Raw genomic sequence first — 56,752 nt, 5'->3', positions numbered from 1 at the left:
CCCTGCACTACCCACCACCTTTCCGTTAATCATCACCTGCACTCCATGCCGGCCGGCAAAATGCTTGCGTGTCGTGAAATCCTTGATGACCTGTCTGCGCTGCACAAGCGCCACCCCAAACCCCGGCAATTCCACCGTCTTCAACTTGAATACCTTCCTCGAAACCCCGCCATTCGCCTTCACATACTCAATCGCATAGTCGATCACCAGCCGCTGTTCATGCGCCACCGTCGACTTCACCACAAACGACAACGTAATCGCGTCCCCCAAACTCACCATCGCCGGCTCAACCCGGGCATCCGACAACTCAACCTCAGCCTTCGCCCCCGCGCCAATCACCGTCAGCGCGCGCACGTTGCCCTGTTTGATCAAGCTGCGCAGCGCATGCTTGGCAATCCAGGCGGTGTGCTTGTTATCCAGCGACCAACCTTCAATCGTGTCCAACACCCACTCCGGATGCACTTTCGTCACATCATTCAAATGATTCGCCACGGACTTGCGCACGTACAAGCTCTCATCCGCCTTCAACCGATTCAGTATCCCGGCGGCCAGCAGCGGATCCGCTTGTACCGCTTCCAACCGAAAGGACCACGGCAGGCGAGGGCGGCTGCCTTCGCTGGCTAGTCGGCGGACGTGATGGTTTTCTTCGCGGGTCCAGTCATGCATTCGTTCCAGCGAGCGCTCGAGGTCGCTGCGCAGAAAGTAACGGATGGCGAATTCGGAGGAGCCGAAAGTGGTGAAGTATTTCAGGGCTTCCATGGAGGTATCGAAGGCGTGCCCGCCATAGCTCGCGACGTAGTGCGGCAGGCACATGCTGACGAAACCGCTGTTCAGACGCGGCGCGAGTTCGAACAGCACTTGGAGGGAATCCTCGTAGTCCAGCGGCAACACGGCATACAGGCTTTCGGCGACGCGGGCCATGCGTTGCATCACTGATAATTCAGCGAGTCCGTCCTGGGCGTGTTTGAGAAACGCCTTGGCCTTGAATGCCGGGTACACCGCGCTCATTTCGTCAGCGATGTGCTGCAAGCGCTCGGCGTTGAAGATTTCCTTTAACGCCGGGGCGGCGGTGTCGGTGGTGCTCATGGTCAGGTCATCGGTGTGCTGATGAACGCATCGGTGCCTTCTGCGTAGGCGGTGTATTCGGCGATGCGCGCATAGCGCGCGGAGTCGACCTGATCGGGCACGACGAGGTTGGTGAAGCTCCAGGCGACCGCCAGGCTTATGCCGGTCTGGGAGAGGGAGCCGTCGACCGGCAAGTCACTGTGCTCAAGTTCTTTTTCCAGGGCGGTAAACGCGGCGGCGAGTTGGCCTTCAACGCGTTCAACCCAAGGTTGATACTGAATGTCGGCCGGGCGCAAGTTGCGTTCGTAATACAGCTGCACGGCTTTTTCGCAAGCGGCGAGGCTGAGGCCGATCAGACGCAGGGCGTGGGCGCGTTGTGTGAGATCGCTGGGCAGCAGGCTCTTGCCGGAACTGGCTTCGAGGTAGTCGAGGATGAGGGTCGAATCCATCAGGACCACGCCGTCGTCGAGGATCAGCGTGGGCGCCTTGACCACCGGGTTGATCTGCTGGAATTGCTCGAAGTGGCGGAACACCGAGACCGACTCGTGTTCGAGGTCAATCCCCAGGCATTTGGCGGAGATTGCTACGCGGCGTACGTAAGGGGAGTCGAGCATGCCGATCAGTTTCATGACGCGTTCCTTCAAGTCGAACCGGTGGGAACGCATAACCTAGCCGAGCCTGAGACAATTGTCAGTCGTCGAATCCGGGTTGTTCGTGAATCTCATCGACATTCAGTTCCAGCCGATAGGCCACCGCCACAAACAACGCCTGACATAAACACAGTGTCGCGCTTAGCGAACGAAAGGCCAGCGCACTGCCTTCATTGACCAGCAACACGCTATTGGCAAGTTTCGCCAGTGGCGACAGAGGGCTGTCGGTGATGATCAGGGTATTGGCGTCTTGCTGTTGTGCGAACCGCAGGCAGTGCTGGGTTTCCTTGGCGTAGGGCACAAAACTGATGGCGATGACCAGATCGTTGGCGCGCACGCTGCGCATTTGCTCGCGATAGCTGCCGCCGATGCCGGAGACGAGATGAATGCGCTTCTGGGTGTGCTGCAGGTTGTAAACCAGATAATCGGCGACGGCGAACGAACGGCGGACCCCGACCACATAGATGTCGTCGGCATTGACGATGAGATCGACAGCTTTGTCGAACGCAGCCCCATCCAGTTCGCGGCCCAAACGTTCGATGCCCGATAGCGTTGCGTCGATGCACTCGCGGACAAGCTCACCGCTGTTGGCGGTCTGCGATTTGCTGGCGATCAGGCTGCGGATGCGTTGTTGATAGTTCTGCGCCGGCGTGGCCTTGTGCGTCCAGGCCTGGCGGAACAGCGCCTGCATTTCGCTGAAGCCGCTGAACCCGAAACGCTGCGAAAAACGCACGATGGCGGACGGATGCACCTCGCATTCACGAGCGATGTCGCTGATGCGGTCGACCATGATTCGCTCGCTCTGCTGGCTAATGTAACTGGCGATACGTTTAAGCTGACGCGGAAGGGCGTCATATTCGTCGCTAATCGTTTGCAGCAGACGCTCGGCAGTGATCGGGGGGCTGGCGAGCGAAAGTTCGTCGGCGGCCGGCAGATCGGGGCGGGGCATAGGACATCCTTCGGGCGGGTTGATCACGCGGTAAGCCTGATCATAGAAGGGCTGCGCGGGCTCTGCCGGGCTGAAACGATGCACCTTGCGAGAATAATTTCCGCTGTCGATGGCGGCATGGTTAGCCGTTTGTCTTCTATATACAGCCGCTGGAGTGAATTTCTTGCTATAAACGCACTCCGATGGCCGTGTGAAGCCTGTGTCAGAGCAATTTCCTGGTCCTGTCGGACAAATTCCCTGTATTTACAGTTGCTGAGGCCTTGATCGGGCCTTAGACTGCCGCCCCTCGTAAATTGAGTGCCGGGTGGCGTTTGCAATAAAACGATGCCTTTTCGACGGCCGACACGGTTCGCCGAAACGCTCCCTTATTCGCCTTAATGCACGTTTTTTTATAGAGATATCAATGACAAAGGACAAGTTGCTGGCTATGCCGGCAGATGACTACATGAATGCAGAGCAACACGCTTTCTTCACTGAGCTGTTGCAGAACATGAAAGTCGAAACCCACGAGCGCATTGAGCAAAACCGTATCGCCATCGAAAGCCTGGACACCCCGGCTGACCCGGCGGACGCGGCTTCGGTTGAAGAAGAGCGCACCTGGCTGGTCAACGCGATCGATCGCGACCAGCGCATGCTGCCGCAGTTGGAACAAGCTCTTGAGCGCATCAAGGACGACAGCTTTGGCTGGTGCGACGACAGCGGCGAGGCCATTGGCCTGAAGCGTCTGCTGATCAGCCCGACCACCAAGTACTGCATCGAAGCTCAAGAGCGTCACGAGCAGATCGACAAGCACCAGCGTCAGGCCTGATTCTGTGGGGTGACCCTTTCAACAGGGGCGCCTTGAAAAGATCGCAGCCTTCGGCAGCTTCTACACGGAGTTGCGCGAGGCTGCGATCTTTGTTTTTGCTCGTCTGCGATATTTTCCCGTCGTTCCCTTGACCTGCCACAGACCCCACGACTAACGGACCATGGATAATGGCGTTGTAGTGGCGTTTAATGCAGTCACAACAATGAGAACAAACGTGGGGTGATCAAGATGACGAGAGATGGATCTCTGGTTGCGGCGCTGCCTGCACCAGTGCTTTTGCCGAAAAATCGCTGGATCGCGCCGACCCTGCAAAGCATCGCTCTGATGCTGTTGCTGGCCGGCATGGCTCTGGCCGAATGGTCGCTTTACCTCGGCATGCCGCTGGCGGTGCTGATTGTCTGGCTGCCGCGCCTGCGTTCGCGCAACGTTCCAGCTGCTGTCCCGGTCGATAGTGCGAGCGCATTGTCCGCACTGACTCGCGATCTCTCCTACACCACCAGTCACAACGCACTGTCTGCCGCCGGCGTGGCGTTTTCGGTCAAAGCGCTCGCCAGCAAACTTGAATCGCAACTCGACGCGGCGGCGCAGATCGTCAGCAACGCCGAAGTGATGATCGCCACCGAGCAGGCGACTTCACAGCTCAGTCGCGACGCGCTGGACGCCGCCAGCGAAGCGCATCACAGCAGCGCGGCGGGGCGCAGCGAACTGCTCGACTCGATTTCGCGCATGCAGCAACTCAGTCAGCGCGCCAACGCCAGTCGCGAGCTGATCGAGGCCCTGAGTGTGCGCAGCGACGACATTCAGCGGGTGACGCTGGTGATTCAGTCGATCGCCAGCCAGACCAATCTGCTGGCCTTGAACGCAGCTATTGAAGCGGCCAGGGCGGGCGAACATGGTCGCGGTTTCGCCGTGGTCGCCGATGAAGTACGCGGATTGGCGGCACGGACGGCGGCGGCCACGGGCGAAGTCGGTGAGATGGTTGCAGACATTCAGCAGCGCACCGCGCAAGTGGTGGCGCAGATTCGCGAGTTGTCGAGTGATCTGCATACGGCGTCGAACAGGTCGAGCACACCGGTCAGCATCTGGAGAACATCGCGCGACTTGCCGCCGGAGTGGAAACCCAGGTCAGCGAAATCGCCCGTGGCGCGCAAACCAATCGCGAGCAGCTTGATGCGCTGTTCAGCGCGATTGAGCAAATGCGTAGCGATCTGGCGATCAGCGATCAGCAGACCCGCCGCCTCGCCGACGCCGCGGTGCAGATGGAAGGGCAGGCGGAAACCATCAGCGAACGCTTGGCCGAAGTCGGTCTGGACGACTATCACCAGCGCATTTATGACCTGGCGCGCGAAGGTGCGAGCCTGATCGCAGCCCGCTTCGAGGCGGATGTCGAGCAGGGGCGGATCAGCCTGGATGATTTGTTCGATCGCAGCTACCAGCCGATTCCGGGTACCGAACCAGCCAAATTTCAGACCAGGTTTGATCAGTACACAGATCAGGTCTTGCCGGCGATTCAAGAGCCTCTGTTAGCGCGTCATGAAGGTTTGGTTTTCGCGATCGCCTGCACGCAGCAGGGCTATGTGCCGACGCATAACCAGGCATTCAGCCAGCCGTTGACCGGTGATGTGCAGGTCGACACGGTAAATAACCGCACCAAACGCAAATTCGCTGACCGCACGGGCATCCGTTGCGGCAGCCATCAACAACCAGTTTTGCTGCAGACTTACACGCGCGATACGGGTGAGCTGATGCATGATCTTTCGGTGCCGATCATGATCAAGGGCCGACACTGGGGCGGGTTGCGTCTGGGCTATAAACCTGAGAACCCACACTGAGATTATTACCGTTGACGCAATGAATCTGTGCACGGCGGTTGCTGTTTCCTCTCGAAGGAAAGCTTTAACCTGACGACTTAGTTAGGTAGCTAATTATTTCGGAGGGCACATGCAGTGCAGGGTGGATGTGGCAGTGATGATCGGCAGCGGCGTTCCGGCCGGCTTACGCGCGATGGGGCGCAGTGTGTGCTGGGTGGTTTTGCTCAACGGGGAGCGACGCGGCACAGCCTTCGCCAGTCGCGATGAAGCGGAGGAGTGCAAGGCTGCCTGGCTCGAACAACTGAACATCGAGCCCGGCGACAGCCTGCACTGATCGCCCTTATTTACCGCGATGCAGGCGCACGTTCAGCTCATCGACAGTTATCGCTTCCTCACCGTCAGCACGCAGCCACTCTTTGAGTAATTGCGCCTGTTGGGGCGTCCAGAAATCGGCATCGATCAATTTGATATCAGATTTCAAAGGGTGGGCTTCGACAAAATTATTGATCGACGCTTCATCGGCCGGTAGGCCCAGCTGTTCGAAAAGGGTGGTCAGGTTATGCTCGGTTGGCAGTTCCATCATCTACTCCTGAATTGGTGCCGGTACGGCTTGTTCGTTCACTCCCTTATCAGAGGCAGGCGCTGGCGCGGAGTTCGATTTTTGATTCAAGCGAGCGGGCAAGGGCGCAGGCTTCGTTGTGATTGCCGCGGAAACCTCTGACACGTCCCGTGGATATCTCCTTGATGTGAAAGAACGCAATACCTGCCGGCACCACTTGAAAGTGCGGGGTTCGATGATTGTTAGAAGATGTCGGAAGGTTGTCGAGGTCGGCAACCTTCATCGTCAGAGATGGGGTGATTCGCGCGTCAGCCGACGTGGCAAAATGAGTCAAAGTGCACATATGAAGTCCTTTTCATCAGTCGGCCGGGATTTAACGGCCGTTGCGGGTAGTCGTAATGAGCATCGCTGCTCTAGAATCGCCAGTACCTGTTGACGACCGGGCTTATCTAAAGCAATTTTTCGCCAGCGATATGTCGGAAAAGTGCTTTTTTTCGTGAGAAATTTCCCTGAAGTTCGTAGTCAGAATTGCTCTAGTCGCACTTGAGGCGTTTTCCTTCAAGCTTTGGCGATTTCAGAGCAGGTTTCACTAATGACAATCCAGTAGTCTACGAACCTCGCGATTCAAGAGTGCTTTGCTCGCTTCGGGTGTTTGAATGTATTTGCAGTTTTCATCGGCCTGGCCGTTTCTTTGCCGTGGGCGTTTTTCGCTGCGCGGTTTTTCAAATGTGGGGATGTTTCTTTGGCAGTCAGTAACCTCGATATGCATGCTTTGTTCGTGCTGGGTGATTTGCGTGCAAAGCTGGTCAAGCAATTCCAATCACGTTTTGTTTACATCACCGAGCAAAACGCCGAAGGCATTTACATCGCCGAAATCGACACCGAAAGTGCATTGGTAGTCGATGACAAACCGGGACTCAAACTCAAGGTTGGCGACCATTTCATCGCGTCAGTTTTGCCCAGCCGTGAAGGCGGCAAGATGGACATTCGTTTTCGCGACATCAAACTGACGGTCTACGGCCTGGGCGATTACGCCTTTGTCAGCACGGCCGACGGTCACGCGATCCTGTTCAAGGAAGGCCATAGCGTCGTCACCGTGTTCGCCGCCAATGAGCAGCTGCAGGAAGGTTTGACCAAAACCCTCAAAGCCGTCACTGCCAAAGCCGCCAAATGGCGCAAGGGCGAGCTGGTGACCTTCAAGGCCAGCGAGTGAAGCGCGCGGATTTCCATGCGCAAAATCTCGACAGCGCACGCGAAGAAGCTCAGCGCTTGTTCGCCCGCAAGGCCGAACTGCAAGGTGCCTGGCTGAGTTGGGTAGCGTCGCAGCTCTATGCATTGCAACCGGCGGCATACGCCAGCATGGTCAGACGTGAGCTGCAAAGCCTGCAGGAAAAGTCTGAAACGTAACCTCGCACGCAGCGGACCCCGGAAAAAGCAGGAACCTCGGCTAAAGTCAGTTGACTGAGTCATTCAGAGGCTTGCGTTTCTGTCAGGCCAACTGCCATTGCTGTGAACAGCACGAGGTGCGATGCATGAACGGATTTCGACGGTTACTGGCCGCCAGCGTGGCCACCTTTGGTTTGCTGACGTCAGCGCAATCGCTGCAGGCGGCACAGGCGCCGGTGCACTTTGCCGACCTGAACTGGGAAAGCGGCAGCCTGATTACCGAGGTGCTGCGGGTTATCGTCGAGAAAGGCTATGGCCTGCCGACCGACACTTTGCCCGGGACCACCATCACGCTTGAGACCGCGCTGGCCAACAATGACATCCAGGTGATTGGCGAGGAGTGGGCCGGACGCAGTCCGGTCTGGGTCAAGGCCGAAGCCGAGGGCAAAGTGGTCGGCCTGGGCGATACGGTAAAAGGCGCCACTGAAGGCTGGTGGGTGCCGGAGTACGTGATCAAGGGCGATCCGGCCAAAGGCATCAAGCCGCTGGCGCCGGATCTGCGCAGTGTCACTGATCTGAAGAAATACAAGGACGTGTTCAAAGACCCGGAAAGCCCGGGCAAAGGGCGTTTCCTCAACAGCCCGATCGGCTGGACTTCGGAAGTGGTCAACAAGCAGAAGCTCACGGCGTATGGCTTGCAGGACGACTACACCAACTTCCGCAGCGGCTCCGGCGCTGCGCTGGATGCCGAGATCAGCTCTTCGATTCGTCGCGGCAAACCGGTGTTGTTCTATTACTGGTCGCCGACGCCGCTGCTTGGCAAATTCAAACTGGTGCAGCTGGAAGAGCCGCCGTTCGATGCCGAGGCGTGGAAGACGCTGACAGATGCCGATAATCCCAATCCGAAACCAACCCGCTCGCTGGCATCGAAGCTGTCGATTGGCGTGTCTACGCCGTTTCAAAAGCAGAACCCGCAAATTGCCGAATTCTTCAGCAAGGTCGATTTTCCCATCGAGCCGCTGAACAAGGCACTGGCGGATATGAGTGACAAGCACACCGCACCTCGTGAGGCGGCGGTCGCGTTCATGAAAGCGCATCCGGACGTGTGGCAGGCCTGGTTACCCAAGGATGTGGCTGACAAGGTGACGGCTGATCTGAAATAACGCGGTCAACGCAGCGCACCGCCGACCGGTCGTGCACGGCCAAAAAATCCGACTAGGATGGTTTGTTCAAATCCCTTTGAAGGATTTCAACCATGACCTTTGTGTTGGCTCAATGGCTGGTGACTGTGTTCGCAGCAATCGGCCTGATGCACGTGTATTGGGCGTTGGGTGGGCAATGGGCGGCTGCGGTGGTGGTGCCGCAGGTGCCGGTGTCGGGCTTCGTGGCCTCGGTACGCCCGGCCTTCAAGCCCTCAGGCTGGCTGACGCTGGCAGTCGCCGCTGCGCTGCTGATAATTGCCGCGCTGGTTTGTATGCGGGTCGGTTGGGGCGTGCCGGCGGTGCAGCACAAGGCACTGCAATGGGTGATCAGCGCAATTGCGTTGTTGATGTTCGCCCGAGCGATCGGTGATTCGAACCTGGTCGGATTTTTCAAGGAAGTGAAGGATTCGCGATTCGCGCGGCTCGATACCTGGGTGTATTCGCCGTTGTGTGCGCTGCTGGGAGCGGGGTTGTTGGCGGTGGCTTGGGTTTGAGCTGATCCGGAATTGGCGACGCCCCGACTGGCCTCTTCGCGAGCAGGCTCGCTCCCACATGGGAGAGCGGATTCCTGGTGTAGCGATGGCGCCATCACAGGCGCCACATGATCATCAGTTACCACTTTCAGTCTGACGACTGCTCACCTCTGCCGGCACATCATCCCCGGCCATCCGCTTGCGGAACAACGCCGCCCGCGCCAGCAGCAGGGTGGTCACTGGCACGGTGATCGCCAACAGAACCGGAATCAGCCAGGCATGCACCACTGGCCCGGACTTCAGCGCTGAAAAGCAAATGATCGACGCCAGTGCCACACACCAGGCACCGATTGTCGAGGCCAGCGCTGGCGGGTGCATACGCTGGAAATAATCCTTCATGCGCAGCAATCCGGTTGCGCCCAGCAGGGTAAACACGCCGCTGAGCACCAGCAGGACCGCCACCGGAATCTCGACCCACAAAGACAATTCGGCGTTCATTCGATCACCTCGCCACGCAGCAGGAATTTCGCCAGGGCAAACGAGCCGACGAAGCCGAACAGCGCAATCAGCAGCGCCGCTTCAAAGTAGGTATCACTGGCGTAGCGAATGCCCAGGGTCAGCATCATCAGCATGGCGACGATATACAGGTAATCCAGCGCCAGTACCCGATCCTGCGCTGACGGGCCTTTGAACAAGCGCACCAGGGTCAGCGTCATCGCCACGCAGTACAGAAACAACGTCAGCAGAATCGCATTCGACAGCAATGGGCTCATTCGAAAATCTCCATCAACGGTCGCTCGTAGGTGCTTTTGAAGTGCTCGATGAACTGCGCCTCGTCGTGCAGGTCCCAGACGTGCAGCAACAGAACGCTGCGGTCCAGCGCCAGCTCCGACCATACGGTGCCGGGCACCACGGTGCAGATCATCGCCAGTGCCGCCAGACCATGAGCATCGCGCAGATCGAGCGGCACCTTGATAAAGCATGAGTTGGGCGGGCGCCGTCCGGCGTTGAGTACGCCCCAGGCGACGATCAGGTTGGACATGATCACGTCACGACCGACCAGGAGAAACAGGCGCAGCACGGCCATCGGATTGCGAATGCGCGCACGTTTCGGCCGCAATTTGCGCATCATCAGCGGCGCGGCGAAACCCAGCGCGGCGCCGAGCAGCAGGTTGCCCGGGCTGACGGACAGGTTCAGGGTCAGCCACAAGACCCACAGCGCCAGTGATAACCACGGAGCCGGAAACAGTCGATTCATGGCTGCACCTCGAGCATGTCGGCTCTGGCTTGCGGGCTCGGCACCGCACGTGTACCGAGAACTGCGAGCACATATTGCTGCGGATTGTTCAGCGCATCGGCCGTAGCCTGGGTGTAGCGCAACAGCGGTTCAGCCTTGAACGTCAGAACAATGCTCAGCCCGAGCAGCAGAAAAATCGGCGCGCATTCGAGTTTGCGCAGCAGTGGTGACGGGCGCTCCTCCGGCGTCCAGAAGCGCTGGATACCCAGGCGAGAGAAGGCCATGAGGGAGGCCAGACCGGTCAGGATCAACAGGGCCAGCAATCCCCATGCACCGGGAGGCAGCGGCGCCGCAGTGCCAAGTCCCGACGGGTTGAGCAATGCCCCGATCAGGCTGAGCTTGCCGATAAATCCGGAGAGCGGTGGCATGCCGATGATCAACAGCGCGCAGGCGATAAAGCTCAAACCGAGAAAGGCCATGGTCCACGGGATGACCTGACCGACCACGGCTTTCTGTTCGTCGTCGAGGTTGATGCCCTTGGGCGGTTGCAGCGATTCTTGCGGGCGCGGAAGCAGTTCGCTTTCGTCCTCCAGCGGAATTTCGTTGGCCGAGCGCGAGCGCTCGATCAGTTCGGCCAAGAGGAACAGCGCGCTCAGCGCCAGGGTCGAGCTGACCAGATAGAACAGCGCAGCGCCGATCAGGTTCGGCTGGGCGAAGCCGATCGCCGAGAGCAGGATGCCTGCCGACACCAGAATGCTCAGGCTGGCCATGCGCTCCAGGCGTTGCGCGGCGATAATCGCCAGCCCTGCGCAAGCCATGGTCGCCATGCCGCCGTAGATGAGCCAGTCGCCGCCGAAGAATGCCGAGGCGCCGGCCTGACCGGAAAACAGCAGCGTCCACAGGCGCAGCAGGGTGTAGACGCCGACCTTGGTCATGATCGCAAACATCGCCGCCACTGGCGCGCTGGCCGAGGAATAGGCCGGCACCAGCCAGAAGTTCAGCGGCCACATCCCGGCCTTGGCCAGAAACGCTACCGCAAGAATCCCCGCGCCAGCATGCAGCAGGCCACGATCGGCTTCCGGCACCAGCGGAATCTTCATCGCCAGATCAGCCATGTTCAGCGTGCCGGTCACCCCGTAGATCAATGCAGCGCCGATCAAAAACAGTGACGATGCCAACAGGTTGATCGAAATGTAATGCAACCCCGACGACACCCGCGCCCGGCCCGAGCCGTGCAGCAACAAACCGTAGGATGCCGCGAGCAACACTTCGAAGAATACGAACAGGTTGAACAGATCCGCGGTCAGGAACGCGCCATACAGGCCCATCAGCTGGATCTGGAACAGAGCGTGAAAGCTTGAGCCGGCGCCGTCCCAGCGGGCCATGGCAAACAGCAGCGCACTGACGCCGATGACGCCGGTCAGCACCAGCATCAGTGCCGACAGGCGATCAACCACCAGGACGATGCCGAACGGTGCCTGCCAGTTGCCCGGCAGGTACACACCGATGGAGCCGGGCACCCCGGTGGTCTGCGTCCATTGCAGTAGCATCACTGAAATGAACAGGCCGAGGAGGCTGGAGAACAGGTTGATTTTCGCCTTCAGCGGCCGGTGTTTCTCGCCGAGCATCAGCATGATTGCGGCGGTCAGTAGAGGCAGCAGGATCGGTGCAGCGATCAGGTGAGTCATCGCCATCATTCTTTAGGCTCCCGGCCGTCGACATGGTCGGTGCCGGTCAAGCCGCGCGAGGCGAGCAATACGACGAGGAACAGCGCGGTCATGGCGAAGCTGATGACGATCGCCGTCAGCACCAGCGCCTGGGGCAGCGGGTCGGTGTAATGCAGCAAGTCCTGGGTCACGCCGTCCTTGATCACCGGCTCCTTGCCGATGAACAGGCTGCCCATGCTGAAAATGAACAGGTTGACCGCATACGACAATAGACACAGGCCCATGACCACCTGAAAGGTACGCGGGCGCAGGATCAGCCAGACCCCGGAGGCGGCGAGAATGCCGATGGCGATTGCGATGACTTCTTCCATCAGACGGCTCCTTTGCTGGCGACTGACTTGGGCAGCGAGGCCGTCTTGTGGCCGCGCACCGATTGGTGGGCGAGGGCGGTGAGAATCAGCAGCGTCGACCCGACCACCACGGCGTACACGCCGATGTCGAAGAACAGCGCACTGGCGATATGGATGTCGCCCAGCACCGGCACGCTGATGTGCCAGGTGTGAGTGGTGAGGAACGGATAGCCGACCAGCATCGCACCGAGACCGGTGGCGGTGGCGAACAGCAGACCGGTGCCCATCCAGCGCAATGGGCGCAGGCTCATTTGCGCCTCGACCCACTGCGTGCCGGCAACCATGTATTGCAGGATAAAAGCCACCGACATCACCAGCCCGGCGACAAAACCGCCGCCCGGCTGATTGTGCCCGCGCATGAACAGGTAAAACGACACCACCAGCGCGACAGGCAGCAGCAGGCGCACTAGCACCGCCGGCACCATCATGAAGCCGAGCGCGGTGTCGCTGGCCGAACGCGGGTTGACCAGATCGGTGACCACGTCGGGCGCGAGCAGGCGTTGCTGCGCCGGCAACTGCAGGCTTTCCTTCGGCGGGCGGAAGCGGCGCAGCAGGGCGAACACGGTGAGCGCCACGGCGACCAGCACGGTGATTTCACCGAGGGTGTCGAAGCCACGGAAGTCCACCAGCATCACGTTGACGACGTTGCTGCCGCCGCCCTCGGGCAGGGCGCGACTGAGGTAGAAAGAGGAAATATGGTTCGGCGTCTGCCGGGTGAGCATGGCGTAGGACAACAGCGCCATCCCCGCACCGACCGCAATCGACAGCAGCAAGTCGCGCAGACGACGGATACGCGCCTTGCGCAGGCTGCCTGGCAGTGGTGAGACTTCTTCGATGCGTCTCGGCAACCAGCGCAGACCAAGCAGGATCAACACCGTGGTCACCACTTCGACCGCCAGTTGTGTCAGCGCCAGATCCGGCGCCGAGAACCAGACAAAGGTCACGCAGGTCATCAGGCCACAGACGCTGACCATGGTCAGTGCAGCGAGACGGTGATATTTGGCCTGCCATGCGGCGCCAAGCGCACAGGTGATCGCCAGCAGCCACAGGGTCACGAAGACGATGGAACCGGGAATTTTCGGCCGGTCGCCCCAGGTCAGCGTGCTGTGCAGCATCGGGATCAGACCGGCGAGCACGGCGGCCGAAACCATCAGGAACAGTTGCATCTGCAAACGCTTGGTGCCGAGGCGCCGCTCGACGCGCCGGGCGATGCGCATCATCACGACCAGACTGCGCTCGAACAAACGCTTGCCGTTGAAGCGCCCCACCAGCGGCGGATACTTGAAATGGCCGAGCCTGAACTGCTTGCGCAGCAGCAGATAGAGGATGATGCCGCCGGACATGGCGATCAGGCTCATGATCATCGGTGCGTTCAAACCGTGCCAAATGGCCAGGCTGTATTCCGGCAACTCACCACCGACCACCGGCAATGCCGCAGCGGCGAGTAATGGCCCGACGATCTGCGCCGGAAAAATCCCCACCAGCAGGCAAGTGAAGACCAGCAACTCGACCGGGGCGCGCATCCAGCGTGGCGGCTCGTGCGGCGTATGCGGCAGGTCAGTGGCGGTGGGGCCGAAGAACACGTCGACGGTGAAACGCAGGGAATAGGCAACGCTGAACATGCCGGCGATGGTCGCGACGATTGGCAGACTGGTCTCGACCCACGCGGTGGCGTTGATGAACACGGTTTCGGCGAAGAACATTTCTTTCGACAGGAAACCGTTGAGCAGCGGCACGCCGGCCATTGAGGCACTGGCGACCATGGCCAGCGTCGCCGTATAGGGAATCAGTTTGATCAGACCGCTGAGCTTGCGGATATCACGGGTGCCGCTTTCGTGGTCGATGATGCCGGCGGCCATGAACAGCGAAGCTTTGAACGTCGCGTGGTTGAGAATGTGAAAAACTGCTGCCACTGCGGCCAGTGAACTATTGAGGCCCAGGAGCAAAGTGATCAGACCGAGATGGCTGATGGTCGAATAGGCCAGCAAACCTTTGAGATCGTTCTGGAACATCGCGCAGTACGCGCCAAGCAACAGTGTACAGGCGCCCGCTCCGCTGACGATGTAGAACCATTCCTCACTGCCGGACAGCGACGGCCACAGACGTGCCAAAAGGAAAACCCCGGCCTTGACCATGGTCGCCGAGTGCAGATAGGCCGAGACGGGCGTCGGTGCCGCCATCGCGTGGGGCAGCCAGAAGTGAAACGGGAATTGCGCGCTTTTGCTCAGCGCGCCGATCAGGATGAGTGGCAAAAGAACAGGGTAGAGGGCATGTGCACGAATCAGATCGCCGGCGGCCAGGACCTTGTCCAGGTCATAGCTGCCGACGACATGGCCGAGAATCATGACCCCCGCCAGCAGACATAACCCGCCGGCACCGGTGACCATCAGCGCCATATAAGCCCCGCGCCGCGCATCGGCGCGGTGGTGCCAGTAGCCGATCAGCAGAAACGAAAAGAGGCTGGTCAGCTCCCAGAAGAACACGATCTGAATCAGGTTGCCGGAGATCACCAGGCCAAGCATGGCGCCCATGAACGCGAGAAAAAACGCGAAAAAACGCGGCACCGGATCGTCCGGCGACATGTAATAACGGGCATATAAGGAGACAAGTGTGCCGATGCCGAGCACCAGCATCGAGAACAGCCAGGCGAAGCCGTCCATGCGCAAAATGAAGTTCAGCCCGAGGCTGGGCAACCACATGAATTCTTCGCGGATCACGCCACCGTGGGCGATTTGCGGGTACAGCATCGCGACCTGAACGGTGCCGATCAAAGCGACCAGACCCGCCAGCAGCGATTCGGCATTGCGCGCATTGTGCGGCAGCACCGCTGCCAGACAGCTGCCGATGAACGGCAGAAGCAGTAGAACTATCAGGGACATAGGCTTCTAATCTGCGGAAGTTTGTGAAGCATCATACGTGCCAGCTCCCTGATCACCAAACGCGAGGATGTCTCAGAATCCTACAAAGTAGTCCGGAATTTTGTGTTTGGCGTTGTTTCAGGGGCAACAATGGTGCGGCGCTTTCGCGAGCAGCCAGAAAAAGATTGCGGGTCACGCCTGCGTTTCCCGCTCCAGCTCAGCTTCTGCCTCGGTGGACCTTCCCTTGGTCTTCAACTCACTGACAATCACCGCCGCCACAATCAGCCCGGCGCCCACCAGTGCAATCGCCGGCAAGCGCTCTCCGGCAATCCGTCCGACAATCCCGGCCCACACCGGTTCACCGGCATAGATCAACGTCGCCCGAGTCGGCGAAACACTCTTCTGCGCCCAGTTCATCGCCACCTGAATCGCCGCACTTGCTGCGCCCAGACCCAAAGCGGTCACCAGCAACAACCAGGAAAATTCCGGAATCACTTCACCGGTCGGGACCACCAGCAAGAACGACAACACCGCCGTCACCGCCAGTTGCACCACCGTCACCCGCCGCACATCAACCTGCCCGGCGAAAGTGCTGATCAAAATGATTTCAGCAGCAATCGCAACGGCGCTGATCAAGGTCGCGATTTCTCCCGGACTGAAATTCAACGCCGCCCCCGAGGGGCCGGACAACAACATCAGTCCGGCAAACGCCATCATGATCCCGATACTTGGCATCAACCCCGGACGCCGTCCCAGAACCAGCCATTGCAGCAGCGGCACAAACGGCACATACAGCGCGGTAATGAACGCCGACTGGCTGCTCGGAATACTTTGCAGCCCGACCGTCTGAAGGCCGTAACCGAGCATGATCGCCACGCCGATGAACGACCCGGCCTTCACTTCGAACAAGGTCAGTTCGCGCAGATGACGCCAGGAGAACATCGCCACGATCGCCGCCGCGGCCGCAAAGCGCAGGCCGACAAAAAACATCGGGCCGCTGACCGTCATGGCATGTTGCACAATCAGAAACGTGCCGCCCCAGATCATGGTGATCAGCACCAGCACGCACTCGGCTTTGCTGAAGCGGGAAAAGCGGATTCGGGACGCAGAATTGTTTGGCGACATCATGACCTTGCGCACATTAAAAGGGAGGCCGCACAATGCCGCCAACGTTGCGCAGTATACTGCCCAACTCCACCGAGTGAGCAATATAGTGCACAAAGATTCGACTCAGCGAGCCTCCGTCCTGCAACACGTCAGCCAGAACGTTCGACGCCTGCGCCATGCGGCGGATATGAGCCAGACCGCGTTGGCGGAAAAGTCCGGGGTCAGCCGACGGATGCTGGTGGCGATCGAGGCAGGCGAAAAGAATGTCAGCCTGACCACGCTTGATCGCGTCGCCGAAGCGCTCGACGTTGCGTTCAGTGATCTGATCCAAGCGCACGATGCGCGCGACCCGAGCCGGATCAATGAGGTTGCCTGGGCGGGCACGATTCCCGGCAGCAGAGCCGTGCTACTGTCCAAAGCCACCGCGAGCCGCGAAGTCGAGCAATGGGAGTGGTGCCTGCAACCGGGCGAGGTTTATCCGTCGCAACCGGACGCCGATGGCTGGAGCGAGCAGATCTACGTATTTGAGGGTTGCCTGACGCTGATGCTCGGCGATCAGCCGCAGTACATCAACAAAGGAGAGTTTTTCATGTTCGCCAGCAATCAACCGCATGCCTACCGCAACGATGGCGATGTGGCTGCGCGGTTCGTGCGTAATGTGGTGATCTGAATGGAGCAGACTGCGGACATCCTGATCATCGGCGGCGGCCTCAGCGGCACGATGCTGGCAGTGCAATTGCTCCGGTTGCCGGGGCAACTAAAGATTCTCATCATCGAGCCTCGCGCTGAACTGGGACGTGGTGAGGCTTACAGTGCAGTCGAGTTGGGACATACGCTGAACGGCAACGCGGCGCGGATGAGCGTCGATCCGGATAATCCTGATGATCTGACGCAGTGGCTGACCGCGCATATTGCCGGCGGCGGCTGGCCGGAATCTGCCGAGCAGGACGTGCCGGTCAGTGAGCTGTTTCCGCCGCGCGGCCTGTTCGGGGTCTATGTGCAACAGCGTCTGGCTGAGGCCCGGGCGGTGGGCGCGCTGCAAGGTTCGACCGTAGAACACATCTGTGCTGAAGCCGTCGACTTGCAAAGCGGGACCGGCTCAATGCAGCTCACCTTGAGCGATGGCCGGATTTTGCGTGGATCGCAGGCGGTGCTGGCCACCGGCATGTTTCCCGCCGCCCGCACGCCGCAGACGCACTCCAGTGGCCTTAATGCCGCCGCGCTTGATCCCTGGGATGTGGCGGCCATGCGCGAACTCGACCCGCAGTCCACCGTGCTGATCATCGGCTCCGGTCTGACCATGGTCGATGCCGTGGTGTCGCTGGAGCAGGCCGGCCATCGCGGGCCGATCGAGGTGTTCTCCCGGCATGGCCTGCTGCCGCACGTGCGCCGTCAACCGCCGGCCTGGGTGGATTTTCTGGCAGCAGATCACAGCATCCGCACGCCACGCCAGTTGGTGCGCGAATTGCGCCGACATTGTCGCGACGCAATCGCCCAAGGCGTCGACTGGCAGGCGCCGCTGGATACGGTTCGCGCGCATATCGCGCGGTTGTGGAGTCAGGCGACTGACGTGCAGCGTCGACAATTCGTACGGCATGTACGGCCATGGTGGGAGAGTCACCACCATCGTTCGCCGCCACTGAGTGCCGAGTTGATCGAACGGCTGCACAAGGAAGGACGCTTGCGCATTCACGCCGCGTCATTCAAGGGGATTGAGCCCGGCGCGAGCGATGCTGTGGCCATTCGCATCCGTGCTCGGGGTGAGACTGAAACAGGCGTGGTCAGCGGTGCAGCGCTGATCAACTCCAGCGGTATTGAATACGACTGGCGGCGAGTCGCACGACCGTTGCCGCAGCAGTTGCTGGCGCGGGGGCTGGTGCGGCCGGGGCCGTTGGCGCTGGGGATCTCGGCAAAGGATGGCGCAGTGGTGGATGCCGAAGGGCGGGTGAGTAGTCAGCTGTTTGCCATGGGCCCGCCGTTGCGCGGGATGTGGTGGGAGAGTACGGCGGTGACGGACGTCGCTGCGCAGGCTAAAGCGTTGGCTCGGCGGTTGGTGGATAGCCTGAGAGACTGATGTGTTTTTCTTGGGCCTCTTCGCGAGCAGGCTCGCTCCCACAATGGGATTCAGGTTGTGACTACAATTTGCGGCACACCATAAGTCCTGTGGGAGCGAGCTTGCTCGCGAAAGCGTCATCTGATTCAACGTCTCTGTTGAATGAAAGACCGCTATCGCTGGCAAGCCAGCTCCCACATTGGGCTTTTGTGACGGCTTGAGATTATGCGACGACCCGGTAGCAAGGCACATACGCCGCGCCACCCGGAAGTTTCATCCGGTGCTGGGCGACGAAGGCTTTGAGCAGTGCATCAAGCGGCTGCATGATCGCCGCATCGCCACGGATCTGATACGGCCCGTGCTCTTCGATCAGACGAATGCCCTTGTCCTTGACGTTACCGGCGACGATCCCGGAAAACGCCCGACGCAGATTGGCCGCCAGTTCATGCGGTGGCTGGTCGCGGTGCAGTTTCAGGTTGGCCATGTTTTCGTGGGTCGGATCGAACGGACGCTGGAAGCCCTCATCGATCTTCAACAGCCAGTTGAAATGAAACGCATCGTTACGCTCGCGGCGGAACTGCTTCACCGCTTTCAAGCCTTGAGTCATCTGCCGCGCTACTTCGGCCGGATCATCGATGATGATCTCGTAATGCTGTTTGGCTTCTTCGCCGAGGGTCGCGATGACAAACGCATCCAGCTGTTCCAGATACGGCGCGGCATGCTTCGGCCCGGTGAGGATCACCGGGAACGGCAGACCTTCATTGTCCGGGTGCATCAGGATGCCGAGCAGGTACAGGAACTCTTCGGCCGTACCGGCGCCGCCCGGGAAAATGATGATGCCGTGGCCAACACGGACGAAGGCTTCCAGACGTTTTTCGATGTCCGGCAGGATCACCAGCTCATTGACGATCGGGTTCGGCGCTTCGGCGGCGATGATGCCTGGCTCGGTCAGGCCGAGGTAGCGACCGCCGTGAATGCGTTGTTTGGCATGGGCAATGGTCGCGCCCTTCATCGGACCTTTCATCACGCCAGGGCCGCAACCGGTACAGATGTCGAGGCTGCGCAGGCCCAGTTCGTGGCCGACTTTCTTGGTGTATTTGTATTCTTCGGTATTGATCGAGTGGCCGCCCCAGCACACCACGATTTTCGGCTCGACGCCCGGGCGCAGGGTGCGCGCGTTGCGCAGGAGATGGAACACGTAGTCGCTGATGCCTTGGGAATTGCTCAGGTCGATGCGCTGGCTGTCGAGTTCGTTCTCGGTGTAGACGATGTCGCGCAGGGCGCTGAAGAGCATTTCGCGGGTGCTGGCGATCATCTCGCCGTCGACGAACGCGTCGGCCGGAGCGTTCAGCAGCTCCAGGCGTACGCCGCGATCCTGTTGGTGAATACGGATTTCGAAGTCCTTGTAGGCTTCGAGGATGGTCTTGGCATTGTCGACATGCGCGCCGGTGTTGAGGATGGCCAGGGCGCACTGGCGGAAGAGGGTATAAGTGCTGCCGGATCCGGCTTCGCTCAGTTGCTGGACTTCACGTTGAGAAAGGGTTTCCAGACTGCCTTTCGGGCTGACCGAGGCATTGATTACGTGTCTTTGGGTCATGCAGTGATCCTTAAAACGATGTCATCCACAACGCAGCGGATGGCATCCGAATAGTGTGTATCCATGAATGAAGATGGCACGATCTGCGCTATACCGCCATGTCCCGTTGGACTTTGAAAAGATGAAAAGGAGCCCCAGCATAGCTAAAACCCGGTGCGATGCGATAATGCGCCGGCGAGTTTTTTCCGTTGCGCGTTTTGTCACTCAAGGAAGTCATTTTCGATGTTCGAGATTCAGCCGATGGACCCCGCTACCTTTCGTCAGCAGACCCGCCGCAGCACGATCATCATCGCCGTGCTGTTTCTGCTGCTGGCCATGCTGTTTTCGTCTGTCGCGGTGGCGGTATTTGGCGAGCCCGATGGGGATAATCTGCGATTCAACGTGGGCGGGGTATTTGTGGCGTTTCTGCTGACGGCGGCGCTGTTGCGCGGACGTTTCTGGCATCAGACCTGGATGGCCCCGGCGGTGTACAGCTGGCGCCTCAAGCGCAATCTGATGAGCATCACCAATATGATGCATCAGGTAACAGCGGCGGCGCAGAACAACGATCCGACGGCGATGAAGGTGATGCGTTTCTACCACTTGGGACTGCTGCAGATGCATGAGCTGGACGGCAACTCCAGCGATCATGGACAACTGCGTGGCGAAGTCGCACAGCACAAGGCGCGGATGCAGGCGCTGGGCCTTGATCCTGACCAGCCACGCTTCGATCCGCAGTGGCTGGAAACGTTGAAACCGGCCTCGCGTTAAAACGGAATGCGCCGGGCGCGGCGCAGTTTCCACGAACGCAGCAGTCGTGCGTACACCAACAGGTTGACCGCCAGCACCACGCTGCCAAGTGCCAGTTGAATCTGCGGCGTCAGACCGGCCGGGTAGATGATCGGCCAGATGTAATGCTCAATGAAGCCGCCGGCGTATTCGGTCTGCCCGGCCGCGTGGCGCATGAGGTTTTCCCAGTAGGTCAACGGACAGGTCAGGTGCAACACCTCGACCGCTACGCCCCAGGCAGCCGCCGGCAGGTGCAGCCACATCAACCGTGGCCAGCGCAGCACCAGCAGCCCGCCGAACAGTACGAACAAGATGAAACACAAGTGAAACAGCACCAGCCCGTCGGCGGCGATTCGGTACAGCATGGCGTCTTCCTGACGTAAGGGGAGATGGCGCTATGGTACGCCGCGCGGGACAAAATGCGTTGGTGAATCTGGGCGCGCAAAAGTGTTCTACCCTTTAACGATCATCAACTGTTCTGAGGTGAGGTGCACATGGCAACTGAGCAAACGCGCGCGGAAGATGATGAGCCAACGGAAGAAGAAATCGAGCAGCAGAAGAGGCAGGAAAAAACCTGGAAGCATGATGACAGCCGCGAGCTGTCGGACCGCGATCAGGAGCGTCCTCTGAAACCTTGAACAGCGCATACGAAGAGCCCCGCATCAGCGGGGCTCTTCGCGTTTCAGAAGTCTTCCAGCTGCGTGAAATCCGGGTAGGTCGCTCGATACCCCAACGTTCGATCGATCCACGCATTGAGCTCATTGACCATCACCGGCGGATGGCCGGGATAACCCTCGAGGGTGCTGCGCAGGGTGCGTTCGATATCGGGCACGCTGTGCAGGTTTCGGGTCTTGATGTAATGGCCGATAAAACAGTCGAGTTCCAGGCGTTCTGTCTTGGACAGATGGACACACTTCAGGCCGCTGACCTGTTTGATTGCAAAATCGTCGCTCACTTATTTCTCTGCAAGGCTTGAAAGTTGTTGATGGATTCCTGATTTCTTTGACTCTTTGGTCAACTGGTATACCAATCGGAAAGGCGGCGCGCATGCTATCCGCAGCGCGGGGAAATGTATGCATGACTGTCGAAATGTCTGACAGGCGGTTGATTCGCTCAAACGGCTGTTTTACGGAGGTTGTATCGCGGTTGAAACACTTTTTGTAACGCGCGGGATTCAGTGACGGGCTCGCTTGATTAACGCAGCAGTGAAGTAATTATTTAGTCGACTCGTTCTATCAATTGCGCACCTTGATTACGCGTATTACCGACCGCTTTGCCGACCTTGTACCATTCGAAGGCATCACTGAGCTCGCCTTCAAACAGCAGCATCTGCTCGGCGCGCTCCACTGGCGTAGCCGGATCAAGCCATTCCCGAGCCCGCGTCGAATCGAAGACCACCGGGCGGCGATCGTGAATATCGAGGAGGCCGCCCAGGCTGTCAGCGGTGATGATGACGAACCCGTCGTCCTCCCTCGGCGCAACCCCCGGTGCCGGAAACTGGCCGATACCAGCACAGAAAACCGGAGCCTGATCCGCCCGACGAATCAACCAGGGCTGGCGGGATTTTTCCCCGGTATCAACCCATTCAAACCAGTTGTCGACCGGCACAATCAGCCGCTGCCGCCAGATCGCCCGGAAGAACGCGCCGTGGGCGACTTTTTCCACCCGTGCGTTGATGGGCGCGGCACGATCCTTGGCCCAATGCGGCCGCCAGCCCCAGCGCAGATTGTCGGCATGAATAGCCTGTTCGTGCTGATGCAGAACCGCCAGCGCAGTGGTGGGCGCTGCGTTGTAGCGATTGAGCTGCGCATCGCCAACGTGATTGATCAACGCATCGGGGATGCTGAGCACCGCGACGAAATCGTGAATCCCACGGTACTGCGTGAGTCTTCCGCACATGGCTGAAATCTCCTTGAGGAAATTTGAGTCTAGTCGGACATGCCGACGTGCCTGGCCGATGACGCACTGGAACCAGCACCGGAACCAAACCCTGTGTACCTTATCCAACCTGCGCTCGCGGATAGCCGCGCAGGGATGGACAAAGGCGAGGGAGGTTTGCCATTCGACAACACCACGGCCGCGGCCTCGGGGCAAGACATGACATCCGGATGCAAACTTCTTTGTGTTGCGCTCATCGCGCTCGGTCTGGCCGGTTGCATCGCCGCGCCGATTGAAATGACCACGCAAACCGAAACGCGCCTGAAGGCACAGGCCCCCGTACGTTTTCTGCTGACGTTTGACGATGGCCCCAGCGCTTCAGGATGGTGGAATCCCACGGCGACGGTGCTCGACAGCCTCAAAAGCAATCCGCTGCAGGCAGACATCAAAGCCGTGTTTTTCGTGCAGACCCGAGCACCCAGGGCAGGCGACAGCGAGATCGGTCGCAGCCTGATGCGTCGTGAGCACGCCGAGGGACATATCCTCGCGTTTCACACAGCGACTCACTGGCACACCAACCACCGCTCGCTTGATCCACAAGAACTGGAGCAGTCGCTGACCGATGGCAGTGCTGACATTGCCGCTATCACCGGGGCGCCGCCCAAGCTGTTGCGCCCACCGTTCTGGAACTACGACAAGCGCACATTTGCGGCCTATCAAAAACACGGCTTGCACGTCTTGCTCACGGACCTGAGTGCCAACGACGGCAAGATCTGGGGCTTCAACGCCAGCCCTCGGCGTCGGGCGAACATGCTGCGGCAGTTATCGGAAGTGCGCGAGCGCATCGCGGTGGGTCAATTGCCGACCGTGGATGGCGTGATTCCGGTCGTGGTGACGTTCCATGATCTCAATCGCTACACCGCGCGCCACACTCGCGAATATCTGCAGATTCTGCTCGATACCGCCGCGGCGAGCGGGGTCAGACTCGCCGACAAGCCGTTCTACGACGATCAGGCCGCACTGGAAAAAGCCGCGTTGGTGCGTACGGTTCAACAAAGCGCTGAGCCGGTGAATCTGCCCGGTATGTGGAACTGGATCTGGGATCACGACGCGCATTGAATGGCGTGAGTGAGTTGTGATCGGCTTGGCATTCCCGAGCGGGCAATTAACAGACCGTACGTCTATGCTCGATGGATCGATTCTCCGCCTGCGAGGCGCCCGTCCATGCTTGCCATTGCCGATATTTGCCGGATCGTCGAGTCAGGCTTCCCCACGTTCAAGTGTGATTGCACACCGACCGGACAAGGTCTGTTGCGGATCAAGGTGTATGAGCCGGGCAGTGGGCGTGTCGAGTTGTTGCTTGACGGCGTTTCTCCCGAACATCTGGTGACGATTCGCGATATTTCCAATTTCATCGGTGAGTTGCGCACGGAAATCAGCGCCGGTCGCCGGGCGTTCGCCGGCTGATTGTCATAAACGGCGTTGAAAGGCCTGCACGATGCGCCGTGTCGCGTCGTTGGTTTCAAGATTGTGCAGGGCATCGAGCGGATACCAGATGCAATCGACGATTTCATTCTGCGGGCGCACGTCGTCGATGTTGACCACCGACGCCTCATAAACGTGATGTCGCGTACTGCCCGCCTGCAGATCCATCAGATACAGGACGTCCTCGGCATTCAGCCCGGTTTCTTCTTCCAGCTCGCGAACGGCAGCCGCCGCGCGGGTTTCCCCGGGCTCGATCTTGCCTCCGGGCAGCGACCAGTGATGGCGGGGTTTGCGCACCAGGAGGATATGCCGATCCTGTTCGCAAATGACGGTAGCGCGTACTTTCATGAATGCCCTGCTGATGCTTGTCATAAAAATGTAATTAAACTGCAATATTCGAGCCGCAAGCAGATTTAAAGGTTCCCCGTTGATTGGGAGCTACTTGCCCAGCAAAAAGTGCCAGTGGATTGACGAATGCAGGGTGAGTTCGGGTTTACAACGAAGCAGGTACCGGGTGTAAGGTGGGCCTGTACACCGAAAACACCGTTGGCAAAAGGGAGGTGCTTATGAGCATTCCAATGCTGAACAAGCTGCACATGAATGGTTACGATGTGCTCAGTGTGAACAACGGCCCGTGGCGGGTATGCACTCAGGGCGACCGGTTGGCGTCATTCACCAGCAGGGAGGAAGCGATGGCCTATGCGGCGGCGCTTCCTGGTTACAAGCAACGCCCCAAACGGGTGCAAAGCCAGAACGTCAGTTGATGCGTTATAACGAAAGAGCCCCGGTTTCGACCGGGGCTTCTTATTTGTGGCTTTGGAACGCTTGTCAGTGCACCTTGATTCGGCTGATGGTCCGGGCTTTCACCTCCTTGGCATAGATCTGCAATCTCTCTTCGTCGCTTTGCAGGATTTCGCAGGAGCGCAGCACGGTCTGGGCGTCTGCTTCGTTACCTGATTTGCGCAATTGTTCGGCAATGCGTTTGAGGTCGACCGCCGACCATCTCAGGTCTGACGCCACGCTTTGCAAATCCCGTTGAAGTTCGTGTTCGTATTCATTGAGCCGCATGATCACCTCCTGAACGTTCTCGGAAGAAAAGAGTAGTCGCATTTCCCCGGATGCGGCCAAGTCATCTGACGCCCGGCTGAACCGATGTGAAAAATTGTCCAAACGCCGGTAACGGCGGGTTGCCACGATGGATGTGCAAGCGGTTAAACGGTACATTCAGCTTTTTTCCGCACAGGTAAACAACATGCGCGTATGGATCGGCAGTCTGGCACTTGCTCTGTTGACGGGGTGCTCGTTACCGGCGTCGCTGGTGCCGGGCGAGCCAAACCTCAGCAAGGCCAGTGACAAGCCACCCAAGGAATATGCTGCGTGTTTGTTACCGTTGTGGCAGAAGGATGTTGCCAGGACCTCGCAGACGTCGATTTCCAACGGCTACCGGATTACCGCGCCGAGCATTATCACGGCGGATGAGATTCTCGATATCGTCAAATACAAGGACGGTAGCAAGGTGTCCCTCTACCAGGGGCCGCCGTGGGCCAAGTCCGGATCGCTGCGCCAATCGGTGCGTGATTGCCTGTAACCGGGCGCCCGGATCTCAAAAAAGGCAGACACCGAAGTTCGATGTCTGCCTTTTTTCATCGGATGGAGACTCCAGCCAAACGCTCGCAATGAGCTGTGACAGTTGCCCGCGAGGCGCTGCCGAATCCTTGACTAGGCTTTGAATGTCGGCCCGTGACGGGTTCGGCATGACTGAAAGGAGCCTCGGATCATGGATGATCTGGTCAAGGACATCATTCCGCTGTTGCAGTATCTAATCCCAGGTTTTCTATCGACCTGGATCTTCTATTCACTTACGGCATTCAAGCGACCGGATACGTTCGGCCAGATCGTGCAGGCGCTGATATTCACATTTGTGATTCAGGGCGCGGTGTTGGCGGTGGGCAACCTCTGTTTGTGGATTGGCTCGAAGGGTTTTTCATTAGGAAACTGGGATGATCGGGCGCAAACGCTCTGGGCATTTATGTTTTCGCTGATGCTGGGATTGTTTGCCTGTTACCTGGCAACGAGTGACAAATTGCACGGCTGGTTACGTAAGCGAAACGTCACGAAACAATCTTCTTTCCCCAGTGAATGGTTCTGCGCCTTTGCCCAACATGAGCGCTTTATAACCCTGCATTTAAGCGACGAAAGGCGCGTATTTGGCTGGCCGGTCGAGTGGCCACGGGAATCATCAAATGGTCAGTTTGTCATGAAATATCCGCGTTGGCTCACGGATGATGGCCAACCTGCATCTATTGGCGCGGAGTTTTTGTTGATAGATTCCGCGAAAGTCAAATGGGTCGAGTTCAGCCCAGTATCAGAGGGATCAACATGCCAACTGCCAGAGCACCACAACCCATGCCAAAGCATTTAGAGCGACTCTTTGTCGGGCCGGACGGAAAAATGCTCGACGTGCCCTTGATCAAGGGACCCAGTGCGCCGCCGCCTCTGAAACCACGGTCTAGACGATAAACTTCTTCAGCCCCAACCCTGCACCACCGCCCGGCGAATCGCCTCCAGCAACATCGCGAACGCCGGGTTGTCATTGTTCTCCCGCCAGATCAGATGCAGTTCGCTTTGCACCCCTTCGCCCAGATCGATCTCGCGAAACACCACATTCCTGAACACCACGCTGGTAGCGCAACGCGGTACCAGCGCCAGACCCATGCCAGCGTTGACCAGCGCCAGAATCGTCAGCGACGAGCCCAGCCACTGCACGTAATCCGGCGCCACCCGCGCTGAGCGTAGCGTGCCGGTCAACAGTTCGTTGAACGGCGGATAGGCTTCATGGGAGTACATCAGGAACGGTTGTTTATCCAGATCGGCGACAGACACTTCAGTCGCGTTTGCCAACTTGTGCCCGCTGGGCACTGCCAGCACAAATGGTTCGCGCACCAGGCATTCGGTGGAATAGCCCGGTTCCTGCAATGGCGCCCGTGCGATGCCCAGGTCGATACGGCGAGCTCGCAACGCCTCGTGCTGTTGATAGGTGTTCATCTCTGCCAGATCGATTTTCACCTGGGGCTGTTTAAGTCGCGCTTCGGCGATCACCTTGGGCAAAAACTCATACACCGCGCTGCCGACAAACGCGATGTTTACCGAACCAATATCGCCCTCGGCAAACCGGCGTGCGGTGATCGCTGCTTGCTGGGCGCGCTCCAGCAGATTCTGCGCTTCAACGAAAAATGCCCGGCCTGCCGCCGTCAGCGCAACGCTGCGTGTGCTGCGGGTGAACAGCTCGACGCCAAGGTGATGCTCCAGCAACTGGATCTGCCGACTCAGCGGCGGCTGCGTCATGTTCAGACGCTCGGCGGCGCGGCGGAAGTTGAGTTCGGTGGCGACCGTGGTAAAGCAGCGCAGTTGGGTGAGTTCGAACATTGATCTAATCCAGGTATCAATCGAATGCCTGTTTAGATTAGACGGGATCAATGCCGGGCGTCCATGATCGGCTCATCGCTTCAAGTCATCCCTAAAAAAACAAGATCGGGAGTCGCCCCTTGAAAACCCTCCAGAGTCCGCCGGACATCACGGTGCTCGCCCGCGCCGCCGCCAAGGTCAAACGCCACGTACTGCCGCTGTTCGTGGTGATGTTCATCGTCAACTACATCGACCGGGTCAATATCGGTTTCGTGCGCAGTCATCTGGAGACCGATCTGGGCATTGGCGCAGCGGCTTATGGACTTGGCGCCGGACTGTTTTTCATCGGTTATGCGCTGTTCGAAGTGCCGTCGAACATGCTGTTGCAGCGCTACGGCGCGCGTGTCTGGCTGACGCGGATCATGTTTACCTGGGGCGCTGCGGCCATGGCCATGGCGTTTGTTCAGGGCGAAACCAGTTTCTACGTGCTGCGCTTTATTCTCGGTGCGGCCGAGGCCGGGTTTTTCCCGGGGATCATTTATTACTTCACCCAATGGCTGCCAGCGTCCGAGCGCGGCAAAACCATGGCGGTGTTTCTCAGCGGCTCAGCGATTGCCTCGGTGATTTCCGGCCCGGTGTCCGGTGCGCTGTTGCATATCAGCGGATTGGGCATGCACGGTTGGCAGTGGATGTTTCTGATCGAAGGCGCGGCTTCGGTGGTGTTGTGCGCATTCGTCTGGTTCTGGCTGCAATCGCACCCGCGCCAAGCCAAGTGGCTGAGCGAGGAAGAGCGAGACGCACTGGTCGCGGCGATTGCCGAGGAGCAGCGCGCTCGTGAAGCGGTACAAGTCGCCAAGCCGTCGATGTTCAAGCTGTTGGCTGACCGACAGATCGCGCTGTTCTGCTTCATCTATTTTTCCATTGCCCTGACCATTTACGGCGCGACGTTCTGGTTGCCGAGCATGATCAAGAAGATGGGCAACCTCGGTGATTTCCAGGTCGGGCTGCTCAATTCGATTCCGTGGATTATTTCGATTGTCGCCATGTACGGCTTCGCGGCGCTGGCCGGCAAGTGGAAATTCCAGCAGGCCTGGGTCGCGCTGACCCTGGTGATCGCCGCCATCGGTATGTTCATGTCGACCACCGGCGGGCCGGTGTTTGCCTTTGTCGCGATCTGCTTCGCCGCCATCGGTTTCAAAGCGGCGTCGGCGCTGTTCTGGCCGATTCCGCAGAGCTATCTGGATGCGCGCATTGCTGCGGCGGTGATCGCGCTGATCAACTCCATCGGCAACCTTGGCGGCTTCGTCGCGCCGACCGCGTTCGGCATCCTTGAACAAACCACCGGCTCCATCGAGGGCGGCCTGTATGGCCTGGCGGCGACATCGCTGATCGCTGCCGTGGTGATCTTCTTCGCCCGCACGGCGCCTGGCGCCAAAGGTAAAACCCCGGCAAAGCCAAGTGACGAAGCCGCCGTTGTGGCGCCGGCTCGTCCGGCTGCGAGCCACTGAATCGATTGTTGATCTGTCAGGAGCGTTATCTTGAAAATCACCCGTGTCAGCGTCACCCCGATTGCCTTTCGCGATCCGCCACTGCTCAACGCCAGCGGCATCCACGAACCCTTTGCTCTGCGTTCGATCATCGAGATTGAAAGTGACAACGGCTACATCGGCCTCGGCGAAAGCTACGGGGATGCTCCGGCGCTGGCGATCCAGCAACAATTGCAGAGCCAGTTGATCGGCCTCGATCCGTTCAACCTCAATCAATTGCGCGCGATCGTGCAGGCCACCGTGGCGGCGAATAAACCCGTCAGCGTCGCTGGTGCCGAACTGGCCCCCGGTTCCCATGCCAGCAAAGCGGTGAGCAATGCCTACTCGGCATTCGAAGTAGCGTTTCTCGATTTGCAGGCGCACTACCTGAACGTGCCGCTGGTGGACCTGCTCGGCGGCGCGATCCGCGATGAAGTGCCGTTCAGCGCCTACCTGTTTTTCAAATACGCCGAACACATCGACTCCCCCTACAAGCCAGATAACTGGGGCGAAGCGCTGAGCGAGCAACAGATCGTCGCGCAGGCAGCGCGGATGATCGAAGCGTACGGATTCAAGAGCATCAAGCTCAAGGCCGGCACCTTGCCGCCGGAGCATGAAGTGGCTTGCATCAAGGCACTGAAGAAAGCCTTTCCGGGATTCCCGCTGCGCATCGATCCGAACGGCAACTGGTCGCTGGAGACGGCGATTCGCATGGCCGAACTGCTCGGCGATGATCTGCAGTATTACGAAGACCCGACCCCGGGCCTTGATGGCATGGCCGAACTGCACAAGCGCACCGGTCTGCCCTTGGCGACCAATATGGTCGTCACCGATTTCGACGAGTTCCGCCGCAGCGTTGCGCAGAACAGCGTGCAAATCGTCCTCGCCGACCACCATTACTGGGGTGGCCTGCGGGATACGCAGACGCTGGCAAAAATGTGCGACGTGTTCGGCCTTGGCGTGTCGATGCATTCCAACTCGCACCTGGGCATCAGCCTGATGGCCATGGCGCACGTCGCGGCGGCGGTGCCGAATCTGGATTACGCCTGCGACACCCATTACCCGTGGCAGGAGCCGGACGAGGAAGTGATCAAGGGCGGCAAGCTGCCGATTGTCGATGGCTGTGTGAAGATCAGCCGTGCGCCGGGGTTGGGGCTGGAACTGGACCATGAGCAACTGGCCAAGCTGCATGACCAGTACCTGACGTGCGGGATTCGCCAGCGCGATGATGTGCGGCAGATGCAGCGGTACAAGGCGGATTGGCGGGCGGTCAAGCCGAGGTTTTAAGTTCGTTGCGACTGGCTTCTTCGCGAGCAGGCTCGCTCCCACACTTGACATACGTTTCCCTGTGGGAGCGAGCCTGCTCGCGAATGGCCGCGACTCGATCCTTCAGAGGGTATCAATCAGCCAATCCCTGAACGCCTTCAACGAAGGCAAATTCTCATTACGCGGCGGATACACCAGGTAATAGCTGCGTCGGCTGGTAATCGGCTCGCCCAGTTGCAGCAATTCGCCCTTGAGCAATTCGTCTTCGACCAGAATTCGCGGCACCAGGCCAACACCGATATTGGCGCGTACCGCCTGGATCAAGTGCGAGGTCATTTCAAAGCTCGGTCCGATCCGCATGCTGCGATGCGCAAGTTGGTGATGGCTGAACCATTCCGCCCACGCCTGGGCATTGCTGCTGACGTTGAGCAATAACTGCCCGGCAATGTGCTGCTCAGCTTCATCGCGTTCAGCTGCCGACAACTGCGCGCTGGCAATGGCCACCAGCTCCTCGGTGTGCAGGGGCAGGGCGGTCAGGCCTGGCCATTCTCCGCCGCCGACGCAGATGGCGGCGTCGATTTCGCTGGTGTCGAAGTCGATGGTTTCGATCCGCGAGTGCAGGTGCACGGTCATGCCCGGGTGCGCCGTGTAGAAATCCTTAAGCCGTGGAAGCAGCCATTTCGAGCCGAAGGTCGGCAGCGTCGCCAGGCGCAGGCTGTGGATGCCCGAACCAAACGCCATTGCCTGCAAGGTTGCGCTGCGAATCTGCCCGAGGGCTTCGCTGAGTTCGCGCTGATACATGCGACCGACATCGGTCAGCACCACCTGCCGGCCTTCGCGGCTGAACAAGCGCATGCCGAGCATCTTCTCGAGAATCTGTACCTGACGGCTGACCGCGCTCTGCGTCAGTGACAGTTCATGGGCGGCGCGGGTGTAGCTCTCGTGACGAGCGGCGGCCTCGAAAGCCAGCAGCAGCGACATGGACGGCGTGAGGGTACGCGGATTCATTCGTAAAACTCATCGATAGCGGGTCGAAATTACGCTTGTTCCATGGCTGGCCAGCAATGAACATGGGCGCAATCAGATGGCGGAGCCTGACGCAATCATTCCTTGCGCACAACTGTTCACCGCCACACAGCCCGATTTGACCGAGATGACCTGACCGATGATTGCCCAGCTGTCGCCCGCCAAAGCCTTGACCGGCGATTACCAACAATTCCTCTCGGCCCTGAAAGACAGCGGCTTTCGCGGTGAAATCAGCGCTGATTACGCCAGCCGCGTGGTACTCGCGACCGACAACTCGATCTATCAACGCCTGCCGCAAGCGGCGGTGTTTCCGCTGGATGCGGACGATGTGGCGCGGGTGGCGCGGCTGATTGGCCAACCGGCGTACGAGAAAGTGGTGATCACCCCGCGTGGCGGTGGCACCGGCACCAACGGTCAATCGCTGACGGACGGTATCGTCGTCGACCTGTCGCGGCACATGAATCGCATTCTGGAAATCAACGTTGAACAGCGCTGGGTGCGGGTGCAGGCCGGGGTGGTCAAGGATCAGCTCAACGCCGCGTTGAAATCCGCCGGGCTGTTCTTCGCCCCGGAACTGTCGACCTCGAACCGCGCCACGGTCGGCGGCATGATCAACACCGACGCCAGTGGCCAGGGCAGTTGCACCTACGGCAAAACCCGCGACCATGTGCTGGAACTGGAGATGATCCTGCGCGGCGGCGAGCGTTTGCACGGTTTGCCGCTGACGGAGGACGAGCTTGAAACGCAGTGCGCCCGCGACGATCGGGTCGGCGAAGTCTATCGTTGTGCGCGGCAGATCATTGATGAACAGGGCGAGCTGATCAAGGCACGCTTTCCGGATCTCAACCGCTGCTTGACCGGTTATGACCTGGCGCACCTGCGTGAGGCCGACCAGCGCTTCAACCTCAACAGCGTGCTGTGTGGCGCGGAGGGCTCGCTGGGCTTCGTCGTCGAAGCGCGGCTCAACGTGCTGCCGATTCCCAAGCACACGATGCTGGTGAATATCCGCTACGCCGGGTTCATGGATGCCCTGCGCGATGCGCGGGCGTTGATGGCGCTCAAGCCGTTGTCGATTGAAACCGTCGATTCCAAGGTCTTGCTGCTGGCGATGCAGGACATCGTCTGGCACGGCGTTGCCGAATATTTTCCCGAAAACCCTGAGCGACCGACTCTGGGCATCAATCTGGTCGAGTTCTGTGGTGACGACCCGCAAGACTTGCAGCGCCGCGTCGAAGCGTTCCTCGAACATCTGCAAAGCGACCGCACGGTGGAGCGCCTCGGGCATACGCTGGCGGTCGGTCAGGCAGCGGTGAACAAGGTTTACGGCATGCGCAAACGGGCGGTGGGCCTGCTCGGCAACGTCGCCGGCGAAGCCCGCCCGCAGCCGTTCGTTGAAGACACCGCAGTGCCGCCGCAGCATTTGGCCGAATACATCGCCGAGCTGCGCGAGCTGCTCGACAGCCACGGTTTGCAGTACGGTATGTTCGGCCATGTCGACGCCGGCGTACTGCACGTGCGGCCGATTCTCGACATGAAAGACCCGCAGCAAGCGGCGCTGGTACGCCCGGTGTCCGATGGCGTCGCCGCGTTGACCCAGCGCTACGGCGGCCTGCTCTGGGGCGAGCATGGAAAGGGCCTGCGTTCGGAGTACGCGCCGGCATTCTTCGGCGAGTTGTACCCGGCACTGCAAGCCTTGAAAGCCGCGTTCGACCCGTTCAACCAGTTCAATCCGGGCAAAATCGCCACGCCGGCCAACAGCGGATCGGCACTGCTGAAGATCGACGAAGTGACTCTGCGCGGCGAGCTGGATCGGCAGATTGACGAGAAAGTCTGGCAAAGCTACGGCGCGGCCATGCACTGCAATGGCAACGGCGCCTGCTACAACTTCGATCCTGATGACGCCATGTGCCCGTCGTGGAAAGCCACCCGCGAACGCGCGCAGTCGCCCAAGGGCCGCGCTTCGCTGATTCGCGAATGGCTGCGGTTGCAGGGCGAGGCGGGCGTCGACGTGCTTTCGGATGCGATCCGCAAACCGGCGTTTTTCCCCACGCTGTGGCAGCGCTGGCGCAACAGCCGCGATCCGTCGGCGGACTTCTCCCATGAAGTGTATGACGCCATGGCCGGTTGTCTGGCCTGTAAATCCTGCGCGGGGCAGTGCCCGGTCAAGGTCAACGTGCCGGAATTCCGCTCGCGCTTTCTTGAGCTGTACCACAGCCGTTATCTGCGGCCGGCACGGGACTATCTGATTGCCTCGCTGGAATACACCATTCCCTATATGGCGCGGATTCCGGCGCTGTACAACGGTGTGATGGGCGCCGGCTGGGTGCGTGGCGCACTGGCGCGGATCGGTGGCATGGTCGATGTGCCGTTGCTCAGCCGTTTCGATTTCCACGCAGCGATGCGCCGTTGGCAGGTGCAGCCAGCAACGGTTGCAACGCTGTCGGCGCTGACCCCAGAGCAACGCGAACGCAGCGTGGTTATCGTGCAGGACGCCTTCACCCGCTACTTCGAAGCGCCGCTGCTGGCTGATCTGGTCGAGCTGATTTCGCGGTTGGGTTATCAGGTGTATCTGGCGCCGTTCAGCGCCAATGGCAAACCGCTGCATGTGCAGGGCTTTCTCTCGGCGTTCAATCGCGCGGCTTTGCGTAATGCTGAGCAGTTGCAGGCGCTGGCGCAGACCGGGGTGCTTTTGCTGGGGCTGGATCCGGCGATGACTCTGGTCTATCGCCAGGAATACCTGAAAGTACCGGGCCTGAATGAATGTCCTGAAGTGGCGCTGGTGCAGGAATGGTTGCTCAAGGTCATGCCAGAACGGACGCCTGATGCTCAGCCGAAAGCGTTCCGTCTGCTCGCCCATTGCACGGAGAAAACCAACGCGCCGGCCGCGACCCGCCAGTGGGAACAGGTCTTCGAACGTGCCGGACTGAAGCTGGCCACACAAGCCATCGGTTGCTGCGGCATGTCCGGTACTTACGGCCACGAAGCACGTAATCGCCAGACCTCGGCAGTCATTTATGAGCAATCGTGGGCGCGTCAGGTGCAGGCTTCGGCGGAGCAGGGCGAGGCGTTGGCGACCGGCTATTCCTGCCGCAGCCAGGTCAAGCGCCAGTCGGATCAGGCGCTGCGCCATCCGTTGCAGGTGCTGCTCCAGACGCTGCGTCGCTGACCGTGTCGCTGGTGTCCTTGTCCCAAATCAGGCGCGGGTCGAAACTCATCGCCGCGAGCATGGTGAAGACCACGACCAGGCCGAAGAACAGGATGCCCGGTCGTGGCTCGATATCGCCCAGCGCCTGGAATTTCACCAGCGCTGCGACCAGCGCGACCACCAGCACATCGAGCATCGACCAGTAACCGATCAGCTCGACGAAGCGATACAGCTTGGAACGCTCCTTGCGCGCCCAGTCGCTGTTGCGCTGCACGGTGACGAGCAGCAAGGTCAGGGCGACGAATTTGACCCCCGGCACCGCGATGCTGGCGATGAAAATGATCAGCGCAATATCCCACGCCCCGGCTTCCCAGAACTCCAGCACGCCGCTCATGATCGTGCTGTCGGCACCGTTGCCAAGCATCACCGTATTCATCACCGGCAGCAGATTGGCGGGAACATAAAACGCCAGCGCGGCGAGCATGTACGCCCAAGTGCGCGCCAGCGAATTGGTCTTGCGCCGGTGCAACGGCGCATCACAGCGCGGGCACTGGTGTGGCTCGTCGGTCATGTCACAGGCCAGGCCACAGCTGTGGCACAGGCACAGGTTGAGTTCGCTGGCGGTCGGTGGACGCTTCATAAAATGTCCCACAGTTCGCGAATGTCCCGGCCGGCAATGCGGATCATCATCAGGCTCAGCACCGCCAGGGCGAACAGGCCGATCCCGGGCAGTACATCGAGCAGTCCGGCGAGTTTGAACACCGCGACCATCGCCCCCAGCAGACACACTTCGAGCATGCTCCACGGGCGCAGGGTTTCCAGCCAGCGCATGCACAGGTTGAATCCCGGTGCCCGACGCAGGCCGAGGGCAAAACTCAACACCCAGACCAGCAACACCAACTGAAATGCCGGGGCGATGATGATCGCAATCGCCGTGACCATTGCAATGAACGTAATCGGCCCCTGACTCAGAGCAAGCACCGAATCCCAAAGGGTTGCGCTGTTTTTCATGCCTTTGAGGCTGATGCTCATCACCGGGTAGAAATTGGCGAACAGCCACAGCATCGCCGCCGTGAACGTCAGCGCCAGACGCTGCTCGATGGTCAGGCCGTTGAAGCGCTGCAGCACGCCACCGCAGCGCACGCACAGGGTTTTCTGGTGTTGGGCGAGCACGACTTTCTCGTACACACAATCACAGTGCTCGCAAATGATCAGGTGTTCGGTGTTGACCATGGACAACGCTCGAGGAGGGCCGCGACGGCAGGGCAGACCTGTTCACTATAGAAGGCCGGGGCCGATGGGCAACCTTGATCCTGACTTGTTTGGGTTTTGCTTTTTTGATGTTATAAGGTAACGCTAATTTGCGGGCGGCGTTGCGGCCGTCCGGTGTTATTCCTCTCGATTGCGAAAGATCCATGACCCCTGTGCTTCCCCGTTCTGCCCCATTGACGACTGGCCGGCTGCTGTCCATTGATGCGCTCAGAGGCCTGGTGATCCTGTTCATGCTGCTCGATCACGTGCGCGAAACCTTCCTGCTGCACCGCCAGGTCTCCGATCCGATGGACATCGCCAGCACCGAGCCGGCGCTGTTTTTCAGCCGCACGCTGGCGCATCTGTGTGCGCCAGTGTTCGTCTTGCTGACCGGTTTGTCGGCATGGCTCTACGGCGAAAAATACGCCGGCAAAGCCGATGTCAGCGCGTTTCTGTTCAAGCGCGGATTGTTCCTGGTAGCGCTGGAATTCACCTTGGTCAACTTCGCCTGGACCTTCCAGTTGCCGCCCAGCGTGATCTACCTGCAAGTGATCTGGGCGATCGGCCTGAGCATGATCGCGCTGGCGCTGCTGGTCTGGTTGCCACGTGCGCTGCTGCTGACGCTGAGCCTGGCGATCATCGCCGGGCACAACTTGCTTGATACGCTGCATTTCCCGGTCGAGTCGGCGCTGCATGCGCCTTGGGCGATTCTGCATGATCGAGGCTGGATCGAGATCAGCGACACCCTGCGCCTGCGCACCTCGTACCCGCTGCTGCCGTGGATTGGTGTAATCGGCCTGGGCTATGCGCTGGGGCCGTGGTTTGCTCGGGGCATGGACGCGGCGGTGCGTCAGCGTCGTTTGCTGATTGCCGGGGTCGCTGGATTGCTGGGATTTATGGTGCTGCGCTTGATTAACGGCTACGGCGAAAAACCGTGGGCGATCAACGATTCGCTGGTGCAGACGCAGATGAGCTTTTTCAATATCACCAAATATCCGCCGTCGCTGCTGTTCATCGCGCTGACTGTGAGCGTGGGGCTGTTGCTGTTGCTCGCCTTTGAGCGCGTGCAGAGTCGCCGCTGGATTGGCTGGCTGACGGTGTTCGGCTCGGCACCGATGTTTTTCTATCTGCTGCACTTGTATGTGTTGAAGGTGTTGTACCTGATCGGCGTGGCGCTGTTCGGCCTGAATCAGGGCAGCTATTTCGGCTTTTCGACGGTGACGGCGGTGTGGCTGGCGGCAGTGATTCTTGCCGTGGTGCTGTTCCCGGCAGTGCGCTGGTTCTCTGTATTGAAAGCGCGGCGGCGGGACATCAGCTGGTTGAAATATCTGTAAATTGCGTGGACGTGTGGGAGTGAGCTTGCTCACGAAAGCGGTGAATCAGCCGGTATAAATGCTGGCTGATGCACCGCCATCGCTGGCAAGCCAGCTCCCACAGGGTTCTATGGGGTTTGCTGTATCAGTTTCCACCGCAGTATTTGTGGGAGCTGGCTTGCCAGCGATGGCGCCGGTGGATTCGGCATCTTCATCGCTTGATGCACCGCTTTCGCGAGCAGGCTCGCTCCCACAGGTTTTACAGCATCCGGCTTATTTACGATCCAGCCACACGGTCTGCGCGTTGCAGAATTCCCGTACGCCAAAGTGCGACAGCTCACGACCGAAGCCGCTTTTTTTCACGCCGCCGAAGGTCACACGCGGATCGCTGGCGGAGTAGCCGTTGATGAACACGCCGCCGGTTTCCAGTTCACTGGTCAGTTGCTCAGCCAGCGCCACGTTCGCGGTGTAGATAGTCGCGGTCAGGCCGAAATCGCTGTCGTTGGCCAAGGCCACGGCGTGTGCGCAATCGCGGGCGGTGATGATCGAAGCGACCGGGCCAAACAGCTCTTGCTTGAACGAAGTCATGCGGTCGGTCACATCGGCTAGTACGGTCGGTTCGTAGAAGTTGCCGGCGCCCTCGGCTTTTCTGCCGCCGAGCAGCAGCTTCGCGCCTTCCTCCAACGTGTCACGCACTTGCTGATCCAGTTCATCACGCAGATCGAAGCGCGCCATCGGCCCGATATAGGTGTCCGCATTCAGCGGATCGCCCACCTTCAACTGGCGTGTCGCTTCAACGAACTTGCGGGTGAACTCTTCGACAACACCTTCCTCGATGATCAGACGTTTGGCAGCCGCGCAAACCTGGCCGGAGTTCTGATAACGACCGACCACCGCCGCGTGCACCGCCTCATCCAGATCAGCATCGTTGAGCACGATGAACGGATCGGAGCCGCCGAGTTCCAGCACGCATTTCTTCAATGCCGCACCGGCCTGAGCACCGATGGCCATGCCGGCGCGGACGCTGCCAGTCAGGGTCACGGCGGCGATGCGCGAATCGGCAATGGCGCTGGAAACGCCTTCCGGGGTGACGTTGATCACTTCAAACACGCCCTCGGGGAAACCGGCGCGGACGAACGCATCGCGCAGCAGGTAAGCGCTGCCCATCACGTTCGGCGCATGCTTGAGCACGTAAGTGTTGCCAGCGATCAACGTCGGCACCGCGCCGCGCAGCACTTGCCAGATCGGGAAATTCCACGGCATCACCGCCAGAATCGGCCCCAGCGGACGATACTCGATACGCGCTTTGCCGCCTTCAACCTGGGTCGCCTCAGCGTCGAGCATGGCCGGGCCGTGTTCCGCGTACCACTCGCAGAGCTTGGCGCATTTCTCGATTTCGCCACGGGCCTGGGCGATCGGCTTGCCCATTTCCTGGGTGATCATGGTTGCCATCGCTTCTGAGGTTTCACGCAGCGCGCCGGCGAGGGCGGTCAAAAGGCGCGAACGATCCTGCAGCGGCTTGCGCTTCCACTTGCCAAAAGCGAAGGCAGCGCGAGTCAGTGCCGCATCAAGGGCAGCGGCGGATTCGAACGCGTATTGCCCGATCTGCTCGCCGGTGGCGGGGTTGATCGAGATGGCGTGGGTCTGGCTGGAAATCTGGCTCATTGACGTTGTCCTGTAGGTTCGTCGGATGGGCCTAGAGTAGGGTGGCGTTAGTTTTCTGGAAACTGAATAATAGAGATCGTTTCTTTCACGATCGGAGAATGACTGTGGATCTGGTGCAACTGGAAATCTTCAAAGCCGTGGCCGAGCACGGCAGCATCAGCGCCGCCGCCACGCAGATTCATCGCGTGCCGTCGAACCTGACCACGCGGATCAAACAGCTGGAGCAGGACCTCGGCGTTGATCTGTTTATCCGCGAGAAAAGCCGTCTACGCCTGTCGCCAGCCGGGTGGAGTTTTCTCGAATACACGCGGCGTATTCTCGATCTGGTGCAGGAAGCCCGCGCTACGGTCGCGGGGGAGGAACCCCAGGGCGCGTTCCCGTTGGGCTCGCTGGAAAGTACCGCAGCGGTACGTATTCCCGAACTGTTGGCGGCGTACAACCAGCAGCACCCGAAGGTCGACCTTGACCTGTCCACCGGGCCATCGGGGACGATGATCGACGGCGTGCTGTCCGGGCGTCTGGCTGCCGCATTTGTCGACGGCCCGGTGCTGCATCCGGCCCTGGAAGGGGTGCCGGCGTTCGAGGAGGAAATGGTCGTCATCGCGCCGCTCAATCATTCACCGGTCGAACGTGCGGCGGACGTTAACGGCGAGAATATCTACGCCTTCCGCTCCAACTGTTCCTACCGGCATCATTTCGAAAAATGGTTCAGCACTGACGCTGCCGTACCCGGCAAGATCTTCGAAATGGAGTCCTACCACGGCATGCTCGCCTGCGTCAGCGCCGGTGCCGGCCTGGCGCTGATGCCGCGCAAAATGCTGCAGAGCATGCCCGGCAGCGCGACGGTCAGCGTCTGGCCGCTGACGGCGGACTTCCGCTATCTGACCACCTGGCTGGTGTGGCGACGGGGCACCGTGTCGCGCAGTCTGAGCATGTTCGTGCGCTTGCTTGAAGAGCGTGGCGTGGTGCGTGAGCAAGCCTGATCGAGCGTGTCTTTATGGCGTGCCGTTGCGCCCGTACAAACGATAACCGTCGCGCTGATTCAGGCGATCGTAATAGGCGCGCACCGCAGCCAGATTCCCGTGATCGAGCGGCGTTTCGAACCAGCGATTCACTGACAGCCCGATCGGAATGTCCGCCAGGGAAAACTGCTCGCCACTGACGTAAGCGCCAGTCTTCTCCAGTTGGCGATCGAGGATTTGCATGTTGCGCGTCCAGTCCCGGCAGCCGGCGGCCAGGGCATTGCGATCCTGATAGTCCGGCGACTTGCGCACCAGCGCCATCAGCGGATACGACCACGAGCGATTCAGCTCCGAGGCCTGCCAGTCGGTCCACTGATCGACCCGCGCCCGGGCAACAGGCTCAGCGGGATACAAATGCGCGCCGCCGTAACGCGTCGCCAGATAACGAATGATCGTGTTTGATTCCCACAAGGTGAAATCGCCGTCCTGGATCACCGGCACCATGGCGCAGGGATTCAGCGCGAGAAACTCCGGCGTGTTTGGCGACTTGAAACCCGAACCCCAGTCTTCGCGCTCGAACGGGATGTCCAGTTCGGCACAGGTCCACAGCACTTTGCGCACGTTGATCGATGAGGCTTTGCCGAGTAGTCGCAGCATGGGATTTCCTTCTCCGGGTAGTGGACGCAGAAAAATACCATAGCGCAAAACACAAGGCCCGCATTGCGCGGGCCTTGGTTCATCAGCATCTGACTACGGCTTTTGCCGGGCGGGATTACCGGTTGAGGAACGCCAGCAGATCCTCATTCAACGCCTGCGCATGGGTTACGGCGAACCCGTGCGGCGCGCCGGCGTAAACCTTCAACTCAGCGCCTTTGATTTGCGCAGCGGCCTGCTTGCCGGTGGTTTCGAACGGCACGATCTGGTCGCCGTCACCATGGATCACAAGGGTCGGCACGTCGATCTTGGCCATGTCCGGGCGGAAGTCGGTTTCCGAGAACGCGGTCACGCAATCGACGGTGCCCTTGAGCGAGGCCATCAGCGCGATGTTCAGGGTTTGCGTGAGCACGCCGTCAGAGACTTTCTGGCCCTGATTGGTGCCGTAGAACGGCGCGTTGAAATCAGCGATGAATTGCGCACGATCCTTCAGCAGGCCGGCCTTGATGCCGTCGAACACCGATTTGTCGACGCCGTCGGCGAAGTCGGCTTTCTTGCCGAACAGCGGCGTGACCGCGCCGAGCAATACCAGGCCGGCAACACGCTCGCTGCCGTGGCGGGCGATGTAGCGGCTGACGTCGCCGCCACCCATGGAGAAGCCGACCAGAGTTACGTCGCGCAAGTCCAGATGGTTGATCAAACCGGCGATGTCATCGGCGAAAGTGTCGTAGTCGTAGCCGGTCCACGGCTGCTCCGAGCGACCGAAACCACGGCGGTCGAAGGCGATGGTGCGGTAGCCGCGACTGCTCAGGTACTCCATCTGGTATTCCCACATGTCGGCATCCAGCGGCCAGCCGTGGCTGAACAGCACGGGCTTGCCGCTGCCCCAGTCCTTGTAATAGATCTCGGTGCCGTCTTGGGTTTTGAAGGTGCTCATGCAAACTCCTTGTGATCGTGTGTGGCAAGAATAGATGCCGAATGGGCAACGGCCACTATCCGCGCAAAACGCGCCCGCCACTTGTACGCAGGTGCTGGTTTCACCCGTATGAAAGCGCGGCAAATCCCGATGAGCGGAACAAACTTAAGTTTGACGTCAAAATGATGGCCCTCTAATATCGCGCCACTATTTTGATGTCACTTTTTATGTCGAGGGATCGAACATGTTTTCACCCGCCTTCACGGCGCGGTTGTGCCTGGCGCTGCTCTGCCTTTCTCCGCTTGAATCTGCCTGGGCCGCGCCCACTCCTGGTGAAACCGACCTGATCCGCGAACGTCAGAACCGTTTGCTCGAAGAGCAGCAGCGGCGCCTCGAAGAACTCAAGGATCTGCCCGGCAAAGACGCCAAACCGGCGCAACCGACAGCACCCGCCGATACGCGCTGCTTCACCATCAAGGACATCGAGCTCAAGGGCGCCGACAGCCTCTCGGAGCGCGACAAGGCGCGGCTGCTCAAGCCTTATATCGGCGAATGCCTCGGCGTGCCGCAGCTCAACGAGCTGCTCAAAGTCATCACCGATCACTACATCGACAAAGGTCTGGTCACCAGCCGCGCTTATCTGCCGCAACAGGATCTGTCCGCCGGGCACCTGAAAGTGCTCGTGGTCGAAGGCAAACTCGAAGGCATGAAAGGCGCAGAAAACAGCCGGCTCTCGGATCGCGAACTGGCCATGGCCTTTCCCGGCAAAAGCGGTGAACTGGTCAACCTGCGCAAGATCGAGCAGATGGTCGACCAGCTCAATCGCCTGCCGTCCAACCAGGCCAAAATGGAGCTGGCGCCGGGGCAGAATGTCGGCGGCAGCGAGGTGCGCGTGACCAACACGCCGCAGAAGCCATGGCGCGCCGGCCTGTCGCGCAGCAACGATGGCCAGCGCAGCACCGGCGAGCAGCAGTGGGGCACGTCGTTCGACTGGGACAGCCCGCTGGGTCTGGCCGACCAGCTGAGCCTGCGCGGCGGTCACGATGCGATGACCGATCACCAGCACACCTCCAACAACGCCATGCTCAATTACAGTCTGCCGTGGGGCTGGTGGACGTTCAGTTACACCTACAGCCAGAGCGAGTACCGCTCGCAGATTGCCGCCAACGGCTACAACTTCAAGCAGACCGGCGACAGCGAAAACCATCAGTTGCGCGCCGAACGCGTGATCCATCGCGACGCGGTCAGCAAGACCTCCCTCAGCGCGGGACTTTCGTACCTGCGCAGCAACAACTTCATCGAAGACAGCAAACTCAAACTGAGCAGCAATCGCATCAGCGAAGCCCAATTCGGCTTCAACCACGGCCGTCGTGTCGGCAGCGCGTTCGTCAACTTCGACGCTGGCATGCAGGAGGGCATCGGCGCTTTCGATGCGCAGGGCAGTCACGATCCCGGCCCCGGCGAACCGGACGCACGCTATCGCAAATACACCGCAACCCTGAGCTATTTGCAGCCGTTCAAATTGCTCGGTGAATCCTTCAGCTTCAGCAGCCTGATGACCGGCCAGCGCAGCGAAGATGTGCTGTTCAGCCCACAACGCACCAGCCTCGGCGGCTCGGCGTCGATCCGTGGCTACAAGGATCAATCGCTGTCTGGCGACAGCGGTGGTTACTGGCGCAACGACCTGCGCTGGAGCCGCCCGGTGACTGCCGAATGGCTGCAACCGGTGTTCGCCGAGTACGGCACCAGCCTCGGTTACGACCAAGGCGTAATTCGCGGCGATCGCTACAACGGCGATCAGCACGGACGCATGTCGAGCAACTCGCTGGAGCTGTTCGCACGTGGTCAGCATGTGGCCGCCAGCGTGACTTTCGCGCATTCCCTGGAACGACCCGACGCGCTGACTGAGCGTGAAGCGCCGATCTATTTCCGCCTGGACTTTTTCATCTAAACGCTAGTAATCGGGGTCATTGACATGGACGTTCGCCAGTTTGCCTTCCTCGCAGATCAGCCGAGTGCGGTCGTGAAAAACCGTGAGTTGTTTCTCGGCATGCCCAAACGCGGACTGGCGTTCCTGCTGGCCAACGTCATGCTCTGGCAGCCGCTGTGGGCACAGGCCGATGGCATCGTCGTGGCCAACCCGAATACCACGCTCGACCGTGCCGGCAACGGCGTGCCGATCGTCAACATCGCCACGCCCAACGCCAGTGGCCTGTCGCATAACCAATTCCACGATTACAACGTCGGCGCACAGGGCGTCATCCTCAACAACGGCGCAGCGCAAACATCGAACACGCAACTGGGCGGCCACGTCATCGGCAACCCGAACCTGAAAAACAGCGGTTCGGCGCAGGCGATTCTCAACGAAGTCATCAGCGGCAACCCGAGTCAGTTGCGCGGTTACACCGAAGTAGCCGGGCAGTCGGCGCGGGTCATCGTCGCCAACCCCTACGGCATCACCTGCAATGGCTGCGGTTTTATCAACGCACCTCGGGTGACGCTGACTACCGGTAAACCAGTGCTGGAAAACGGTCGGCTGGATCGCTTTCAGGTCGATCAAGGCAGCGTGGCTATCGAAGGCGCGGGCATCAACGCAACCAATATCGACCGCTTCGAAATCATCACCCGCAGCGCGAAAATCAATGCGCAGATTCAGGCACAGAACCTGACCATCGTCGCCGGTCGCAACGACGTTAACGCCGACAGCCTCAACGCCACGGCCCGCGCCGACGACGGCAGCGCCAAACCGCAACTGGCCATCGACTCCTCGGCACTCGGCGGCATGTACGCCGGGGCGATCAAACTGGTCGGCACCGAGGCCGGCGTCGGGGTGAAACTCGACGGCAAACTGATCGCCAGCGGCGGTGATATTCAGCTGGATGCCAATGGTCAATTGAGCCTGGTCGACACTTCGGCCACCGGCGCGGTCAACGTCAAAGCTGCCAGCCTCGACGCGCAAGCTCCGATTTACGCCGGCACATCGCTCAACGTACAGACCCAAGGCAACCTGACCAACCGCCAGACCTTGGCCGCCCGCGACAGCGTGATGCTCAGCGCCGGTGGGCAACTGACCAACGCCGGCGCCATTGAAGCTGGCGTCAACGCAGACGGCAGCCGTAACAACAGCGGTGATCTGAGCCTGAGCGCACAGGCCATCAACAACAGCGGCAAAGACCTCACCGCCAGCCGCAACCTGAGGGTCAACGCAACGCAGATCCTGAACAATCAAAGCGGCACGCTCAGCGCGCAAAACATCAACATCAGCGGCGGCATGCTCAACAACCGTAGCGGGCAGATGCTCGGTGATCTGGGCCTGAACATCGACCTGAGCGGGGCGCTGGACAACCGTGATGGGGTTCTTGGTTCGGGGCGTTTGGTCAATCTCAAAGCCGCGAGTCTGGATAACCGCGAGGCCGGTGCGGTGGTCAGCGATGGCAGCCTGACGGCGCGCATCAGTGGCACCCTCGACAACCGCAACAAAGGTGACATCTCGGCCAAAGGCGCCCTTGATCTGCAGGCCGGCACGCTGCTCAACAGCGACGGCAAAGTAATCGGTAAAAACACGCTGGCCCTGCGCGGTGATGTGGTCGATAACAGGGGCGGTGTGATCCAGGCTGACCAGCAACTGAACCTTAACGTCGCACAACTGGATAACCGCGAAAAGGGTGTGATCAGCGGCAAACAAGGCCTGACCTATGTGGGCACTCGTCTGGACAACAGCGGTGGTCTGCTCAGCGCAGCCGGCGCGGTCAACCTTACCGCCGCAGAGATTCAAAACGCTGCCGGGCGCATTGCCAGCCAAAGCGACTTGCTGGCAACCATCGGCCTGCTGCAGCAACAGGGCGGCGAACTGGTCGCGCAAGGCAATCTGAGCCTGAGCGGCAAGTCCCTCGATAACCGTAACGGCGGACTGGTCGGCACCACCCAAGCACTGACCCTATCGGTGGATGACGTCGACAATCGCAGCGGCGAAATCTCCAGCAGCCTGTTGATGAACGTCAAAGGACTGCGTCTGGACAACAGCAACGGCAAGATTCTTTCCGGCAGCGATCTCGGATTGAGCGTCGGCAAACTCATCAACCAGAGCAAAGGTTTGATCGCCGCGACCAAAGGCGCGGCGACGGTCACTGGCAACACGCTCGACAACGGCGGGGGCACGCTCGACAGCCTCAACGGTCTGGTGATTACCCTCGATGATGCGCTGAGCAATTCTCTTGGCGTGATCAACAGCGGCGGCACGCTGGCCATCAATGCCGCACGCATCGACAACAGCAACGGCAGTCTCGGCAGTGGCGGCGATCTGAAGCTGACCAGCACTGGCGCGCTGCTCAATCAGGCCGGTTCGATCAATACCGACCGCGCGCTGACCGTCAACAGCGGCAGTCTGGATAACAGTCGCAAAGGTGTGATTTACGCCCAAGGCAGTAGCCGGTTCGAGACCGGCGTTTTCAATAACAACGATGGCGGCAAACTCACCAGCGGTGCGGCACTGACGCTCAAGGCCGGCCAAGTCAATAACGCTGCTGGCCGCATCGCCAGTCAGCAGGCGCTGGATGTTTCGCTCAGCGGGCTCGATCAGCAGGGCGGTGAACTGTTCAGCAAGACCGACCTGACGCTTGATCTGAACCACGGCCAGTTGAACAACCAGAGCGGTTTGATCAATGCACCCGGCACGCTGTTGCTCAAAAACCTCAATGGTGTGAACAACCAGGGCGGGGAAATTTCCAGCCAGCAGGCTTTCACATTCGCCGCGCGTGAGCTGGACAACAGCAACGGCAAACTGCTCAGCCAGCAGGGCCTGACGTTGCGCATCGCTGCGGCATTGAACAACCTCAAAGGCGTGATCTCCGGCGCCTTGATGGACAGCCACAGCGCCAGCCTCGACAACCATGAAGGCCTGATCAGCAGTCGCGGCGAGTTGTTGCTGACTGTCGACAAGACCCTGGATAACCAGCTCGGTACGGTCATCGCTGACGGCCAACTGACCGTCAACGCTGATGAGCTGGTCAACCGTGAAGGCAACATCGCCGGCAAGGCCGATGCCGGCGTGCAGGCAAAAACCGTCAACAATCAGAAGGGGCAGTTGATCGCCACCGGCGTGCTCAAACTGCAGGCCGATCAACTCGATAATCAGCAGAACGGGTTGCTCGGCTCGAGCAAGGACATGACCCTGACCGTCGCTGACCTGGACAACCGTGGCGGCGAAATCAGCAGCAACGGTGATTTGCTGGTCACTGGCAAAAAACTCGACAACAGCGACGGCGGCAAGATCTTCACCGGCCAAGGCCTGACCCTGACTGTCGACGAAGTGCTCAACCGCAGCAAAGGGCTGGTCAATGCGGGCGCCCGGTTCACCCTGCAGGGGGGCTCGCTGGACAACGACGGCGGCGAATTGCTCAGCCACCAAGGCATGTCGCTCAACCTCACCGGCGCCGTTGACAACAGCTCGGGCAAGGTCAGCAGCGAAGGCACTCTGACGGTCGACACCGCGAAATTGACCAACGTTGGCGGTAGCCTGTCCAGCGCGGCGGATCTGAAGCTGGACAGCGACGGCAGCATCGATAACCAGGCTGGCCAGATCGTCACCGATGGCACGCTGCTGCTGACTGGTGCCAGCCTCGATAACCGTCAAAAGGGCACGCTCAGCGGTAAAGGCGCGGTCACCGTAACCACCGGCGCCTTCGATAACAGTAACGGTCGACTGAGCAGTGCCGACACCCTGAATCTCACGGCGGGTCAGGTCACCAATGGCGGCGACGGCAGTATTGGTAGCCAAAGCGCACTGACGGCTTCGGTCAGCGGCCTCGATCAGCAAGGCGGCAAGCTGTTCAGCAACACGCAACTGAGCCTGGATTTGAACCACGGTCAGTTGAACAACATCGGTGGTTTGATCAACGCCCCGGGCGCGCTGCTGCTCAAGCAGCTCAAGGGCGTCAACAACCAGGGCGGCACGATTTCCAGCGCAGAGGCGTTTACCCTGACTGCGCAAAGCCTGGACAACAGCGACGGCAAGCTCTTGAGCAATCAGGGCCTGACCCTGCGCATCGCGGCGGCACTGGACAACGTCAAAGGCATGATCGGCGCCGCCGCCATCGACGCGCACGCGGCAAGCCTGAACAACAGCGGCGGCAATCTGGTCAGCCGGGGCGACCTCGACCTCACTGTGGATGGGTTGCTGCGTAACGACGGCAAAGGCTTGATCAGCGCGGCGCAGTCGCTCGAGATCAGCAGTGCCGGGTTGAACAACCGCGACAGTGGTTTGATCAACAGCCAGGGCAACCTGACCCTGATCGCCACCGGGCTGGACTCCAGCGAAGACGGGGAGGTTTCTGCCAGCGGTGACATGGACTTGAAACTGACGTCCCTGACCCAGAACGGCGGACGCCTGCTGGGCGACAAAGCCGTGACCCTCGACCTTGCCAATGGCGATCTCGACAACCAGCGCGGCTTGCTCACTGCCCAAGGGCCACTGACGCTCAAACGCCTGCGTGACGTGAATAACCAGAGCGGCGAGATCTCCAGCAACCTCGGTTTCGACCTCATTGCCCAAGCGCTCAACAACACTTCCGGCAAGATCATCAGCGGCGAAAAACTGCTGTTGAGTGGCACCGCACTGATCAACCAGAAAGGTCTGATCTCCGGCTGGCAGGGACTCACCGTCAACGCCGACAGCCTCGACAACCGCAACAGCGGCACGCTCTCCAGCAAGTTCGCTGACGTCTCGGTCGACCTCAAGGACGCGCTGCTCAACAGTAACAGCGGTGCGCTGGTTGCTCAGGGAGCCCTGAGCGTCAAAGCGGGCAGTCTCGACAACAGCAACAAGGGCAATCTCAGCAGTGGCGCAGGGCAGACCCTGACACTGGGCGGTGCGCTGAACAACAATCAGGGGCTGATCTTCAGCGGCGCGGCACTGGATGTCGTGAGCACGGCGTTCACCAATGCCGGCGGCTCAGTCAATGCCAAACAGGCTTTCACCGCAACCGCCTCGCGTCTGGACAACAGTGGCGGACAGATCGCCAGCAACGACGCAATCACTCTCGGCCTGAGCGGTGAGCTGAACAACAACGCCGGCAAGCTGGCGAGCAGCGGCGCGATGTTGCTCAAGGGCGTCACCGACCTGCGCAACCAGAACGGCCAGATCGCCAGCCAGAAAACCCTCGAGGTGCGTAGCGGTTCGCTGAACAACAGCAACAAGGGTACGGTCGCGGCCAACGATCAGTTGCAGATCATCGCAACGGGCGCCGTCAATAACAGCGCTGACGGTCTGATCTACAGCCAGAACGCTGGCGTAGAACTGAGCGCCGCCAGCCTGGGCAACGGCAAAGGCTCGATCCAGAGCGAAGGCGCATTGAGCCTGGACGTCGGCGCTGACTTCGACAACCAGAGCGGCAAGGTCATCGCGCAAAACGGCAAGGTCTTTGTCAAAGCTGCCAACATCGACAACCGTGGCGGCATTCTTTCCAGCATCAAAGGTGCACTGGAAGCACGCACCGTCGGCGTGCTGCGCAACGGTTTTGACCTGAACAACAATCGTCAGGGCGGCATCATCCAGGCGCAGGGCCTGACGCTGACCGCACTGGCTGGCCTGAACAACAACGGCGGGCGCATTTCCGCGCAGTCGGGCGACACCAGCATTACCACCACCGCGCTGGATAACAGCAGTGGCGTGCTGTATGCGAAAGGATTGCTCGGCGTCACCGGCTCGAATCTGGAAAACGCCAGCGGCCAGATCGCGGCCAACCGCATTGATTTCGGCCTGACCGGCGCGTTGCGCAACGGCGCGGGCGTCATTGAAAGCGAAACCCAACTGAGCGTAAAAGCGGCCAGCGTCGACAATCAGAACGGTCGTCTGCGTTCGCTGGGCAACACCGGCAAGACCCTGTTCCAGATCGGCGGCCTGCTCGACAACCGCAACGGCGTACTGGAAACGGCCAACGTTGACATGACCCTGGCTGTCGGCAGCTTCCTCAACGGCGGCGGGCAACTCAACCACGTCGGGCGCGGCAAATTTGATATCTCCACCGCCAATGTCATCGGCGCTGGCGGCAGTGTCGTCACCGGCGGACTGCTGGAACTCAACGCTGACAGCTGGAGTAACTCCAACGTCATTCAGGCCGGTCGCCTGAACGTTAATGTCGGGCAGTTCAGCCAGACCGCGAGCGGCAAACTGCTTGCGTCGGACTCGCTGCAGATCCGTGGCGGTAACTGGACCAATGATGGTTTGATCGCCAGTGACGGCATCCTCGATCTGCAAATCGGCGGGACCTATTCCGGCACTGGCCGCTTGACCAGTCAGCGCGGCGCTTACGTCTCCGCCGCGCAGATGAACGTCGCGGCGGGCGGCAGCTTTGCGGTGGGCGCAACGTCGATCGTCAATATCGGCGGACAGCTCACCAATGCCGGACGCATGACCTCCAGCGAAGACCTGACCATCAATGCGGGCGGTGTTGCCAACTACGGCACCCTCGGTGCGGCACAGAACCTCATCATCAACACGCCTTCGCTGCTCAATGATCGCGGGCTGATTTTCAGTGGCAACAACATGACGCTTGGCGTCGCTACGTTGACCAACCAGCACGGTGATTTCTACGGCTTGGGCGATGTGGTGATGGGCGGCTATGGCGGCGCGGTTCGGGCGGCGGGGATATCCAACATCTCCGGTTCGATGGAGAGCGGGCGCGGGTTCACGATGAATGCGGATGTGTTTGAGAACCGTACGGAAGGGCCGGTGATGTCGGGAGACCGTAAGCTCATATCGGGTTTTATCGCCGGTAGCTGTGGCGACTGCGTCGGGGATAACTACAGCATACGCATGGCGGCGCGTGAGACTTATCGAAGCACTGACACAGATACCACTCCGTCTGCCGTACTCAACGTCGGAAAAGATTTCATTTTCCAAGGTGGCACCTTTCTCAACAGCAAAAGCACTGTCGCAGCAGCCGGCAACATCAATATCAACGCCGACAGCTTGAAAAACATTGGTGCTAAGACAGGCACAATCGAAGTCACTCGGTACTACTCGTTTGATTTGACCGATGGTGGGACCGATCGGTTTTTCTCCCGCGTTGTGATGCCCTACAACCAGCGAAACAACCCGGACTTTCCCAATGTTTATTACGTCGAACCGGGAAACGAAATTCGCAAGGCCACGGTGGAATCACTCGAATACTCCCAAGGCGGTGAACTTGGCATGACGTTTGAGTGGGTCGGACTCTATGACACCGTAACTGGCGAAGACGTTAGTCAGCGCAAATACGGCGCTGGTCTGTCCGGGCTGCCTTATGGCTTTGAAAAAACAGTTCATTCTCAATATGACCCTGATAATCTGCTCGCACTGCCGAGTGAGTTGACAAAACGCACGCCGGATAAAGTCACTGAATTCGCGGTTGACAGCACCGGAGCTGTCAGCACCAACACTGGTCGAAATGCTGTCATCCAAGCGGGTGGAAACGTTTCGATTACTGCGTCCCAAGAGCTGGAAAACAGCGTAATCCATCACGATTACGGTTCTACCGGTGGCACCAATAGGGTTGCCGACACTCATGTTGGCGGTAGCAGCACGGTCATCATCCGCATCAACAGCCAACTGCCTCCAGACGTCGCGCAACAGCAAGTCAATCCGCTGAGCCTGCCAGGCTTTTCCCTGCCGATGGGTGAGAACGGTCTGTTCCGCCTGAGCGGGCAGGGCTCCAGCAGTACCGCAGCCAGCAATACCGGGCCAGCACCAACGTGGACGGTCGGTAATGTTGTGGTAAATGCCCAGGACCATCTGGTCGCAGCGACCAGTGGCGGGCCGCGCAACCTGTTCATCGATGCCCCGGCAGCGGTGTCTGACAGCACGCGCGCCGTTGATACCTTCCACCGCACCCCAAACATGGTTCAGGCGGTTGCCAGTACGGTCGATGTCAAGCTGCCCGAGGGCAGCGCCGGGTCGGGCATGCCGAGTCGCGGCAACGACATGAAGGAGTCGATCGACACCCGTCCGGTCACTCGTGTCACCGGCCTGCCGGACACCACGGCACTGTCCAATCCACACAAATACCTGATCGAAACCAACCCGGTGCTGACCGAGCTCAAGTCGTTCATGAGCTCCGATTACCTGTTGGAAAAACTCGGCTTCGACCCAGACCAAAGCGCCAAGCGCCTCGGTGATGGCCTCTACGAACAACGCCTGATCCAGCAAGCCGTCACCGCACGCACTGGCCAGGCTTTCCTCGACGGCCAGACCTCCAACGAAGGCATGTTCAAGTACCTGATGAACAACGCCATCGCCAGCAAGGACGCGATCAACCTGTCCGTTGGCGTCGGCCTCACGTCACAGCAAGTCGCCGCGCTTACCCACGACATCGTCTGGCTTGAAGAGCACGAAGTGAATGGCGAGAAAGTGCTAGTGCCAGTGGTGTATCTGGCCCAGGCCAACGGCCGCCTCGGCCCGACCGGGGCGTTGATTGCCGGTAACGATGTGACGCTGATTGCTGGGGAGAATCTCGATAACGTTGGTACGTTGAAGGCGACCAATAACCTGTCGGCCACCGCAGGCAAGGATCTGGTCAACAGCGGCTCGATCGAGGCGGGCAATCGTCTGGATCTATTGGCAACGAATGACATTGTCAACAAGTCCGGCGGAATCATCAGCGGTCGTGACGTGACGCTGAACACGCTCAATGGGGATGTCATCAACGAGCGGACAATCACATCGTTTGACAACAGCACCCGGTATGGCACTGAGCATCATGACTTCGCTGATACCGCTGCGCGCATTGAGGCGACCAATGATCTGAGCATCATGTCTGCGCGCGATATCAACAACGTTGGTGGCGTGCTGCAAAGTGGTCGAGACATGGACCTTGACGCGGGTCGGGATATCAATATCGCCTCCGCACAGATCAACAACAGCGTCTTCCACGATCGCAAACATAACAGCAGCGACACGACCCAGTTAGGTGCCAGCGTTAGCGCTGGACGCGATTTCACCGCTGCGGCCGGTCGCGACATCGCGGTCATCGCCAGCCAGATCGATGCAACGCGCGATGTCTCGATGAGCGCTACGGAAAACCTGATCATCAGTTCTGCGGCGGACGAAGAGCATTCCTTGTCCAGGAGCAAAAAACTCACTGTTCAGGAAGACCATGTCAGCCAGGTCATGTCGGGAGTGACAGCGGGCGGCAGCGTAGCGCTTGGTGCTGGCGAGGATCTGACTGTTGTCTCGAGCCGGATCACAGCGGGTGACGAGGCTTATCTGGTCGCTGGCAACAACCTCGATATTCTTGCCGCTCAGGACAGCGATTACTCGCTGTACGACAAAAAGAAAAAGGGTTCCTTTGGTTCCAGCAAAACCAAGCGTGATGAAGTTACCAAGGTCAACAACATTGGCAGCGTCATCACCTCCGGCGGTGACATGGTGCTGGTCAGCAATGGCGATCAACATTATCAGGCTGCCAAGCTCAACAGTGGCCACGATCTGACCATCACCAGTGGCGGTTCTGTGACGTTCGAAGGCGTCAAGGATCTGCATCAGGAGAGCCACGAAAAAAGCAGCTCAAGTTCGGTATGGAGCTCTTCCAAAGGTCGCGGCAACACCGACGAGACATTGCGCCAGACTGAACTCACGGCCAATGGCAATGTTGTAATCAGCGCCATCAACGGGCTGAACATCGACCTTAGAGACATCAATCAAAAATCCGTCAGCCAAACGATCGACGCCATGGTCAAGGCTGATCCGGGCCTGGCCTGGCTGAAAGATGCCGAGCAGCGAGGCGATGTGGATTGGCGGATGGTCAAAGAGACCCACGAGTCGTTCAAGTACAGCAACTCGGGCATGGGGCCGGCTGCGATGCTGGCTGTGGTCATCATTGTTTCAGTGTTGACCGCGGGTACCGGCACCGCCGCTACTATCGGTGCGACCGCCGGCCAGGCGGCGTCCGGCGCAGCATTGGCAGCGGGTGCTTCCGCTTCAACTGCGGCGACCATTGCTGCCGCTGCGTCCGCGGCCGCAACGGCGGCATTTTCTGCGGCCGTAGGCCAGGCAGCTACCAGCGCAATCAACAACAAAGGCAATCTTGGTGACACCTTCAAAGACGTGATCTCTTCAGAAAGCTTCAAGAGCTACGTTTTCGCCGCTATCACTGCAGGTATCGCTTCGAAATTTGGCTACAACCCGACCGATCTGAATTTCGACCTGGACAGCGTCCAAAGCGTGGCGATGAAAGCCACATTCGACGCCTTGGCAAAAACTGCCGTCATGGGTGGAAGTCTGCAGGACAACCTCGTGTCCTCTGCACTTGGTTCTGCGATTGCAATTGGTGGAGCGGTCGCGGCCAACAAGATTGGTGACATCACGGTATTCGACAACGGCAAAGTTACCAAGGTGGCTTTGCATGCCGCATTGGGCGGTTTGATGGCCGAGGCGATGGGCGGGGATTTCCGTACAGGTGCAATAGCGGCGGGTGCGAATGAGGCGTTGGTTGATTTTCTTGCTGACAAAGTTCTACCAAAAGGTTTAGATCCATCGAGTCCGGAGTATCTGAAAGGAGTTAATGATCTTCTGGCGGCATCTCAATTAGTCGGTGTGTTGACCGCCGCAATCACCGGTGGCGACGCTTCTATTGCTTCTGATGTTACTTCGAATGCTACTGAATACAATTATTTGAACCATGCCGATATGCAGCGGTTGGCCGAAGAATTGCAATCATGTAAGTCCACTAATAGTTGTGAGGGAGTGGCGTCTAAGTACTTCGAAAGGCATCTGGCCAATGAGAAAGTTCTCAAGGAAGTATGCGCTGTTGATACGGCAAGTTGCCAAAAGGCAGCGCTGGATATTTACAATACTGTTTTAGGTTATCAGCGCGGTGACTACGATACCGATCTGCCTCCAGAGCTTAAGCAAGCATTTGGATCGTTCCACCAATTCAACATCGATGCAGTCGCAGTACCTACGGCAGCGATAGCAAGACCTTCGGCAGAAGCATTTGTTCAGTCACTTGGACTTGATGTTTCGGATCCGAAGGTCCAGGCAATCGTCGGCACAGTGGCAACATTCATAGCAGGCAAAGCCGCAGCCAGTCGAGTTCCCAAAACGAGTATGGCGATGCCTACCGGCTTACCAGACAAACTCACAGGTTACGCCAACCCCAACGATATACGTTTTACACAGGACAGCGTCTCTGGGGTCTTTCGCGATGGGACGGTGTTGGACTCGACAATCGATGCTTTGAAAAAAGGAGTAATTTCACCGTCCGAAATTCCCCCGATCAGGGTTTTCGAGAAGGACGGATTGATTTACAGCCTTGATAACCGCCGCCTTCTCGCGGCCTCGGCAGCAGGCGTTCCGATAAAAATTGTTCCAGCTACATCGGCGGAGATTCGTAAAGAAGTCAAAAAGAAAATGACGACACTGAATAAAGGTGTAATCATTTGTGTTCGTGATATCTGTAAGTAAAGGTGCGTATGGAACTTGATGATCAAATTGAAAGTATCGAAACCAAAGAGGATTTTGCGGAGTTTCTCAATGTGTTTCGTGAGTCTTTGGCAAGCCAGCCTGACGAGTGGGAGAATCCAACGCTCGAAAAATTTTTAGATGCAATGGAAGCTTGGGTGAACTCAATGGAAGGTTATGTAATTAACTCTGGTGATACAGACGTACTTCGTCCAAGCTGGCGAACCTTTGCGAAGATTTTATCGGCTGCGAGCGTTTATGAGTGATATGTAGAGAATGCACCGCTTTTTCCAATCTGCGATCAATTATTGTTCCGTCGTCAAGCCATGGGCGTGGGGGTAGTTGAAAATAATTTATGGCGATTTATTTATATTTGCAGTTCGAGTAGGTGGGGACTGTCTTTTGTCGTTAAAACTCCTCCAGAATTAAGAGTTATGTAAAGTTTTGAATGTTCTTAAAACGATTGCTGTCCCGTTTCTTCTGATCACGGGCGCCCTCCGGTCCGAAAACGTTCATACGCATCCCCACCAGTGCGGGCCAATCAAGTGTGGCAATGGACAACATACGAGGATCAACCATTGAGCAATCTCAAAGCACTGAATGACGGTCTACATGAATACGTTTATGTGGAAAGTCTTCATCTGGATTCCGAAGATGGACTTAGCGGTTACAACCTGTTGATGACGCTGGCGAAGTCTGCGGATCCTGGAGCAGCGACTATCGCGGTCATATTTTTTAACGTGGGCGGTCTGAACGTGCGGGGATTTGGTGGTGGCCTGACACAGTTCATGGATCTTTGCGTGTCGAGGGTTGAAGGCGGATTGGATCGTATCCGGTATGAGCTGGTTGATGAGGAAGAAGAAAAAATAGCCTTCAACTTCCACTCCTTCAAAGTGCTCAGCGAGGACCGTGGCAGCGGCGAATAGGCTGCGAAAGCCAGGTTGCACAAGTCGATGCTGTTTCCAAAGAAACGCCCCGTCTGAAGCGGGGCGTTTTTTTTGGTTTAACCTGCGAAACCTTTAGCGAAACGCCGGTACCACATGCTTGATAAACAACTCCAACGACTTCTTCTTCTCTTCATGCGGCAAGCTGTTATCACACCAGAAACTAAACTCATCCACCCCCAGTTCCTGATAGTACTTGATCCGCGGAATGATCTCTTCCGGCGTGCCGATCATCGCGGTCTTGTGCAGGCTCTCCAGTTCAAACTCCGGACGTCCGGCAAACTTCTCTTCAGGACTCGGCGCGAGGAAGCCGTTGACCGGAGTTTCCTTGTTGCCGAACCAGGCATCGAACGTGCGGTAGAAACGTGAGATGGCTTTGGCGCCAACTTGCCAGCCGTCCGGGTCATCAGCGGTGTGCACGTGGGTGTGGCGCAGCACCATCAATTGTGGGCGCGGTACGTCTGGGTTGTTGTCCAGTGCGGTCTGGAATTTGTTCTTCAGGTCGAGGACTTCTTCGTCGCCTTTCATCAATGGCGTGACCATGACGTTGCAGCCGTTGGCGACGGCGAAGTTGTGCGAGTCGGGGTCGCGGGCGGCGATCCACATGGGTGGGTTGGGCTTCTGGATCGGCTTCGGCACGCTGGTGGAGGTGGGGAATTTCCAAATGTCGCCGTCGTGGGCGTAGTCGCCTTGCCACAGGGCGCGGACCACCGGGACCATTTCGCGCAGGGCCTGGCCGCCGCTGGAGGCGGGCATGCCGCCGGCCATGCGGTCGAATTCGACTTGATAGGCGCCGCGCGCCAGACCGACTTCCATGCGGCCGTTGCTGATCACGTCGAGCAGGGCGCATTCGCCGGCGACGCGCAGCGGGTGCCAGAACGGCGCGATGATGGTGCCGGCGCCGAGGTGGATGGTGGTGGTTTTCGCCGCGAGGTAGGCCAGCAGCGGCATCGGGCTTGGGGAGATGGTGTATTCCATGGCGTGGTGTTCGCCGATCCACACGGTGCTGAAACCGCCAGCCTCGGCCATCAGGGTCAGTTCGGTCAGGTCTTCGAACAGTTGGCGGTGGCTGACGCTTTCGTCCCAGCGTTCCATGTGTACGAACAGGGAAAATTTCATGACGCTACCTCGAGTCTTTTGTAATTGGCCGGTCGTGTGCGGGCCTGTCGAACTGACGTGAACGCTGCGCGCTCGCGAGTCTTCTCACCATTCAAGCACGCCTTCGAGGACGGCTGTTCGGTTGATTGAATATTGGTATACCATAATACGGAATATCCGCAA

General features: G+C 59.3%; 52 protein-coding genes (1 of these 52 cut by a window edge). 26 read left to right on the top strand and 26 right to left on the bottom strand.

All coding sequences use genetic code 11. The features are described 5' to 3' along the window. From PSH90_RS15680 to PSH90_RS15670, 3 genes are all read right to left on the bottom strand, one after another. On the bottom strand, nucleotides 1–1,086 hold the 5' portion of the coding sequence (locus tag PSH90_RS15680; RefSeq protein WP_305380971.1) for a DNA alkylation repair protein. Its footprint begins 18 nt before the window's first position; 1,086 of the gene's 1,104 nt are visible here — the first part of the coding sequence; its start codon is at nucleotides 1,084–1,086; its stop codon lies beyond the left edge, outside the window. Between the two features lie 2 nt (nucleotides 1,087–1,088). Continuing rightward, nucleotides 1,089–1,694, bottom strand: coding sequence for a glutathione S-transferase (locus tag PSH90_RS15675; protein ID WP_305380969.1), 606 nt, complete (start codon nucleotides 1,692–1,694; stop codon nucleotides 1,089–1,091). A gap of 61 nt (nucleotides 1,695–1,755) precedes the next feature. Further along, entirely contained in the window at nucleotides 1,756–2,664 is a 909-nt protein-coding gene (locus PSH90_RS15670) for a MurR/RpiR family transcriptional regulator (RefSeq protein WP_305380968.1), read from the bottom strand. Nucleotides 2,665–3,067: 403 nt separating this feature from the next. Here PSH90_RS15670 and PSH90_RS15665 point away from each other — a divergent pair, with 403 nt between their 5' ends. The 4 genes from PSH90_RS15665 to PSH90_RS15655 all read left to right on the top strand — a co-directional run bounded on the left by PSH90_RS15665 (nucleotide 3,068) and on the right by PSH90_RS15655 (nucleotide 5,617). Further along, entirely contained in the window at nucleotides 3,068–3,472 is a 405-nt protein-coding gene (locus tag PSH90_RS15665; protein ID WP_016775095.1) for a TraR/DksA family transcriptional regulator, read from the top strand. 228 nt (nucleotides 3,473–3,700) lie between these two features. Next, complete coding sequence (locus PSH90_RS15660) at nucleotides 3,701–4,834, top strand: methyl-accepting chemotaxis protein (protein ID WP_370695103.1); 1,134 nt, start codon at nucleotides 3,701–3,703, stop codon at nucleotides 4,832–4,834. Next, nucleotides 4,732–5,304: a hypothetical protein gene (locus PSH90_RS27530; protein WP_370695102.1), complete on the top strand. Its 573-nt coding sequence runs from the start codon at nucleotides 4,732–4,734 to the stop codon at nucleotides 5,302–5,304. The genes PSH90_RS15660 and PSH90_RS27530 overlap by 103 nt, the downstream gene beginning before the upstream one ends. Nucleotides 5,305–5,413: 109 nt before the next feature. Continuing rightward, nucleotides 5,414–5,617: a hypothetical protein gene (locus tag PSH90_RS15655; RefSeq protein ID WP_016775093.1), complete on the top strand. Its 204-nt coding sequence runs from the start codon at nucleotides 5,414–5,416 to the stop codon at nucleotides 5,615–5,617. A gap of 6 nt (nucleotides 5,618–5,623) precedes the next feature. On the opposite strand, the gene PSH90_RS15650 is transcribed toward PSH90_RS15655, so the two are convergent. Together PSH90_RS15650 and PSH90_RS15645 are read right to left on the bottom strand one after the other, a co-directional pair. Further along, a complete protein-coding gene (locus PSH90_RS15650; protein ID WP_252867780.1) occupies nucleotides 5,624–5,863 on the bottom strand; it encodes a DUF2789 family protein in 240 nt (79 codons plus the stop codon). Between the two features lie 49 nt (nucleotides 5,864–5,912). After that, a complete protein-coding gene (locus PSH90_RS15645; protein ID WP_236168680.1) occupies nucleotides 5,913–6,125 on the bottom strand; it encodes a hypothetical protein in 213 nt (70 codons plus the stop codon). 459 nt (nucleotides 6,126–6,584) lie between these two features. Between PSH90_RS15645 and PSH90_RS15640 the strand changes: the two genes are divergently transcribed. The 4 genes from PSH90_RS15640 to PSH90_RS15625 all read left to right on the top strand — a co-directional run bounded on the left by PSH90_RS15640 (nucleotide 6,585) and on the right by PSH90_RS15625 (nucleotide 8,924). Continuing rightward, nucleotides 6,585–7,055 carry a hypothetical protein gene (locus PSH90_RS15640; protein ID WP_039763128.1) on the top strand — a complete coding sequence of 157 codons (471 nt, stop codon included), beginning with the start codon at nucleotides 6,585–6,587 and terminating at the stop codon, nucleotides 7,053–7,055. Further along, nucleotides 7,052–7,249 (top strand): hypothetical protein, encoded by a 198-nt coding sequence (locus PSH90_RS15635; RefSeq protein WP_076562405.1) that lies wholly within the window; start codon nucleotides 7,052–7,054, stop codon nucleotides 7,247–7,249. The genes PSH90_RS15640 and PSH90_RS15635 overlap by 4 nt, the downstream gene beginning before the upstream one ends. 125 nt (nucleotides 7,250–7,374) lie before the next feature. Further along, nucleotides 7,375–8,391, top strand: coding sequence for an ABC transporter substrate-binding protein (locus PSH90_RS15630; protein WP_236168660.1), 1,017 nt, complete (start codon nucleotides 7,375–7,377; stop codon nucleotides 8,389–8,391). Between the two features lie 92 nt (nucleotides 8,392–8,483). Then, nucleotides 8,484–8,924 carry a DUF3995 domain-containing protein gene (locus PSH90_RS15625; protein WP_150635046.1) on the top strand — a complete coding sequence of 147 codons (441 nt, stop codon included), beginning with the start codon at nucleotides 8,484–8,486 and terminating at the stop codon, nucleotides 8,922–8,924. 114 nt (nucleotides 8,925–9,038) lie between these two features. On the opposite strand, the gene PSH90_RS15620 is transcribed toward PSH90_RS15625, so the two are convergent. The 7 genes from PSH90_RS15620 to PSH90_RS15590 all read right to left on the bottom strand — a co-directional run bounded on the left by PSH90_RS15620 (nucleotide 9,039) and on the right by PSH90_RS15590 (nucleotide 16,203). Continuing rightward, entirely contained in the window at nucleotides 9,039–9,401 is a 363-nt protein-coding gene (locus PSH90_RS15620; protein ID WP_041480808.1) for a Na+/H+ antiporter subunit G, read from the bottom strand. After that, complete coding sequence (locus PSH90_RS15615; protein ID WP_041480807.1) at nucleotides 9,398–9,676, bottom strand: K+/H+ antiporter subunit F; 279 nt, start codon at nucleotides 9,674–9,676, stop codon at nucleotides 9,398–9,400. Before PSH90_RS15615 ends, PSH90_RS15620 begins: the two co-directional genes overlap by 4 nt. Further along, nucleotides 9,673–10,161: a Na+/H+ antiporter subunit E gene (locus tag PSH90_RS15610; RefSeq protein WP_041480806.1), complete on the bottom strand. Its 489-nt coding sequence runs from the start codon at nucleotides 10,159–10,161 to the stop codon at nucleotides 9,673–9,675. Before PSH90_RS15610 ends, PSH90_RS15615 begins: the two co-directional genes overlap by 4 nt. Beyond that, a complete protein-coding gene (locus PSH90_RS15605) occupies nucleotides 10,158–11,837 on the bottom strand; it encodes a monovalent cation/H+ antiporter subunit D (protein ID WP_095180236.1) in 1,680 nt (559 codons plus the stop codon). The genes PSH90_RS15610 and PSH90_RS15605 overlap by 4 nt, the downstream gene beginning before the upstream one ends. After that, nucleotides 11,834–12,178, bottom strand: coding sequence for a Na+/H+ antiporter subunit C (locus PSH90_RS15600; protein WP_016775082.1), 345 nt, complete (start codon nucleotides 12,176–12,178; stop codon nucleotides 11,834–11,836). Before PSH90_RS15600 ends, PSH90_RS15605 begins: the two co-directional genes overlap by 4 nt. Then, a complete protein-coding gene (locus tag PSH90_RS15595; protein WP_305380967.1) occupies nucleotides 12,178–15,096 on the bottom strand; it encodes a monovalent cation/H+ antiporter subunit A in 2,919 nt (972 codons plus the stop codon). Before PSH90_RS15595 ends, PSH90_RS15600 begins: the two co-directional genes overlap by 1 nt. Nucleotides 15,097–15,267: 171 nt before the next feature. After that, nucleotides 15,268–16,203 (bottom strand): DMT family transporter, encoded by a 936-nt coding sequence (locus PSH90_RS15590; RefSeq protein ID WP_305380966.1) that lies wholly within the window; start codon nucleotides 16,201–16,203, stop codon nucleotides 15,268–15,270. A gap of 85 nt (nucleotides 16,204–16,288) precedes the next feature. Between PSH90_RS15590 and PSH90_RS15585 the strand changes: the two genes are divergently transcribed. Together PSH90_RS15585 and PSH90_RS15580 are read left to right on the top strand one after the other, a co-directional pair. Beyond that, complete coding sequence (locus PSH90_RS15585) at nucleotides 16,289–16,852, top strand: helix-turn-helix domain-containing protein (protein WP_056789270.1); 564 nt, start codon at nucleotides 16,289–16,291, stop codon at nucleotides 16,850–16,852. Continuing rightward, entirely contained in the window at nucleotides 16,853–18,256 is a 1,404-nt protein-coding gene (locus PSH90_RS15580; RefSeq protein ID WP_305380964.1) for an FAD/NAD(P)-binding protein, read from the top strand. It begins immediately after the preceding gene. 202 nt (nucleotides 18,257–18,458) lie between these two features. On the opposite strand, the gene ppnN is transcribed toward PSH90_RS15580, so the two are convergent. Further along, nucleotides 18,459–19,832 carry a nucleotide 5'-monophosphate nucleosidase PpnN gene (gene ppnN / locus PSH90_RS15575; protein ID WP_056789275.1) on the bottom strand — a complete coding sequence of 458 codons (1,374 nt, stop codon included), beginning with the start codon at nucleotides 19,830–19,832 and terminating at the stop codon, nucleotides 18,459–18,461. 222 nt (nucleotides 19,833–20,054) lie between these two features. Here ppnN and PSH90_RS15570 point away from each other — a divergent pair, with 222 nt between their 5' ends. After that, entirely contained in the window at nucleotides 20,055–20,582 is a 528-nt protein-coding gene (locus tag PSH90_RS15570) for a DUF3087 domain-containing protein (protein WP_305380963.1), read from the top strand. Here PSH90_RS15570 and PSH90_RS15565 read toward each other — a convergent pair. Then, nucleotides 20,579–20,965 (bottom strand): DUF2784 domain-containing protein, encoded by a 387-nt coding sequence (locus tag PSH90_RS15565; RefSeq protein ID WP_041480792.1) that lies wholly within the window; start codon nucleotides 20,963–20,965, stop codon nucleotides 20,579–20,581. The two genes, PSH90_RS15570 and PSH90_RS15565, sit on opposite strands and share 4 nt — an antisense overlap. A gap of 129 nt (nucleotides 20,966–21,094) precedes the next feature. Here PSH90_RS15565 and PSH90_RS15560 point away from each other — a divergent pair, with 129 nt between their 5' ends. Next, on the top strand, nucleotides 21,095–21,238 hold the full coding sequence (locus PSH90_RS15560) for a hypothetical protein (protein ID WP_164488351.1): 144 nt from the start codon (nucleotides 21,095–21,097) through the stop codon (nucleotides 21,236–21,238). A gap of 44 nt (nucleotides 21,239–21,282) precedes the next feature. Here PSH90_RS15560 and PSH90_RS15555 read toward each other — a convergent pair whose 3' ends face one another. Both PSH90_RS15555 and PSH90_RS15550 read right to left on the bottom strand, forming a co-directional pair. Beyond that, a complete protein-coding gene (locus tag PSH90_RS15555) occupies nucleotides 21,283–21,555 on the bottom strand; it encodes a hypothetical protein (RefSeq protein WP_041480791.1) in 273 nt (90 codons plus the stop codon). A gap of 263 nt (nucleotides 21,556–21,818) precedes the next feature. Continuing rightward, nucleotides 21,819–22,499: an SOS response-associated peptidase gene (locus PSH90_RS15550; RefSeq protein ID WP_150741033.1), complete on the bottom strand. Its 681-nt coding sequence runs from the start codon at nucleotides 22,497–22,499 to the stop codon at nucleotides 21,819–21,821. Nucleotides 22,500–22,697: 198 nt separating this feature from the next. Between PSH90_RS15550 and PSH90_RS15545 the strand changes: the two genes are divergently transcribed. Next, the gene (locus tag PSH90_RS15545; RefSeq protein ID WP_305380961.1) at nucleotides 22,698–23,597 is read left to right on the top strand and encodes a polysaccharide deacetylase family protein; all 900 of its coding nucleotides are present in this window, start codon (nucleotides 22,698–22,700) and stop codon (nucleotides 23,595–23,597) included. Nucleotides 23,598–23,702: 105 nt separating this feature from the next. Next, nucleotides 23,703–23,945, top strand: a complete 243-nt coding sequence (locus tag PSH90_RS15540) for a DUF1652 domain-containing protein (protein ID WP_016775073.1) — start codon at nucleotides 23,703–23,705, stop codon at nucleotides 23,943–23,945. Between the two features lie 3 nt (nucleotides 23,946–23,948). Here the strand turns inward: PSH90_RS15540 and PSH90_RS15535 are convergent, their stop codons facing one another. Next, nucleotides 23,949–24,311, bottom strand: coding sequence for an NUDIX hydrolase (locus PSH90_RS15535; protein ID WP_150741031.1), 363 nt, complete (start codon nucleotides 24,309–24,311; stop codon nucleotides 23,949–23,951). A gap of 218 nt (nucleotides 24,312–24,529) precedes the next feature. Between PSH90_RS15535 and PSH90_RS15530 the strand changes: the two genes are divergently transcribed. Beyond that, a complete protein-coding gene (locus PSH90_RS15530; protein ID WP_056789288.1) occupies nucleotides 24,530–24,727 on the top strand; it encodes a hypothetical protein in 198 nt (65 codons plus the stop codon). A gap of 64 nt (nucleotides 24,728–24,791) precedes the next feature. On the opposite strand, the gene PSH90_RS15525 is transcribed toward PSH90_RS15530, so the two are convergent. Beyond that, nucleotides 24,792–25,031 carry a hypothetical protein gene (locus PSH90_RS15525; protein WP_041480783.1) on the bottom strand — a complete coding sequence of 80 codons (240 nt, stop codon included), beginning with the start codon at nucleotides 25,029–25,031 and terminating at the stop codon, nucleotides 24,792–24,794. A gap of 184 nt (nucleotides 25,032–25,215) precedes the next feature. Between PSH90_RS15525 and PSH90_RS15520 the strand changes: the two genes are divergently transcribed. Together PSH90_RS15520 and PSH90_RS15515 are read left to right on the top strand one after the other, a co-directional pair. After that, nucleotides 25,216–25,551, top strand: a complete 336-nt coding sequence (locus PSH90_RS15520) for a hypothetical protein (protein WP_056789890.1) — start codon at nucleotides 25,216–25,218, stop codon at nucleotides 25,549–25,551. Nucleotides 25,552–25,740: 189 nt separating this feature from the next. Beyond that, the gene (locus tag PSH90_RS15515; protein ID WP_252878428.1) at nucleotides 25,741–26,385 is read left to right on the top strand and encodes a DUF6338 family protein; all 645 of its coding nucleotides are present in this window, start codon (nucleotides 25,741–25,743) and stop codon (nucleotides 26,383–26,385) included. A 104-nt stretch (nucleotides 26,386–26,489) separates the two neighbouring features. Here PSH90_RS15515 and PSH90_RS15510 read toward each other — a convergent pair whose 3' ends face one another. Then, nucleotides 26,490–27,389, bottom strand: coding sequence for a LysR family transcriptional regulator (locus PSH90_RS15510; RefSeq protein ID WP_252884376.1), 900 nt, complete (start codon nucleotides 27,387–27,389; stop codon nucleotides 26,490–26,492). A gap of 119 nt (nucleotides 27,390–27,508) precedes the next feature. On the opposite strand from PSH90_RS15510, the gene PSH90_RS15505 reads away from it, so the two are divergent. Continuing rightward, entirely contained in the window at nucleotides 27,509–28,876 is a 1,368-nt protein-coding gene (locus tag PSH90_RS15505) for an MFS transporter (RefSeq protein ID WP_305380960.1), read from the top strand. 30 nt (nucleotides 28,877–28,906) lie between these two features. Beyond that, nucleotides 28,907–30,181: a glucarate dehydratase family protein gene (locus tag PSH90_RS15500; RefSeq protein WP_252882195.1), complete on the top strand. Its 1,275-nt coding sequence runs from the start codon at nucleotides 28,907–28,909 to the stop codon at nucleotides 30,179–30,181. A gap of 102 nt (nucleotides 30,182–30,283) precedes the next feature. On the opposite strand, the gene PSH90_RS15495 is transcribed toward PSH90_RS15500, so the two are convergent. Continuing rightward, nucleotides 30,284–31,168: a LysR substrate-binding domain-containing protein gene (locus PSH90_RS15495; protein ID WP_305380958.1), complete on the bottom strand. Its 885-nt coding sequence runs from the start codon at nucleotides 31,166–31,168 to the stop codon at nucleotides 30,284–30,286. A gap of 157 nt (nucleotides 31,169–31,325) precedes the next feature. Here PSH90_RS15495 and PSH90_RS15490 point away from each other — a divergent pair, with 157 nt between their 5' ends. Continuing rightward, entirely contained in the window at nucleotides 31,326–34,352 is a 3,027-nt protein-coding gene (locus PSH90_RS15490) for an FAD-binding and (Fe-S)-binding domain-containing protein (protein ID WP_305380956.1), read from the top strand. Here the strand turns inward: PSH90_RS15490 and PSH90_RS15485 are convergent. Then, complete coding sequence (locus PSH90_RS15485) at nucleotides 34,285–34,971, bottom strand: paraquat-inducible protein A (protein ID WP_305380954.1); 687 nt, start codon at nucleotides 34,969–34,971, stop codon at nucleotides 34,285–34,287. The genes PSH90_RS15490 and PSH90_RS15485 overlap by 68 nt on opposite strands. After that, nucleotides 34,968–35,564, bottom strand: coding sequence for a paraquat-inducible protein A (locus tag PSH90_RS15480; protein WP_305380952.1), 597 nt, complete (start codon nucleotides 35,562–35,564; stop codon nucleotides 34,968–34,970). The genes PSH90_RS15485 and PSH90_RS15480 overlap by 4 nt, the downstream gene beginning before the upstream one ends. 182 nt (nucleotides 35,565–35,746) lie before the next feature. On the opposite strand from PSH90_RS15480, the gene PSH90_RS15475 reads away from it, so the two are divergent. Then, nucleotides 35,747–36,916: a DUF1624 domain-containing protein gene (locus tag PSH90_RS15475; RefSeq protein ID WP_305380950.1), complete on the top strand. Its 1,170-nt coding sequence runs from the start codon at nucleotides 35,747–35,749 to the stop codon at nucleotides 36,914–36,916. A gap of 252 nt (nucleotides 36,917–37,168) precedes the next feature. Here the strand turns inward: PSH90_RS15475 and PSH90_RS15470 are convergent, their stop codons facing one another. After that, the gene (locus tag PSH90_RS15470; RefSeq protein WP_236168674.1) at nucleotides 37,169–38,560 is read right to left on the bottom strand and encodes an aldehyde dehydrogenase family protein; all 1,392 of its coding nucleotides are present in this window, start codon (nucleotides 38,558–38,560) and stop codon (nucleotides 37,169–37,171) included. Between the two features lie 104 nt (nucleotides 38,561–38,664). Here PSH90_RS15470 and PSH90_RS15465 point away from each other — a divergent pair, with 104 nt between their 5' ends. After that, nucleotides 38,665–39,543: a LysR family transcriptional regulator gene (locus PSH90_RS15465; protein WP_110645669.1), complete on the top strand. Its 879-nt coding sequence runs from the start codon at nucleotides 38,665–38,667 to the stop codon at nucleotides 39,541–39,543. 12 nt (nucleotides 39,544–39,555) lie between these two features. On the opposite strand, the gene PSH90_RS15460 is transcribed toward PSH90_RS15465, so the two are convergent. Together PSH90_RS15460 and PSH90_RS15455 are read right to left on the bottom strand one after the other, a co-directional pair. Then, nucleotides 39,556–40,179, bottom strand: coding sequence for a glutathione S-transferase family protein (locus tag PSH90_RS15460; RefSeq protein ID WP_305380948.1), 624 nt, complete (start codon nucleotides 40,177–40,179; stop codon nucleotides 39,556–39,558). Nucleotides 40,180–40,294: 115 nt separating this feature from the next. Then, nucleotides 40,295–41,113: an alpha/beta fold hydrolase gene (locus PSH90_RS15455; protein WP_095180222.1), complete on the bottom strand. Its 819-nt coding sequence runs from the start codon at nucleotides 41,111–41,113 to the stop codon at nucleotides 40,295–40,297. A 223-nt stretch (nucleotides 41,114–41,336) separates the two neighbouring features. Here PSH90_RS15455 and PSH90_RS15450 point away from each other — a divergent pair, with 223 nt between their 5' ends. From PSH90_RS15450 to PSH90_RS15435, 4 genes are all read left to right on the top strand, one after another. Further along, complete coding sequence (locus PSH90_RS15450; RefSeq protein WP_150635063.1) at nucleotides 41,337–43,043, top strand: ShlB/FhaC/HecB family hemolysin secretion/activation protein; 1,707 nt, start codon at nucleotides 41,337–41,339, stop codon at nucleotides 43,041–43,043. Between the two features lie 24 nt (nucleotides 43,044–43,067). Continuing rightward, entirely contained in the window at nucleotides 43,068–54,530 is an 11,463-nt protein-coding gene (locus PSH90_RS15445) for a filamentous hemagglutinin N-terminal domain-containing protein (RefSeq protein WP_305380946.1), read from the top strand. An 8-nt stretch (nucleotides 54,531–54,538) separates the two neighbouring features. Further along, nucleotides 54,539–54,793 (top strand): hypothetical protein, encoded by a 255-nt coding sequence (locus PSH90_RS15440; protein WP_133336494.1) that lies wholly within the window; start codon nucleotides 54,539–54,541, stop codon nucleotides 54,791–54,793. Nucleotides 54,794–55,105: 312 nt separating this feature from the next. After that, a complete protein-coding gene (locus tag PSH90_RS15435) occupies nucleotides 55,106–55,453 on the top strand; it encodes a hypothetical protein (protein WP_305380944.1) in 348 nt (115 codons plus the stop codon). Between the two features lie 93 nt (nucleotides 55,454–55,546). On the opposite strand, the gene PSH90_RS15430 is transcribed toward PSH90_RS15435, so the two are convergent. After that, nucleotides 55,547–56,590 carry an LLM class flavin-dependent oxidoreductase gene (locus tag PSH90_RS15430; protein WP_305380943.1) on the bottom strand — a complete coding sequence of 348 codons (1,044 nt, stop codon included), beginning with the start codon at nucleotides 56,588–56,590 and terminating at the stop codon, nucleotides 55,547–55,549. Nucleotides 56,591–56,752 lie beyond the last annotated feature (162 nt).

Source organism: Pseudomonas sp. FP1762 (genome assembly GCF_030687105.1).
Taxonomy (GTDB): domain Bacteria; phylum Pseudomonadota; class Gammaproteobacteria; order Pseudomonadales; family Pseudomonadaceae; genus Aquipseudomonas; species Aquipseudomonas siliginis.
The sequence above is the reverse complement of the archived record's forward strand: the minus strand, read 5'-3'. Positions and strand labels throughout refer to the sequence as shown.

What these genes read in the sequence shown, in the direction of transcription:
- PSH90_RS15675 (WP_305380969.1), bottom strand. Translation starts at nt 1,694, where the DNA reads ATGAAACTGATCGGCATGCTCGACTCCCCTTACGTACGCCGCGTAGCA.
- PSH90_RS15670 (WP_305380968.1), bottom strand. Translation starts at nt 2,664, where the DNA reads ATGCCCCGCCCCGATCTGCCGGCCGCCGACGAACTTTCGCTCGCCAGC.
- PSH90_RS15665 (WP_016775095.1), top strand. Translation starts at nt 3,068, where the DNA reads ATGACAAAGGACAAGTTGCTGGCTATGCCGGCAGATGACTACATGAAT.
- PSH90_RS15660 (WP_370695103.1), top strand. Translation starts at nt 3,701, where the DNA reads ATGACGAGAGATGGATCTCTGGTTGCGGCGCTGCCTGCACCAGTGCTT.
- PSH90_RS27530 (WP_370695102.1), top strand. Translation starts at nt 4,732, where the DNA reads ATGGAAGGGCAGGCGGAAACCATCAGCGAACGCTTGGCCGAAGTCGGT.
- PSH90_RS15655 (WP_016775093.1), top strand. Translation starts at nt 5,414, where the DNA reads ATGCAGTGCAGGGTGGATGTGGCAGTGATGATCGGCAGCGGCGTTCCG.
- PSH90_RS15650 (WP_252867780.1), bottom strand. Translation starts at nt 5,863, where the DNA reads ATGGAACTGCCAACCGAGCATAACCTGACCACCCTTTTCGAACAGCTG.
- PSH90_RS15645 (WP_236168680.1), bottom strand. Translation starts at nt 6,125, where the DNA reads ATGAAGGTTGCCGACCTCGACAACCTTCCGACATCTTCTAACAATCAT.
- PSH90_RS15630 (WP_236168660.1), top strand. Translation starts at nt 7,375, where the DNA reads ATGAACGGATTTCGACGGTTACTGGCCGCCAGCGTGGCCACCTTTGGT.
- PSH90_RS15625 (WP_150635046.1), top strand. Translation starts at nt 8,484, where the DNA reads ATGACCTTTGTGTTGGCTCAATGGCTGGTGACTGTGTTCGCAGCAATC.
- PSH90_RS15620 (WP_041480808.1), bottom strand. Translation starts at nt 9,401, where the DNA reads ATGAACGCCGAATTGTCTTTGTGGGTCGAGATTCCGGTGGCGGTCCTG.
- PSH90_RS15615 (WP_041480807.1), bottom strand. Translation starts at nt 9,676, where the DNA reads ATGAGCCCATTGCTGTCGAATGCGATTCTGCTGACGTTGTTTCTGTAC.
- PSH90_RS15610 (WP_041480806.1), bottom strand. Translation starts at nt 10,161, where the DNA reads ATGAATCGACTGTTTCCGGCTCCGTGGTTATCACTGGCGCTGTGGGTC.
- PSH90_RS15605 (WP_095180236.1), bottom strand. Translation starts at nt 11,837, where the DNA reads ATGATGGCGATGACTCACCTGATCGCTGCACCGATCCTGCTGCCTCTA.
- PSH90_RS15600 (WP_016775082.1), bottom strand. Translation starts at nt 12,178, where the DNA reads ATGGAAGAAGTCATCGCAATCGCCATCGGCATTCTCGCCGCCTCCGGG.
- PSH90_RS15595 (WP_305380967.1), bottom strand. Translation starts at nt 15,096, where the DNA reads ATGTCCCTGATAGTTCTACTGCTTCTGCCGTTCATCGGCAGCTGTCTG.
- PSH90_RS15590 (WP_305380966.1), bottom strand. Translation starts at nt 16,203, where the DNA reads ATGATGTCGCCAAACAATTCTGCGTCCCGAATCCGCTTTTCCCGCTTC.
- PSH90_RS15580 (WP_305380964.1), top strand. Translation starts at nt 16,853, where the DNA reads ATGGAGCAGACTGCGGACATCCTGATCATCGGCGGCGGCCTCAGCGGC.
- ppnN (WP_056789275.1), bottom strand. Translation starts at nt 19,832, where the DNA reads ATGACCCAAAGACACGTAATCAATGCCTCGGTCAGCCCGAAAGGCAGT.
- PSH90_RS15570 (WP_305380963.1), top strand. Translation starts at nt 20,055, where the DNA reads ATGTTCGAGATTCAGCCGATGGACCCCGCTACCTTTCGTCAGCAGACC.
- PSH90_RS15565 (WP_041480792.1), bottom strand. Translation starts at nt 20,965, where the DNA reads ATGCTGTACCGAATCGCCGCCGACGGGCTGGTGCTGTTTCACTTGTGT.
- PSH90_RS15560 (WP_164488351.1), top strand. Translation starts at nt 21,095, where the DNA reads ATGGCAACTGAGCAAACGCGCGCGGAAGATGATGAGCCAACGGAAGAA.
- PSH90_RS15550 (WP_150741033.1), bottom strand. Translation starts at nt 22,499, where the DNA reads ATGTGCGGAAGACTCACGCAGTACCGTGGGATTCACGATTTCGTCGCG.
- PSH90_RS15545 (WP_305380961.1), top strand. Translation starts at nt 22,698, where the DNA reads ATGACATCCGGATGCAAACTTCTTTGTGTTGCGCTCATCGCGCTCGGT.
- PSH90_RS15540 (WP_016775073.1), top strand. Translation starts at nt 23,703, where the DNA reads ATGCTTGCCATTGCCGATATTTGCCGGATCGTCGAGTCAGGCTTCCCC.
- PSH90_RS15535 (WP_150741031.1), bottom strand. Translation starts at nt 24,311, where the DNA reads ATGAAAGTACGCGCTACCGTCATTTGCGAACAGGATCGGCATATCCTC.
- PSH90_RS15530 (WP_056789288.1), top strand. Translation starts at nt 24,530, where the DNA reads ATGAGCATTCCAATGCTGAACAAGCTGCACATGAATGGTTACGATGTG.
- PSH90_RS15525 (WP_041480783.1), bottom strand. Translation starts at nt 25,031, where the DNA reads ATGCGGCTCAATGAATACGAACACGAACTTCAACGGGATTTGCAAAGC.
- PSH90_RS15520 (WP_056789890.1), top strand. Translation starts at nt 25,216, where the DNA reads ATGCGCGTATGGATCGGCAGTCTGGCACTTGCTCTGTTGACGGGGTGC.
- PSH90_RS15515 (WP_252878428.1), top strand. Translation starts at nt 25,741, where the DNA reads ATGGATGATCTGGTCAAGGACATCATTCCGCTGTTGCAGTATCTAATC.
- PSH90_RS15510 (WP_252884376.1), bottom strand. Translation starts at nt 27,389, where the DNA reads ATGTTCGAACTCACCCAACTGCGCTGCTTTACCACGGTCGCCACCGAA.
- PSH90_RS15495 (WP_305380958.1), bottom strand. Translation starts at nt 31,168, where the DNA reads ATGAATCCGCGTACCCTCACGCCGTCCATGTCGCTGCTGCTGGCTTTC.
- PSH90_RS15490 (WP_305380956.1), top strand. Translation starts at nt 31,326, where the DNA reads ATGATTGCCCAGCTGTCGCCCGCCAAAGCCTTGACCGGCGATTACCAA.
- PSH90_RS15485 (WP_305380954.1), bottom strand. Translation starts at nt 34,971, where the DNA reads ATGAAGCGTCCACCGACCGCCAGCGAACTCAACCTGTGCCTGTGCCAC.
- PSH90_RS15480 (WP_305380952.1), bottom strand. Translation starts at nt 35,564, where the DNA reads ATGGTCAACACCGAACACCTGATCATTTGCGAGCACTGTGATTGTGTG.
- PSH90_RS15475 (WP_305380950.1), top strand. Translation starts at nt 35,747, where the DNA reads ATGACCCCTGTGCTTCCCCGTTCTGCCCCATTGACGACTGGCCGGCTG.
- PSH90_RS15470 (WP_236168674.1), bottom strand. Translation starts at nt 38,560, where the DNA reads ATGAGCCAGATTTCCAGCCAGACCCACGCCATCTCGATCAACCCCGCC.
- PSH90_RS15460 (WP_305380948.1), bottom strand. Translation starts at nt 40,179, where the DNA reads ATGCTGCGACTACTCGGCAAAGCCTCATCGATCAACGTGCGCAAAGTG.
- PSH90_RS15455 (WP_095180222.1), bottom strand. Translation starts at nt 41,113, where the DNA reads ATGAGCACCTTCAAAACCCAAGACGGCACCGAGATCTATTACAAGGAC.
- PSH90_RS15450 (WP_150635063.1), top strand. Translation starts at nt 41,337, where the DNA reads ATGTTTTCACCCGCCTTCACGGCGCGGTTGTGCCTGGCGCTGCTCTGC.
- PSH90_RS15445 (WP_305380946.1), top strand. Translation starts at nt 43,068, where the DNA reads ATGGACGTTCGCCAGTTTGCCTTCCTCGCAGATCAGCCGAGTGCGGTC.
- PSH90_RS15440 (WP_133336494.1), top strand. Translation starts at nt 54,539, where the DNA reads ATGGAACTTGATGATCAAATTGAAAGTATCGAAACCAAAGAGGATTTT.
- PSH90_RS15430 (WP_305380943.1), bottom strand. Translation starts at nt 56,590, where the DNA reads ATGAAATTTTCCCTGTTCGTACACATGGAACGCTGGGACGAAAGCGTC.